This is a genomic window from Arthrobacter flavus, from assembly GCF_039526005.1.
GTDB lineage: Bacteria > Actinomycetota > Actinomycetes > Actinomycetales > Micrococcaceae > Arthrobacter_D > Arthrobacter_D flavus.
Genome location: NZ_BAAAIJ010000056.1, coordinates 130912 through 188242 on the forward strand (window position 1 = coordinate 130912; position 57331 = coordinate 188242).

The 57331-nt window shown below is 63.1% G+C and carries 54 protein-coding genes; 21 read left to right on the forward strand and 33 right to left on the reverse strand.

Annotation, left to right across the window (positions count from 1 at the left end):
- A partial coding sequence (locus tag ABD059_RS14665) for an HNH endonuclease (protein ID WP_343881349.1) occupies positions 1-606 on the forward strand: 606 nt, incomplete at its 5' end.
- A 131-nt stretch (positions 607-737) separates the two neighbouring features.
- Here ABD059_RS14665 and ABD059_RS14670 read toward each other — a convergent pair.
- Positions 738-1469, reverse strand: coding sequence for a ferritin-like fold-containing protein (locus ABD059_RS14670; protein ID WP_343881351.1), 732 nt, complete (start codon positions 1467-1469; stop codon positions 738-740).
- A gap of 96 nt (positions 1470-1565) precedes the next feature.
- Here ABD059_RS14670 and ABD059_RS14675 point away from each other — a divergent pair, with 96 nt between their 5' ends.
- The 3 genes from ABD059_RS14675 to ABD059_RS14685 all read left to right on the forward strand — a co-directional run bounded on the left by ABD059_RS14675 (position 1566) and on the right by ABD059_RS14685 (position 5908).
- Positions 1566-3068, forward strand: a complete 1503-nt coding sequence (locus ABD059_RS14675; RefSeq protein WP_343881353.1) for an RNB domain-containing ribonuclease — start codon at positions 1566-1568, stop codon at positions 3066-3068.
- A gap of 247 nt (positions 3069-3315) precedes the next feature.
- Positions 3316-5040, forward strand: a complete 1725-nt coding sequence (locus ABD059_RS14680; RefSeq protein WP_377959676.1) for a DEAD/DEAH box helicase — start codon at positions 3316-3318, stop codon at positions 5038-5040.
- Positions 5041-5047: 7 nt separating this feature from the next.
- Positions 5048-5908, forward strand: a complete 861-nt coding sequence (locus ABD059_RS14685; protein WP_343881355.1) for a DNA-methyltransferase — start codon at positions 5048-5050, stop codon at positions 5906-5908.
- Positions 5909-5933: 25 nt separating this feature from the next.
- On the opposite strand, the gene ABD059_RS14690 is transcribed toward ABD059_RS14685, so the two are convergent.
- Complete coding sequence (locus ABD059_RS14690; protein WP_343881357.1) at positions 5934-6779, reverse strand: PHP domain-containing protein; 846 nt, start codon at positions 6777-6779, stop codon at positions 5934-5936.
- Positions 6780-6857: 78 nt separating this feature from the next.
- Here ABD059_RS14690 and ABD059_RS14695 point away from each other — a divergent pair, with 78 nt between their 5' ends.
- Together ABD059_RS14695 and ABD059_RS14700 are read left to right on the forward strand one after the other, a co-directional pair.
- Positions 6858-8444: an aminopeptidase P family protein gene (locus ABD059_RS14695; protein WP_343881359.1), complete on the forward strand. Its 1587-nt coding sequence runs from the start codon at positions 6858-6860 to the stop codon at positions 8442-8444.
- Between the two features lie 3 nt (positions 8445-8447).
- Positions 8448-9371, forward strand: coding sequence for a macrolide 2'-phosphotransferase (locus ABD059_RS14700; RefSeq protein WP_343881361.1), 924 nt, complete (start codon positions 8448-8450; stop codon positions 9369-9371).
- Here the strand turns inward: ABD059_RS14700 and ABD059_RS14705 are convergent.
- Positions 9368-10258, reverse strand: a complete 891-nt coding sequence (locus tag ABD059_RS14705) for a general stress protein (protein ID WP_343881363.1) — start codon at positions 10256-10258, stop codon at positions 9368-9370. The two genes, ABD059_RS14700 and ABD059_RS14705, sit on opposite strands and share 4 nt — an antisense overlap.
- A gap of 118 nt (positions 10259-10376) precedes the next feature.
- On the opposite strand from ABD059_RS14705, the gene ABD059_RS14710 reads away from it, so the two are divergent.
- From ABD059_RS14710 to ABD059_RS14720, 3 genes are read left to right on the forward strand one after another with little or no spacing between them, the layout of a single operon-like run.
- Positions 10377-11657: a magnesium transporter MgtE N-terminal domain-containing protein gene (locus tag ABD059_RS14710; RefSeq protein ID WP_343881366.1), complete on the forward strand. Its 1281-nt coding sequence runs from the start codon at positions 10377-10379 to the stop codon at positions 11655-11657.
- Positions 11650-12246 carry a DUF1003 domain-containing protein gene (locus tag ABD059_RS14715; RefSeq protein ID WP_343881368.1) on the forward strand — a complete coding sequence of 199 codons (597 nt, stop codon included), beginning with the start codon at positions 11650-11652 and terminating at the stop codon, positions 12244-12246. Before ABD059_RS14710 ends, ABD059_RS14715 begins: the two co-directional genes overlap by 8 nt.
- Positions 12243-13361, forward strand: coding sequence for an Mrp/NBP35 family ATP-binding protein (locus tag ABD059_RS14720; protein ID WP_343881370.1), 1119 nt, complete (start codon positions 12243-12245; stop codon positions 13359-13361). Before ABD059_RS14715 ends, ABD059_RS14720 begins: the two co-directional genes overlap by 4 nt.
- Positions 13362-13384: 23 nt before the next feature.
- Here ABD059_RS14720 and ABD059_RS14725 read toward each other — a convergent pair whose 3' ends face one another.
- From ABD059_RS14725 to sigE, 3 genes are read right to left on the reverse strand one after another with little or no spacing between them, the layout of a single operon-like run.
- Positions 13385-13795 (reverse strand): sec-independent translocase, encoded by a 411-nt coding sequence (locus tag ABD059_RS14725; RefSeq protein WP_343881372.1) that lies wholly within the window; start codon positions 13793-13795, stop codon positions 13385-13387.
- A gap of 41 nt (positions 13796-13836) precedes the next feature.
- Positions 13837-14811, reverse strand: coding sequence for an anti-sigma factor family protein (locus ABD059_RS14730; RefSeq protein ID WP_343881374.1), 975 nt, complete (start codon positions 14809-14811; stop codon positions 13837-13839).
- 5 nt (positions 14812-14816) lie between these two features.
- A complete protein-coding gene (gene sigE, locus ABD059_RS14735; RefSeq protein ID WP_343881376.1) occupies positions 14817-15449 on the reverse strand; it encodes an RNA polymerase sigma factor SigE in 633 nt (210 codons plus the stop codon).
- A gap of 262 nt (positions 15450-15711) precedes the next feature.
- Between sigE and ABD059_RS14740 the strand changes: the two genes are divergently transcribed.
- Positions 15712-16359, forward strand: a complete 648-nt coding sequence (locus ABD059_RS14740) for an O-methyltransferase (protein WP_343881378.1) — start codon at positions 15712-15714, stop codon at positions 16357-16359.
- Between the two features lie 59 nt (positions 16360-16418).
- Here ABD059_RS14740 and ABD059_RS14745 read toward each other — a convergent pair whose 3' ends face one another.
- The 4 genes from ABD059_RS14745 to ABD059_RS14760 all read right to left on the reverse strand — a co-directional run bounded on the left by ABD059_RS14745 (position 16419) and on the right by ABD059_RS14760 (position 18463).
- Positions 16419-16586 carry a DUF3117 domain-containing protein gene (locus ABD059_RS14745; RefSeq protein WP_167993928.1) on the reverse strand — a complete coding sequence of 56 codons (168 nt, stop codon included), beginning with the start codon at positions 16584-16586 and terminating at the stop codon, positions 16419-16421.
- Positions 16587-16742: 156 nt separating this feature from the next.
- Positions 16743-17321 (reverse strand): DNA-3-methyladenine glycosylase I, encoded by a 579-nt coding sequence (locus ABD059_RS14750; protein ID WP_343881382.1) that lies wholly within the window; start codon positions 17319-17321, stop codon positions 16743-16745.
- Positions 17318-17638, reverse strand: a complete 321-nt coding sequence (locus ABD059_RS14755; RefSeq protein WP_343881384.1) for a DivIVA domain-containing protein — start codon at positions 17636-17638, stop codon at positions 17318-17320. Before ABD059_RS14755 ends, ABD059_RS14750 begins: the two co-directional genes overlap by 4 nt.
- A gap of 39 nt (positions 17639-17677) precedes the next feature.
- Positions 17678-18463, reverse strand: a complete 786-nt coding sequence (locus tag ABD059_RS14760; protein ID WP_343881386.1) for an LOG family protein — start codon at positions 18461-18463, stop codon at positions 17678-17680.
- Between the two features lie 119 nt (positions 18464-18582).
- On the opposite strand from ABD059_RS14760, the gene ABD059_RS14765 reads away from it, so the two are divergent.
- The 4 genes from ABD059_RS14765 (at position 18583) to ABD059_RS14780 (ending at position 21889) form a co-directional block, all read left to right on the forward strand.
- Positions 18583-19365, forward strand: a complete 783-nt coding sequence (locus tag ABD059_RS14765) for an amino acid ABC transporter ATP-binding protein (RefSeq protein WP_343881388.1) — start codon at positions 18583-18585, stop codon at positions 19363-19365.
- Between the two features lie 43 nt (positions 19366-19408).
- Complete coding sequence (locus tag ABD059_RS14770; protein WP_343881390.1) at positions 19409-20254, forward strand: glutamate ABC transporter substrate-binding protein; 846 nt, start codon at positions 19409-19411, stop codon at positions 20252-20254.
- Between the two features lie 97 nt (positions 20255-20351).
- Entirely contained in the window at positions 20352-21026 is a 675-nt protein-coding gene (locus tag ABD059_RS14775; RefSeq protein ID WP_343881392.1) for an amino acid ABC transporter permease, read from the forward strand.
- Entirely contained in the window at positions 21023-21889 is an 867-nt protein-coding gene (locus ABD059_RS14780) for an amino acid ABC transporter permease (protein ID WP_343881394.1), read from the forward strand. The genes ABD059_RS14775 and ABD059_RS14780 overlap by 4 nt, the downstream gene beginning before the upstream one ends.
- Before the next feature lie 85 nt (positions 21890-21974).
- Here ABD059_RS14780 and dapE read toward each other — a convergent pair whose 3' ends face one another.
- Entirely contained in the window at positions 21975-23066 is a 1092-nt protein-coding gene (dapE, locus tag ABD059_RS14785; RefSeq protein ID WP_343881396.1) for a succinyl-diaminopimelate desuccinylase, read from the reverse strand.
- 33 nt (positions 23067-23099) lie between these two features.
- Here dapE and dapD point away from each other — a divergent pair, with 33 nt between their 5' ends.
- Both dapD and ABD059_RS14795 read left to right on the forward strand, forming a co-directional pair.
- Positions 23100-24059, forward strand: a complete 960-nt coding sequence (gene dapD, locus ABD059_RS14790) for a 2,3,4,5-tetrahydropyridine-2,6-dicarboxylate N-succinyltransferase (protein ID WP_343881398.1) — start codon at positions 23100-23102, stop codon at positions 24057-24059.
- A 45-nt stretch (positions 24060-24104) separates the two neighbouring features.
- A complete protein-coding gene (locus ABD059_RS14795; protein WP_417281924.1) occupies positions 24105-24938 on the forward strand; it encodes a hypothetical protein in 834 nt (277 codons plus the stop codon).
- 7 nt (positions 24939-24945) lie between these two features.
- On the opposite strand, the gene ABD059_RS14800 is transcribed toward ABD059_RS14795, so the two are convergent.
- Entirely contained in the window at positions 24946-25548 is a 603-nt protein-coding gene (locus ABD059_RS14800; RefSeq protein WP_343881403.1) for a hypothetical protein, read from the reverse strand.
- Positions 25549-25686: 138 nt separating this feature from the next.
- Between ABD059_RS14800 and galE the strand changes: the two genes are divergently transcribed.
- Positions 25687-26700, forward strand: coding sequence for a UDP-glucose 4-epimerase GalE (gene galE / locus ABD059_RS14805; protein WP_343881405.1), 1014 nt, complete (start codon positions 25687-25689; stop codon positions 26698-26700).
- An 85-nt stretch (positions 26701-26785) separates the two neighbouring features.
- Here the strand turns inward: galE and ABD059_RS14810 are convergent, their stop codons facing one another.
- The 3 genes from ABD059_RS14810 to fdxA all read right to left on the reverse strand — a co-directional run bounded on the left by ABD059_RS14810 (position 26786) and on the right by fdxA (position 29681).
- Positions 26786-28069, reverse strand: a complete 1284-nt coding sequence (locus tag ABD059_RS14810; RefSeq protein WP_019481633.1) for a citrate synthase — start codon at positions 28067-28069, stop codon at positions 26786-26788.
- A gap of 125 nt (positions 28070-28194) precedes the next feature.
- A complete protein-coding gene (gene dapC, locus ABD059_RS14815) occupies positions 28195-29358 on the reverse strand; it encodes a succinyldiaminopimelate transaminase (RefSeq protein WP_343881408.1) in 1164 nt (387 codons plus the stop codon).
- Positions 29355-29681: a ferredoxin gene (fdxA, locus tag ABD059_RS14820; RefSeq protein ID WP_019481631.1), complete on the reverse strand. Its 327-nt coding sequence runs from the start codon at positions 29679-29681 to the stop codon at positions 29355-29357. Before fdxA ends, dapC begins: the two co-directional genes overlap by 4 nt.
- 131 nt (positions 29682-29812) lie before the next feature.
- Between fdxA and ABD059_RS14825 the strand changes: the two genes are divergently transcribed.
- Positions 29813-30043, forward strand: a complete 231-nt coding sequence (locus ABD059_RS14825; RefSeq protein WP_343881411.1) for a putative acetyltransferase — start codon at positions 29813-29815, stop codon at positions 30041-30043.
- Between the two features lie 94 nt (positions 30044-30137).
- Here the strand turns inward: ABD059_RS14825 and ABD059_RS14830 are convergent, their stop codons facing one another.
- A complete protein-coding gene (locus tag ABD059_RS14830) occupies positions 30138-31406 on the reverse strand; it encodes an MFS transporter (protein ID WP_343881413.1) in 1269 nt (422 codons plus the stop codon).
- 67 nt (positions 31407-31473) lie between these two features.
- On the opposite strand from ABD059_RS14830, the gene ABD059_RS14835 reads away from it, so the two are divergent.
- Positions 31474-31968, forward strand: a complete 495-nt coding sequence (locus ABD059_RS14835) for a helix-turn-helix domain-containing protein (protein ID WP_343881415.1) — start codon at positions 31474-31476, stop codon at positions 31966-31968.
- A gap of 38 nt (positions 31969-32006) precedes the next feature.
- On the opposite strand, the gene ABD059_RS14840 is transcribed toward ABD059_RS14835, so the two are convergent.
- The 8 genes from ABD059_RS14840 to ABD059_RS14875 form a co-directional block, all read right to left on the reverse strand.
- Entirely contained in the window at positions 32007-32537 is a 531-nt protein-coding gene (locus tag ABD059_RS14840; RefSeq protein WP_343881417.1) for a hypothetical protein, read from the reverse strand.
- A 12-nt stretch (positions 32538-32549) separates the two neighbouring features.
- Positions 32550-34466 carry a translational GTPase TypA gene (gene typA, locus ABD059_RS14845; RefSeq protein WP_019481625.1) on the reverse strand — a complete coding sequence of 639 codons (1917 nt, stop codon included), beginning with the start codon at positions 34464-34466 and terminating at the stop codon, positions 32550-32552.
- Positions 34467-34682: 216 nt separating this feature from the next.
- Positions 34683-36398: an ABC transporter ATP-binding protein gene (locus tag ABD059_RS14850; protein ID WP_343881420.1), complete on the reverse strand. Its 1716-nt coding sequence runs from the start codon at positions 36396-36398 to the stop codon at positions 34683-34685.
- Positions 36395-37378, reverse strand: coding sequence for an ABC transporter permease (locus tag ABD059_RS14855; protein ID WP_343881462.1), 984 nt, complete (start codon positions 37376-37378; stop codon positions 36395-36397). The genes ABD059_RS14850 and ABD059_RS14855 overlap by 4 nt, the downstream gene beginning before the upstream one ends.
- Position 37379: 1 nt before the next feature.
- Positions 37380-38306 carry an ABC transporter permease gene (locus tag ABD059_RS14860; RefSeq protein ID WP_343881422.1) on the reverse strand — a complete coding sequence of 309 codons (927 nt, stop codon included), beginning with the start codon at positions 38304-38306 and terminating at the stop codon, positions 37380-37382.
- A gap of 129 nt (positions 38307-38435) precedes the next feature.
- Positions 38436-40064, reverse strand: a complete 1629-nt coding sequence (locus tag ABD059_RS14865) for a peptide ABC transporter substrate-binding protein (RefSeq protein WP_343881424.1) — start codon at positions 40062-40064, stop codon at positions 38436-38438.
- Positions 40065-40284: 220 nt separating this feature from the next.
- Complete coding sequence (locus tag ABD059_RS14870) at positions 40285-42069, reverse strand: BCCT family transporter (protein ID WP_343881426.1); 1785 nt, start codon at positions 42067-42069, stop codon at positions 40285-40287.
- Between the two features lie 188 nt (positions 42070-42257).
- A complete protein-coding gene (locus tag ABD059_RS14875) occupies positions 42258-44081 on the reverse strand; it encodes an ABC transporter ATP-binding protein (protein WP_343881428.1) in 1824 nt (607 codons plus the stop codon).
- Between the two features lie 80 nt (positions 44082-44161).
- On the opposite strand from ABD059_RS14875, the gene ABD059_RS14880 reads away from it, so the two are divergent.
- Positions 44162-44791, forward strand: coding sequence for a PH domain-containing protein (locus tag ABD059_RS14880; RefSeq protein WP_343881430.1), 630 nt, complete (start codon positions 44162-44164; stop codon positions 44789-44791).
- A gap of 64 nt (positions 44792-44855) precedes the next feature.
- Here the strand turns inward: ABD059_RS14880 and ABD059_RS14885 are convergent, their stop codons facing one another.
- The 9 genes from ABD059_RS14885 to ABD059_RS14925 all read right to left on the reverse strand — a co-directional run bounded on the left by ABD059_RS14885 (position 44856) and on the right by ABD059_RS14925 (position 55583).
- Positions 44856-45905 carry an ABC transporter permease gene (locus ABD059_RS14885; protein ID WP_343881432.1) on the reverse strand — a complete coding sequence of 350 codons (1050 nt, stop codon included), beginning with the start codon at positions 45903-45905 and terminating at the stop codon, positions 44856-44858.
- The gene (locus ABD059_RS14890; protein WP_343881434.1) at positions 45902-47443 is read right to left on the reverse strand and encodes an ABC transporter permease; all 1542 of its coding nucleotides are present in this window, start codon (positions 47441-47443) and stop codon (positions 45902-45904) included. Before ABD059_RS14890 ends, ABD059_RS14885 begins: the two co-directional genes overlap by 4 nt.
- A 213-nt stretch (positions 47444-47656) precedes the next feature.
- On the reverse strand, positions 47657-49435 hold the full coding sequence (locus tag ABD059_RS14895) for an ABC transporter family substrate-binding protein (RefSeq protein ID WP_343881436.1): 1779 nt from the start codon (positions 49433-49435) through the stop codon (positions 47657-47659).
- Positions 49436-49771: 336 nt separating this feature from the next.
- A complete protein-coding gene (locus tag ABD059_RS14900; protein ID WP_343881438.1) occupies positions 49772-50110 on the reverse strand; it encodes a YciI family protein in 339 nt (112 codons plus the stop codon).
- 76 nt (positions 50111-50186) lie between these two features.
- Positions 50187-51896, reverse strand: coding sequence for a glycosyl hydrolase family 18 protein (locus ABD059_RS14905; RefSeq protein ID WP_343881440.1), 1710 nt, complete (start codon positions 51894-51896; stop codon positions 50187-50189).
- Positions 51897-52061: 165 nt separating this feature from the next.
- Complete coding sequence (locus tag ABD059_RS14910; RefSeq protein ID WP_343881442.1) at positions 52062-52763, reverse strand: RodZ family helix-turn-helix domain-containing protein; 702 nt, start codon at positions 52761-52763, stop codon at positions 52062-52064.
- An 83-nt stretch (positions 52764-52846) separates the two neighbouring features.
- Positions 52847-54340 (reverse strand): MGDG synthase family glycosyltransferase, encoded by a 1494-nt coding sequence (locus tag ABD059_RS14915; RefSeq protein WP_343881444.1) that lies wholly within the window; start codon positions 54338-54340, stop codon positions 52847-52849.
- A 95-nt stretch (positions 54341-54435) separates the two neighbouring features.
- Positions 54436-55047 (reverse strand): hypothetical protein, encoded by a 612-nt coding sequence (locus ABD059_RS14920; protein ID WP_343881446.1) that lies wholly within the window; start codon positions 55045-55047, stop codon positions 54436-54438.
- A gap of 131 nt (positions 55048-55178) precedes the next feature.
- Complete coding sequence (locus tag ABD059_RS14925; RefSeq protein WP_343881448.1) at positions 55179-55583, reverse strand: hypothetical protein; 405 nt, start codon at positions 55581-55583, stop codon at positions 55179-55181.
- A 444-nt stretch (positions 55584-56027) separates the two neighbouring features.
- On the opposite strand from ABD059_RS14925, the gene ABD059_RS14930 reads away from it, so the two are divergent.
- Positions 56028-57260: a saccharopine dehydrogenase family protein gene (locus ABD059_RS14930; RefSeq protein WP_343881450.1), complete on the forward strand. Its 1233-nt coding sequence runs from the start codon at positions 56028-56030 to the stop codon at positions 57258-57260.
- Positions 57261-57331: the final 71 nt, after the last annotated feature.

Sequence of the window (57331 nt, forward strand, 5' to 3'; positions counted from 1 at the left end):
GGCACCACTGGCAATCCAGGCACCACCAGCACACACACCACCGGCGCTCCAGCAACCGGCGTTCCAGGGACCGCTGGCGGTGGGGGTGTATCCAGCGGTGCTGGTGGGGTGGATTTGGCGGCGGTGCTGGGGGTGCACCCGGTGGTGTTCGTGACCGTACCCGTGATGACCCTGCTCGGCGGCGACGCACCAGCGGACCTGGCCGGGTATGGGCCGATCGACCCGGACACCGCCCGGAACCTCGCCGCCCACGCCCCAGGATTCACCCGGATCCTCACCCACCCTGAGACCGGTGCTGTCCTGAGCGTCGGCCGGGACCGGTACGCGGTCCCGGAAAGTCTCCGACGGACCATACTCGTCAGGGACAAAACGTGCCGCCATCCCGGCTGCAACCGGCCAGCCCCGGCTTGCGACCTCGACCACACCATCCCCTGGCACCAGGGCGGGACCACCAGCTACGACAACCTCGCAGCCCTCTGCCGCAAACACCACAAACTCAAAACCGACGGCTACTGGCACTACCAGCAACCCGACCCCGGCACCCTCACCGCCACTTCACTCACCGGCAAAACCTACACCACCAACCCCGACCCACCACCCTTCTAAAAAGGGGACCGGAACAGACCCGAATGGGCTGGCGCAATGCGCCGAGGAGCAGGGTAAGACAAAAGGTTGGGCGCACGCTCAGCGCGGACACCGCGAGGGGCGACAAGACGGGAGCAGCCTCCCGAAGACCACTACGCAGTCAGTCCGAGTAGGCTCATGCGGCGTGAATGATTACGGGTGAGCTGAGAAAACAACAGCAGTGTTTCCTTTTCCTGGTCGTCTTCGGCTCCTGCGAACAGCAGCGCGCCGAGGAATGCCCGCTCAATGCCGATGCGCTGCGCCTGGGTGAGAGCCTCCCCGACGAGACGCCTACCCCACAATGCCAGCCGGGAAGCCAACCGTGGGTCATCGGCAAGTGCCTCCTGCAGCCGTTCCTGCAGCAGCGGCCCCTGTTCATCGGCAGACTGGATCCGCCCGATCAGCTCTTGGGTCGATGCATCCAGCCGTCCGGCGAGCGCCGTATAGAAGTCGTCGGAGATCGCGTCGATCACGTATGCCTTCATCAGCGATTCGTACCAGTCGGCTGGCCGGGTTCGCTCGTGGAAGGAATCGATTGACGGTTGGAAGGGGGACATTGCGGTTTCGACGTCCACTCCCAACGCAGCCAGATGGTGGCTGACCATTTCGAAGTGTTCAAACTCAATGACAGCCAACCTGCCAAGGGTGGCCCGGTCATGGAGGGTGGGCGAGAAGCGCGCGTCTGAGGACAGCCGCTCGAATCCTGAGAGTTCGCCGTAGGCCATCACCCCGAACAGGTCAACGATGAACCGTGCGTAGCGGGGGTCGGCAGGGAGCCGGGGCTGCGTTCCGGCGGTGTGCTCGTCGGAATCCTGCTCGGGCGGGGAGGACGGCAGTGAACTCATGGGGTTAAGGGTACCGGTGCCCGAACTCCTGAACCCCGGTGACGCGCGCTGCGCTTGATCAGGCGGGCGGTTGATCGGTGTATTACGGTTGAGATTGTGCCGTACTCGCATCTTGATTTGTCGAATCGGAATTCCCAACTGCAGCTGACCCGTTCCCTGCAGCTCCTCCGGGAGGAGCTGGGCCTTGAGTCCGACTTCCCACCCGAGGTGCTCGCCGAAGCTGAGCACGCGGTCAGGAATCATTCACGGCCGGATACCGACCTGACCGACCTCGGCTTCATCACTATCGATCCACCCGGATCCATCGACCTGGATCAGGCAGTCCATCTGGAACGCCGCGGGTCCGGGTACCGGGTCTGGTATGCAATCGCCGATGTGCCGGCCTTCGTGGCCCCGGGCGGCTCGATTGATCTGGAGGCCCGACGCCGTGGCCAGACTGTCTACGCCCCGGACGGCAGGATCTCGCTCCACCCCGAGATCATTTCCGAGGATGCCGCCAGTCTTCTGCCGGGGCTGGTTCGACCGGCCTACGTGTGGCAGTTTGAGCTGAACGAGGCGGGCGAGGTCCAGGACACGGACCTGCGCCGAGCACTCATCCGCAGCCGGGCCCAGCTGACCTACGAACAGGTACAGCGCGACATTGACTCGGGCGGCGCCCCCGACAACCTGCTGCTACTCAGGGAAGTGGGGCTCCTACGGATCGAGCTGGAACGTCTCCGAGGAGGCGCCAGCCTCAACCTTCCCGAGCAGGAGATAGCCAACGACGGCGACAGGTACTTCATTCTGACGTCGCCGCCGCTCCCGGCGGAAGATTGGAACGCACAAATTTCCCTGATGACGGGGATGGCCGCGGCTCAGTTGATGATCGACGGAAAGATCGGCGTCCTGCGTACCATGCCCCCACCGGATCGGGAGTCCGTCTCCCGTTTTCGCCGTCAGGCACGGGTGCTCGGCACGCCCTGGCCGGAGGGTATGGCGTACGGGGAATTCCTGCGCAGCCTTGACACCACCGACCCCCGCCAACTCTCACTGATGCATGCGGCGGCGTCCCTGTTCAGGGGCGCTGGCTATACAGCGTTCGATGGCGAGCTCCCCGCCGCCATGAGCCAGGCCGCCATCGCCGCTCCCTATGCGCACACCACTGCGCCGCTGCGACGGCTGGTTGACCGTTTTGTTCTGGTGATCTGCGCTGCCCTGTGCGGCGACACCGAGGTCCCGGCGTGGGCCCGCGACGCGCTGCCGGAACTCAACTCGTTAATGAACTCGTCCAACCAGCTATCCTCCCGGATGGAACGCGGCGCGCTGGACGCCGTCGAGGCAGCGCTGCTGAGTAATCTGGTGGGACAGGAGTTCGACGCCGTCGTCATCTCCGGGGCGAAACCGCCGAACGGCAACTCGCACAACGGCTATCTGCCAGTCGGAACCATCCAGCTGGCCAACCCGGCCTTCGAAGCCAGGTGCGAGGGGGACCTGGTTGCCGGCGAGGCTGTCAGGGTGCGCCTGGTACGCGCCGACATCGATGCCCGCATTACCCGCTTCGTATTGATCAATGACCCGCCCAGTACCGGCGTGTCGGGCACGCCCGCTGGGGCAGGGTAGAGTTTACTGCGTAGTAATGGATGCCCGGTCGTACTCATCATTTCCTGATAAGTTACCCCTGACCCGCAAGTACCTACGCGATCTTGAGTTCTTCTTAGCCGACAGGATTCGTCCGAATTCCCGGCCTGCAGTCGTAAGCCCGCGATCGGCTTCCACTGGACGCCGTACGCCTGTTCCTCCGGGCTGACCACACGTCAGCCACCCGTCGAGATCCAGCAGCCGTACGGCCTAAATGAACGGTATTTAATTGAACACTGAAGACACCCAGGTGACAGACACCCATCACCTCCATGCTGACAACAGCGACGACGAGATCTTCGTCGAGGAGACACTGGTAACCACCGAGGAGCCCCACAAAGAGGCCGAAGAGACGTTCGCGGACTTCAATGTTCGTGCCGACATTGTGGAATCCCTGGCTGATGCCGGGATCATCCACCCTTTCCCCATTCAGGCCATGACCCTGTCAATCGCCCTGGGCGGACATGACATCATCGGCCAGGCCAAGACTGGCACCGGTAAGACACTAGGCTTCGGCATTCCGGCCCTGCAGCGCGTGGTCGCCCCCAAGGACGACGGTTACGACCGCCTGCCTGTGCCCGGCGCCCCACAGGCACTCATCGTGGTCCCCACCCGCGAACTCGCCGTCCAGGTTGCTGGCGACCTCACCACCGCCGCCAAGAAGCGTCACGCCCGGATCGTCACCATTTACGGTGGCCGCGCCTACGAGCCCCAGATCGAGGCGCTCAAGAACGGCACCGAGATTGTGGTCGGTACCCCCGGCCGTTTGATCGACCTGTACCGCCAGAAGCTGCTCTCCCTCGCCAATGTGAAGCTCGTCGTGCTGGATGAGGCCGACGAAATGCTCGACCTCGGGTTCCTGCCCGACGTCGAAACGTTGATCGCTGGCACCCCAGCGGTACGGCAGACGATGCTGTTCTCAGCCACCATGCCCGGCCCAGTGGTAGCTATGGCACGCCGGTACATGACCCAGCCAACCCACATCCGTGCGGCTGACCCCGAAGACGAGGGAATCACCAAGAAGGATATCCGCCAGGTCATCTACCGGGCACATAACCTTGACAAGGCCGAGGTGGTGGCCCGGATCCTCCAGTCACGGGGCCGTGGACGCACCATCATTTTCACCAAGACCAAACGCACCGCCGCCAAGCTGTCCGAGGAACTGATCGACCGTGGCTTCGCGGCCGGGGCTATCCACGGCGACCTGGGCCAGGGCGCCCGGGAGCAGGCGCTGCGGGCGTTTCGCGGGGACAAGATTGACGTCCTCGTGGCCACCGAGGTGGCAGCCCGGGGCATCGACGTGGAAGACATCACCCACGTAATCAATTACCAGTGCCCCGAGGACGAAAAGGCCTACCTGCACCGGGTTGGCCGCACCGGTCGGGCCGGCAAGAAGGGCACCGCCGTCACCTTCGTGGACTGGGACGATATGCCACGCTGGGGCCTGATCAACAAGGCCCTTGGTCTTAACGCTGCCGAGCCGGTCGAGACCTATTCCTCATCCCCACACCTCTACGAGGAACTTGACATCCCCGAGGGCACCAAGGGGCGGCTGCCCCGCGACAAGCGGACCCTCGCAGGCATCAACGCCGAAACACTCGAGGATCTCGGCGAGACCGGCAAGAAGCACCGTGCAGCACCCGAGTCACACGGCTCCGGCCGGGGACGCGGCGCGGAGCGCTCCGGCAGCGGTGACCGCTCCCGCAGCGGCGATCGCTCACGGTCATCGGATCAGCGCGACTCCCCGAGGTCCGGCGAAAACTCGGGTAACCGCCGCCGTCGTTCGGGCGGATCAGCCGGAGAATCGGGCGCGTCCCGCCCGAGCACGGCCAGCTCGCCGGCATCGGGTGCGGACAATGCACCGGCCGCCGACCGTCCGCGCCGTAGCCGTTCCCGCACCCGGAGCCGCAACGGCGAGGTAGTGAACAAGCCTGCCACCGGAGCCGAGGGCTAGGTACAACATGCCCGTCCCCGCCACGGTGCCGGTGTGGCGTCCGGACGGCAGCAACCTGGTGGTGCACGCCGACAACGCCGATTACCTCCCGACGCTGCCTGACAACTCCTTCACCATGATCTACGTTGACCCGCCCTTCAACACGGGGCGGGCCCAACGGCGCCAGCAGACGTCGATGGTCCGCTCCATTGATGGGACCGGGGACCGGATCGGGTTCAAGGGGCACAGCTACTCGACAGTCAAGGGGATGCTGGCAAGCTACGACGACGTCTTCGAGGATTACTGGGAGTTCCTGGCTCCCCGCCTCGCTGAAGCGTGGCGGCTCCTCACCGACGACGGCACCCTGTATGTGCATCTGGATTACCGGGAAGTGCACTACGTCAAGGTGATGCTTGACGCCCTATTCGGCAGGGACAGCTTCCTGAACGAGATCATCTGGGCCTACGACTACGGTGCCCGTGCAAAAACCCGGTGGCCGGCCAAACACGACAACATTCTGGTGTACGTGAAGAACCCCTCGAACTACTATTTCGACAGCGCAGGGGTGGACCGCGAACCCTATATGGCGCCAGGGCTGGTCACCCCGGAGAAGGCTGCCCTGGGTAAACTGCCCACCGATGTCTGGTGGCATACCATCGTCTCTCCCACCGGCCGGGAAAAGACCGGCTACCCCACCCAGAAACCCGAGGGGCTCCTCCGCCGGGCGGTCACTGCCAGCAGCCGCGAGGGTGACTGGGTACTCGACTTCTTTGCCGGATCAGGAACCATCGGCGCGGTGGCAGCGAAACTGGGCCGCCGGTTCGTCTGCGTTGACCAGAACCCGCAGGCGATCGACGTGATGAAGGCCAGGCTCGGCCCCTACTGCTGACCGGTTCCCGCTTCGAGCGGGGTGTTCAGCGAACGACGACCGACCCGGTGGCTAACGCTTCAATTTGCGCGAGCACGTCGGGGACAGTGAGGTTCTCCCCCAACCGATTCGGTTTTCCTTCCCCGTGGTAATCGCTGGACCCGGTGGCGAGTAAGCCATGCCTGGCGGCGATGCGCCGCAGGTCGCGGCGGCCAGGTTCCGGATTGTCGCGATGCTCGATCTCCAGGCCCTGCAATCCTGCGTCGATCATCTGGCCCATCACGTCGTCACCCACAATCCGGCCTCGGGCCGATGCCACTGGGTGGGCGAAGACCGCAACGCCGCCCGCCGCGCGAATCAGTTCCACCGCCTGTGCCGGGTGCGGTGCGTAATGGCCTACCCAGTAGGGGGACGTCGCCGTGAGGATATGGGTGAAGGCTTCACTCCGGTTGGAGACGATACCCAGCGCCACCAGAGAATCAGCGATATGCGGGCGCCCGACGGTTGCCCCGTCCGCGATGTGCTCCTGCACATCGGACCAGGTAATCGGATAGTCGGCTCCGAGGCGCTCAACCATCCGCTCAGCCCGCGTCAGCCGGGCATCCCTGGACCGGAGAATTTCTGCCATCAGGCCGGGGTGCAGCGGATCGTGCAGGTAGGAGAGCACATGAACGCTAATGCCCGTATCAGTCCGGCACGACACTTCCATGCCAGGGACCAGCGCCACACCGTGCGCGCGCGCCGCGACCGCAGCTGCTGCCCAGCCCGCGGTCGAGTCGTGATCGGTCAGCGCAATCACATCAAGGTCCGCGTCCAGCGCCGCTTTGATCAGGTCTGCAGGACTTTCGGTGCCGTCCGAAACGGTCGAATGCGTGTGTAGGTCAATTCTCACCCACCTAATCTACGCCCGCACTGGAGCTGCCCCTGACAACTGTTTGGTTGCCTCCGACACCGGTGAGATCATGGACTGGTGAGTACAGCAGAGAACAACACCCTGTCCCAGACCGCCGCCGCGCTCTCCACCACCGAAGAGCAGCCTCTTGTTGCCCGGAACGAGAACCGTTCCCAGCGCCCCGAATCGGAGGCGTTCAAAGCGTTCATGGCCCAGCAATGGGAACCGAAGCCCACCGAGCTGCCCGCCGAGGCTGAGGTGGCCCCGCACGCCGCCAAACGCCGTCGTACCATCTCGGACCTGTTCCCAGGCGAACGTCTCGTCATCCCCGCCGGGCCGTTCAAGGTGCGCTCCAACGACACCGACTACCGCTTCCGGCCGCACTCCGGGTTTGCGCACCTGACCGGTCTTGGGCTCGATCACGAACCCGATGCAGTGCTCATCATGGAGCCCACCGAGGCTGGCCTCGGCGACGACGGCGGACAGCATCACTCCACCCTGTACTTCAGGGAGCTCGCTGGTCACGACAACCCCGAGTTCTATGCCAACGCCCGCTATGGTGAGTTCTGGATCGGCTCACGACTGTCACACGCACAAATCAGGACCCTGCTTTCCATCGAGACGGCCGACCTTGCCGAACTGGAAGTCGCAGTCACCAAGGACGCAGGCGTCCCCGAGGTGGGAGGCATGCGGATCCGGTTGCTGCGCGAAGTCGACCTCAACGCCGACGCCCTCGTCGACACCTCCCGGATCAACACCGGCGTCGACCTGGAAAAGTCCGATGAGCTTGATGGCAAGCTCGCCGAAGCCCTCTCCGAACTGCGCCTGATCAAGGACGCCTGGGAGGTGGAGCAGATGAAGGTCGCCGTCGCGGCGACAGTCAACGGCTTCCACGAGGTGGTCAAGGAACTCCCCCGCGCCATCACCCACCATCGCGGTGAGCGTGTCGTCGAAGGAGCCTTCTTCGCACGCGCCCGTGAAGAAGGCAACGACCTGGGCTACGACACCATTGCCGCGTGCGGTAACAACGCCACGGTGCTGCACTGGATCCGTAACAACGGCCAGGTGCATGCGGGTGAACTCCTGCTCCTCGACGCGGGTGTCGAGGCTGACACCCTGTACACCGCGGACATCACGCGCACCCTCCCGGTCAACGGCAGGTACACCGACATCCAGCGGAAGATTTACCAGGCAGTCCTGGACGCTGCCGACGCCGGATTTGCGGCAGCCCAGCCGGGCCGCAAGTTCCGGGATGTCCACCAGGCAGCAATCACTGTTCTTGCGGAACGGCTCGACGCCTGGGGCCTCCTCCCGGTATCCCTCGAGGAAGCCCTGTCGCAGGACGGGCAGCACCACCGCCGGTGGATGCCGCACGGTACGAGCCACCACCTGGGCATGGACGTTCACGACTGCGCCCAGGCCAAACGCGAACTCTACCTGGACGGCATTCTGACCGAAGGTATGGTCTTCACCATCGAACCAGGCCTGTATTTCAAGGACGAGGACCTGGCGGTCCCCGAGGAGTTCCGCGGGATCGGGGTGCGGATCGAGGATGACATCCTGATGACCGCTGATGGCCCCGTGAACCTGAGCGCAGCGCTACCCCGCGAAGCCGACGACGTCGAAGCGTGGATGGCGGGGATTTACAGCCCCACCGGCGAGTAACCCGTGACCGCGACGTCGCGAGCGCCGTCACCTGCCGAGGTGACGGCGCTCGCCGCCGGGCACGGCCTTGAGCTGGATCCAGCGAGTGTCAGCTTCAACGAGGCAGGCCTCGACTACCGGGTGGCCTTCGCCAGCGGACGGGACGGCTCTCCATGGGTCCTCCGCCTGCCCCGCCGCCCTGATGTGGCGGCGAAACTGAGTGAGGAGGCTGCGATCCTCAGTTTCCTCAAGCCACGGTTGACGGTCGCTGTCCCCGATTGGAAGATCCAGTCGGCCGATCTGATCGCCTACCCGCTGCTCCCCGGCACACCCGGGCTGACCCTCGACCAGGAGGGGCAGCCGGTCTGGCACTACGACACCGGATCAGAGCACTATGCCACGTCACTGGGCCACCTCATCGCGGCCCTCCACACCCAGGACACGGTGGCGGCGGCGGCCGCCGGTGTACATACCAGGTCACCGCAACAGGTGCGGGACAGCTGGAGTGACAACGTTGCCCTGGCGCAGGACAACTTCACCGTGTCCCCAGGGCTGTCGTTACGGTGGTCCCGATGGCTTGACGACGACGCCCTGTGGCCAGAGCGAACGGTGCTGACCCATGGAGAGCTGTATCCGGCTCACCTTCTCCTCGGCGCCGATGACGGCATCGAGTCGGTCCTCGACTGGACCACAGCCGCCGTCGACGACCCGGCATTGGACTTCATGTTCCAGCACATGAGCGCACCGCCTGCCGTCTATGCCCTAACCGTTTCCGCCTACCGCGACGTTATGGGGCGGGAAGAGCCTCGGCTGGCTGACCGGTGCGCGGCGCTGATGGCCGCCAGCCCCGTCGGCTATGCCTGCTATGCGCTGCAGACTGGTGAGCCTGAGCATCTCGACGCCGCAACAACGCTGCTCCTCGCGGACTCCCCCAGCGAGAGCGGCTAGACCCGTTCGGAGGGCTGACCTGAATCCTCAGGCCCCTTCCCGTCGCTTTGATCACCGGCAGGGTTGCCCTCGGGTGGGGTAACCCGGACACCGTACTGCGGCCGCCCGTCAGGGAGGTCGGGGAACTGGCCGCGCCGGGGGCCGGTCGGGCTTGAGTCCTGCGACGCAGCTGCTGCGGTATCTGCACCCTGGTCCGGTGAGTTGCCCTGGGTGGCAGTCCCGGACCCGGGGGCACCGTGCTGCTGTGGATTCTGGATCGGCTGGGCGAGCGGGTCTTTCCAGGTCTGCGGCTGGCCAGGCTGGCCCGGCGTCTGTGGGCCGCTATCGGGCGTCGCTGCCGGGGGCGCTGCAGGTGGTTGCCACCCTTGCGCGGACCCGCCGGGGTGCTGAGCCTGACCGTTCATTGGCAACTGTTGCAACATCCGCCGGGCTTCACCGGCCGATTCCGGTTCGACGATGACGTCGTAGCTGGTGGCGATGACCTGGCTCGTGGAGGTGAAGTCCCGCTTGCCACGCTGGAAGGCATAGGTGATGACGCCAAACAGCATCCAGAACACGGCACCAAGCGCCATTGCGGTGAAGATGGGCAGGTACGCCCCGCCGTCGCCGAACAGCGTCAAGATCAGGCCTACGAAGAATCCGAACCACGCACCCGTTGCAGCGCTGGCCAGGGCCACCCGCGGGTAGCTGAGCCGGCCCGTCACTCGCTCAACAGTTTTCAGATCGCTGCCAATGATCGAGACTTTCTGCACGGGGAACTTGCTGTCGGCTAGGTAATCCACTGCCTTCTGCGCGTCCAGGTAGGCGCTGTACCGTCCAACCGTTTCGCCTTTGGGCAGGATGCGGCCTTCATCCCGTGACGCCGTTCGACCAAGCACATTTGACATGGTTCCATTCTCACCCAGAACAGCTGACCTGTGGGCCCGTATCGCTCGCAGTGAACTAGAGTTCCCCCGTCTCCGACCCAATAAGGCGGATGCGGCAGTTCCAAAGTAGCCTAGGCAGGTGAGTACTAATCCCACCCGCGTTTTCGTGGCGCGCCTGCTTGGCCTCGACGTGTTTGACCCACTGGGTGACCGTCTGGGCCGACTCCGCGATGCGGTGGTTCTTGACCTCGGCCCGAACACCGCGCCCCAGGCTGTTGGCCTGGTGGTGGAGGTGCCGGGTAAACGGCGGGTCTTTGTCCCGATGACCCGGGTCACGTCGATTGATTCGACCCAGATCATCTGCACCGGACTGGTGAACCTCCGCCGCTTCGAACAGCGCGGCGCCGAAATGCTGGTGGTGGGTGAGCTTTTCGACCGCCGGGTGACCCTGCGCGATGGGAGCGGCGAGGCGGTCATCGAGGATATCGCCATCGAGGTGGACCGCGCCGGCGACTGGCACGTATCGCAGGTATTCATCAGGCGCGGCTCGTCGTCGTCGGCGCTGCGTGGACTCCGCCGGGGCGAACGCCTCATTGTCGACTGGCTGGACGCCTACCACGGGGACGCCGCCGAACCGCAGGGAGCTTCCCAGTTCGTTGCGCAACACGAGGACCTCAAACCGGCCGACTTCGCGGACGCCCTGCACGAAATGAGTGACAAACGACGGACCGAAATCGCGGGTGCCCTGCAGGATGACCGGCTCGCTGACATCCTCCAGGAGCTCCCGGACGATGACCAGGTGCAGATCCTCTCATCCCTCCACCGTGAACGTGCCGCCGATGTGTTGGAGGAGATGGACCCCGACGACGCCGCGGACCTCCTCAACGAACTGCCCGAAGCGCAGAAGGAGGACCTCCTCGCCTTGATGGAGCCCGAGGACGCAGAGGATGTGCGGCGCCTGCTCCAATACGAGGAGGACACGGCTGGCTCCATGATGACCACCGTGCCGGTCATCCTCCCACCCGAGGCGACAGTGGCCGAGGCCCTCGCACATGTGCGGCGTGAGGAACTGACTCCAGCGTTGGCCTCATCGATTTTCGTGTGCCGACCGCCGCTTGAGACGCCCACCGGACGGTATCTCGGCGTCGTGCACATCCAGCAGCTGCTGCGATTCCCGCCGCCGGAACAGCTGGGGAATATCGTTGACACCGATCTGGAGCCCGTCGGGGATCAGGCCAACATCAGCGAGGTGGCCCGCATCCTTGCGACCTATAATCTGAACTCCATTCCCGTTGTTAATGCCGAAGGCCGGTTGGTCGGAGCGGTGACGGTCGACGACGTCCTCGACCACCTGCTGCCCGATGACTGGCGCGCTGCCAACGACTACCCGGGACTGACGAAGGGAGCAACCAATGGCTGAGCGGATCAAGACCACTGCGACAGGGCTCGACACCCCGCGCGAGAGCCGCAAACGCTGGCTGCCCCGTCTCCGGCCAAACCCGGACCGGTTCGGAAGTGCCACCGAAAACTTCGCCCGGTTCATGGGGACACCCCAGTTCCTGTTTTACATGACAGTCTTTGTTGCCCTCTGGCTCGCCTGGAACTCCTGGGCACCTGGCGGACTGCGTTTCGACAGCGCCGCCATTGGTTTTACCTTGCTGACCCTGATGCTCTCCCTCCAGGCATCCTATGCAGCGCCCCTGCTGCTTCTGGCACAGAACCGGCAGGACGACCGCGACCGGGTGTCATTGCGGCAGGATCGGCAGCGTGCTGAACGGAACCTCTCCGACACCGAGTACCTGACCCGGGAGATCGCTGAACTGCGGATCGCGATCCGTGAAGTTGCGACCCGCGATTACGTCCGGTCCGAACTGCGCTCAGTCCTTGAAGAGATCCTTGAGACCGCCGAGGACAAGAACACTGCCCTCCACAAAAAGTCGCGCCGGAAGGGCGGCGACCAGACGGCGTCGCTGCCGAAGCTGCAACCCAACCGGTCTGACCGGTTGTGACACTGCTTGAGCAGGTGGACGCAGCCCTCGCCACCGTGATTGACCCTGAACTTCGCAAACCGATCACCGAGCTGGGTATGGTTGCGGGCACCGATGTCGTCGACGGTGCCGTCACCGTCGAGGTGCTGCTCACCATTGCTGGTTGCCCGCTGCGCGGGACCATTACCCGCGACGTCGAGACCGCGGTGGGCCGCCTCCCCGGAGTCTCATCGGTGGACGTGCGGCTCTCAGTGATGACCCAGCAGCAACGCGACCGGCTCAAGGAACAGCTCAGGGGCCCCGGTGGCCGGAAGGGCATCCCGTTCAACGATGAGGGGTCGCTGACCCGGATCTACGCGGTGGCGAGCGGTAAGGGCGGGGTCGGAAAGTCGAGCGTCACCGTGAATCTTGCGGTGGCGATGGCCGCCCAAGGCCTGAGAGTGGGGATTGTCGACGCTGACGTTTACGGTTTTTCGGTACCTTCCCTGCTGGGAATCACCCAGCCGCCAACCCGGGTCGATGAGATGATCCTCCCGCCGGTCGCTTATGACGTCAAAGTCATTTCCATTGGCATGTTTATCGCCGGCAATCAGCCGGTCGCTTGGCGCGGGCCGATGCTCCACCGCGCACTTGAGCAGTTCCTCAGCGATGTGCACTTCGGCGATCTGGACGTCTTGTTCCTCGATCTTCCTCCTGGTACCGGGGACATCGCCATCTCTGTGGCCCAGCTGCTGCCCTCGTCGGAACTGCTGGTGGTCACCACTCCGCAGACGGCGGCCGCGGACGTCGCTGAACGCGCGGGGACACTGGCCAACCAGACGGGTCAGAAGGTTTCAGGGGTAATCGAGAACATGTCCTGGCTTGAGCTTCCCGGTGGGGAACGGATGGAACTGTTCGGCAAGGGCGGCGGGCTCGCCCTGACGGGTCGGCTCACTGAGGCCCTGGGCTACCCGGTCCCGCTCCTCGGCAGTGTCCCACTCGAGATTGCCCTTCGCGAGGGTGGGGATAGTGGGGAACCTATCGTCGATGGGACCAGCGAATCCGCGGCTGCGCAGGAACTTCGCCAGATCGCAGGCACCCTCGCCCGCCGTCCACGGGACCTCGGCGGGCGTCGACTGAATATCACTCCCACCTAGCCAGGCAGTAACCCTCTGGTGAGCTAGGTGGCTTCCACATCGAACGGCGCCAGCTGGCCGTCGCCGAGACGTGGTGACGTCGCAACTGACGGCAGCGGCCGCGACCGGGCGGGCGGCGTGACGGACCCCGGGGCCTCCGGGTTCGGCGCTCCCCCGCTGACAGGCTTGAAAGCGTCCTGGACGTCGTCGATCAGGGCTTCCTTGATGATCCGGCGCGGGTCGTACTGACGGGGATCGAGTTTGCGCCAGTCGACGTCGTCGAGCTCGGGGCCGACTTCCTCGCGGAGCTGCTCCCGGGCGCCGGACGCCATCCGTCGGAGGTCCTTTACCAGCCTGCCCAGCTGGGCGGCATACTCCGGCAGCCGTTCAGGTCCGAGAACCATGACGGCGATGACAGCCAGCAGCAAAAACTCGAGCCCGTTGATTCCAAACACTGAAGAAGACTACCTTTCGGCGGCGACAGGAGCTATTTGGCTCACTGTCCCGAGGCTGGCTGCGCCAGCTTGTTGAGCCCTCGAATGATCCTGCTTAGGGGGTCCTGCGGAGTCGGCTCGGTGGGGGCCAACCGGGAGTGCTCGGCCAGTACCAGCTGGCTGACAGCCTGCGGCATTTCCGCTGCGGGAAGGCTTGAGACAACGGTGTAGGTCACCGACTGGGAATCAAGAACCACCTGCCAGGAGTGCCCTGGGTGGACCCAGATTTGGCGTTGCATCCCGCCGATGCGTTCGAAGCCGTCGTCGACGACGGAGTTCCCTGTGAGGGCGTTGATGGGCGGTGACGCGACCGGTGCCCGGCCATCGCCGAGTTTGCGCTGTTCGTAGATCGTGACTGAGTCGGTTCCGTCGTTGAGCACCATCATGAGTGCGGGACGGTCAGCCACCGTGATGGCTTCCGCGCCCACGATACTGAAGCCCATCATTTCGAGGTCAGGACAGTGCCAGCCACCGCCCCGAAGCTCTTCGAGCTGATTGGCATCCAGCAGCGTAGGGGTGTCGGGTGCAACCGACTGCCAGCCGGCCATCAACGCCCCGCTTCGACCAGCGCCGGCGACGACCTCATCCTCCGATTCGATGCCAAGTGCATAGGCCCCGGTGAGCGTTGCGAGCGCAACCACGACCAACCCTCCGGTCACCGCCATCGGTGTGCGGTGACGTGAGGCAAAGCTCTCCAGCCTCCGGCGGGGTCCGTGCTGTTCCCGCCCGACGTCGTCGGGCGCGACCCCCGGGCGCGTCTCTGGGTTTTGCTGGGCGGTCGCCATAATGCGATCGAACAGATCGGCATCGGGACGTGGGATCTCGGAGCTTTGCAACCGGTTTCGGACACCCCTGTGCTCCCGCACGGTGTCCCGGCAGGAGGCGCAGCGGGTGAGGTGGCTTTCCACCGCCCTGCGGCGATCCAAGGGCAACTCACCGTCTGCGAAATCAGCTAGATGCCGCTTCGGATGTCGCATGGCCGCTAACGGGCACCTGCAATCCGGGGCAGCTTCATCCGGGTGCTTTTGGCGGCGGTTAGGGCCGGGTCACGGTGGGCCAGCTTCTCGCGCAGCATGGTGCGCCCCCGGTGGATCCGCGAGCGGACTGTTCCCAGCTTCACCCCGAGGGCTTCAGCCACCTCGTTGTAGGCGAGCCCTTCCAGATCGCACAGGACGACAGCCGCCCGGAAATCGGGTGGGAGTTCTTCCAGGGCAGCCTGTACATCAATGTCGAGGTTGTTGAATTCAAAGCTGCGTTCCGGCCCGGGATGGGCGCTGGGAAGCCGGCTTTCGGCCTCCTCCGTCAGGCCATCGAACCTGATCCGGCTTTTCCGTCGCGCCTGATCCAGGAACAGATTGGTGGTGATTCGGTGCAGCCACCCGTCGAGGGTGCCGGGGGTGAAGTTGGCCAGGGATCGGAAGACCCTGACAAAAACCTCCTGGGTGAGATCTTCGGCGTCGAACTTGTTGCCGGTCAAACGGTAGGCCAGCCGGTAGACCTTCGGCGAATGGACTACTACTACTTCTTCCCAGGAGGGCGCAACCCAGGTGGCGTCCGTATCTGTTGCTGCATCGGTGACCGTGGAAGCGGCCACCGTCGTTTGCGAAGTGGACATCAACCTCTCCTCCCAGTGTGAGACAGCATTTTGCCGTCTCCCAAGGTATTCGCGGCCAATGGCTCACCGGATGCCTGGAGCTAAAAATACTGCCCTACCAAGCTGGGAGATCGCTGGAAAAACTAGTGTGCCCTGGCATACGAAAGTCCTGTGACGGTGCTCGGATTCCGTGGAGCACCCAATAGGGCGAGAAGCCCCCACCCAGTAGGCTGGGTAGCAAAGTGAGAACGTCCCCTGAACGAGAAGACTGAACGGTAAATACATGAGCGCGGACAAACAGAGCAGCTGGTCATATGCCGAGGGACTGCCCGACGAGGATGAAGTGCTCCTGCGTGCCCGGGACCGGTCCTACGAGCTTGGGGTGACGCCGGTCAGTACCGGTGTCGCGGCCGCGTTGACAGTCCTTGCTGCAACGTCAAAGGCGCAGACAGTGGTGGAGATCGGTGCCGGCGCCGGGGTGTCTGGGGTGTGCATCCTCCGTGGCCTGGGACCGCAATCGGTTCTGACCACCATTGACTCGGACGTCGACCACCTCCGCGCGGCGCGAGAGGCGTACGCTGAGGCTGGCGTGCCGGGGAACCGGACCCGGACCATCTCGGGTCGTGCAGCTGATGTCCTGCCGCGTCTGACTGACGCCGCCTACGATCTGGTCTTTATCGACGCGGACAAGGCTGGCCTGCCGCTTTACGTCAATCAGGCGATCCGGCTGCTGAAGCCGGGTGGCATGTTGATGCTGAACGACGCAATGGATCAGGATCGGGTGGCAGATCCGGCCATCCGAGAGGAATCCACCAACACCCTTCGCCAGGTGGGACGGACTATTCGCGATCACGAGCAGCTGGTGTCAGCCATGCTGCCTACCGGCCATGGTCTGCTGCTCGCCGTTAAGATGCCCGCTATCCGCAAGTAGTCACTGCTGGGGTCGCTACCCTTGGGGACGGCCCCAGCAGTGCCGCTCCTTCGGGGCGACTACTCGGTGACCGTCAGAAGGCAGTCCTTGAGCTTGCCGGCTTCCTCCGCATTGAGTTCGACCACTAGCCGCCCGCCACCATCAATCGGAACCCGCATGATCAGACTGCGGCCTTCTTTGGTGACTTCCATCGGCCCATCGCCGGTCCGCGGTTTCATGGCAGCCATAAAGGTATCCCTTCAAATGTGCGCGCCCGGGATCCCCGGCCGCCCGTCAACGAAAAATTAACGTCAGTGACACGGCGGCATGCTGGCCCCCGCGCATTGATCCTCCCCCATTATCCCGCACAGAGGCGGACTGGGCGAATCGCGGTGCGTTGTGGGTCACATCGAGTCCCGCACCCAGCAGTGAAGCAGATGGTCGTTGACGTACCCAGTTGCCTGCATCATGGCGTACCCGGTCGTGGGACCAACAAACCTGAATCCATGCGACCGCAGGGCCTTTGCCAGTGCCACTGACTCAGGGACCACCGCGGGCACGTCGGCCAGGGCAATCGGGGCGGGTCGAGGTGCCGGTCGGTGCGCTTCAAGGATCCTGGCGAGGCTTTCGCCCGCTGGGAGAGTAAGCAGCGCTCGCGCGTTGGCAATGGTTGCGAGGATCTTGGCCCGGTTACGGACAATTCCGGCGTCCTGAAGCAACCGCTCGACGTCGTCATCGTCGAACTCTGCCACCACTGCCGGATCGAACTCCCTGAAAGCCGCCCGGAAGGACTCCCGCTTCCGCAGAATGGTGATCCAGCTCAGACCGGATTGGAAGGCCTCGAGGCTGAGCCGTTCAAACAGAGCTGGCTCCCCGGAGACAGAGCGGCCCCACTCCTGATCGTGGTAGGCCCGGTAATCGGCAGTGCCGTTGGCCCAGTCACAGCGCACCCGCCCGTCCTCCCCGGGTGCCGCACCGGTCATCGGCTGTCCTGGCGGGTCCGTCGGAGGTCAGCGATGATCTCGTCCCGGTCGGCGAGCGCTGATGCCAATTTCTCGAGGACCTCGTCGACCTGGTCCATCCGGTATCCGCGCAAGGCGGGGGCGAAGCGGATCTTATCAACGTCGGAGGGGTGGGGGTCGTCGGGCAACAGCACCGCGGGCAGGGAGGGAGCAGGTTCGACCAGTCCGGCAGGATGCGCGGGGACCGCCAGGCCTCCTCCCGGTGGCTGCCGTCCGACGACGGCGAAAGCCACAGCACCCACCACAGCGATAGCAATGAACACCAGGAAAATACTCACCGTCTCAATGGTGCCAGAGTTATCGGTGCCAACGAACGGTCACGGTGACTTGTGTGATGCGGTGTCTGCCTGCACCAGCCGGACGGCTTCCGCCGGGTCGTCCACCAAATGCACCAGGTCGAGGTCCTTGGCGGAGATCATCCCGTTCGCCAGCAGACTGCCCCTCACCCATTCCCACAGCGGCGCCCAGAACTCGGTGCCCATCAGGACAATGGGGAAAGAGGTGACCTTCCTGGTCTGGACCAGGGTCATGGCTTCGAATAGTTCGTCCAGGGTGCCAAATCCGCCCGGCAGGACGATGAACCCCTGCGCATACTTCACGAACATGGTTTTTCGGACAAAGAAGTACCTGAAATTCACTCCCAGGTCCACCCACTCATTCATTCCATGTTCGAACGGCAGCTCAATGCCGAGGCCAACTGAGAGCCCACCGGCCTCACAGGCTCCCTTGTTGGCCGCTTCCATGGCTCCCGGACCTCCACCAGTGATGACCGCATAGTTTGCTTCCACCAGACGTCGGCCCACCTCCTCACCCATCGCGTAGAACGGTGAATCCCGTGGGGTGCGTGCCGAGCCGAACACGCTGATTGCCGGCCCAAGCTCAGCGAGCGTCCCGAAACCCTCGACGAACTCGCTCTGGATACGCAGCACCCGCCACGGGTCGGTCTTGGTGAAGTGGTTCCCTCCCCCTGAGTCCAGCAGGTAGCTGTCAGATTGAGGTTCCTTGATCTGCCCCCGACGGAGCTCCACCTGGCCTCGCCGGCGTGACGGGGTGGCGCGGGCGGCATTGGATTCTGGACTGGACAGGAATTCGTTGGAAGCCATCTTTTGAGCCTATCCGCCCTCCGCAACCCCTCTGGGTCTTGGTTGCTCTTGAGTCACGATTTACCAAATCGCAACCATCATGTATTGCCAGCGGGCATTCGTTCGCTACATTCATCTCTATGACCAGTGATTTCGAAGCGAACTCGTCCGCTGCCCCATCATCTGAGACGCCGCTCGTGCTGCTGAAGAACGTCAACAAGCACTACGGCGAACTCCATGTGCTGCAGAACATCAACCTTGAGGTGGCCCGCGGTGAGGTGGTGGTGGTGATCGGCCCGTCCGGTTCCGGCAAATCAACCCTCTGCCGTGCCATCAACCGGTTGGAAACCATCGACGACGGTGAGATCCGGATCGACGGGGTTGAACTGCCTGCCGAGGGCAAAGCGCTGGCGAAACTCCGTGCCGACGTCGGGATGGTGTTCCAGTCCTTCAACCTGTTTGCCCACAAATCCATTCTGGAGAATGTGACGCTGGGGCCGGTCAAGGTCAAGGGCATGAAAAGTGCCCAGGCCAAAGAGCTGGCCATGTCCCTGCTGAAGCGGGTGGGGGTCGACAACCAGGCCCAAAAACTGCCTGCGCAGCTTTCCGGCGGTCAGCAGCAGCGTGTGGCGATTGCCCGTGCGCTTGCCATGCAGCCGAAGGTGATGCTCTTTGATGAACCCACCTCCGCTCTTGACCCCGAAATGATCAATGAGGTCCTCGACGCGATGGTCACCCTGGCCAAGGAGGGCATGACCATGATCGTGGTGACCCACGAGATGGGCTTCGCCCGCAAGGCAGCCGACCGGGTGATCTTCATGGACGGCGGCCAGATCGTCGAGGAGGCCACCCCCGAAGAGTTCTTCACCAATCCCCAGAGCAACCGAGCCAAAGACTTCCTCGGCAAGATCCTGGCGCATTAGCCCACAAATTTTCATCAAGTCAGACGAAACGCAAGGAGAAATCATGCGCAAGACCCGTTACGCGGCAGCCGCCATGGCAGCTGTAGCAGCACTCACCCTTTCCGCCTGTGGCGGCGGGGACGAGGGTGGCGACGACACAGCGACAGATGCAGGCTCCGACAGCATCCGCATCGGCATCAAGTTCGACCAGCCGGGCCTGGGCTTCGATGAGGGCGGCGAGTACTCCGGTTTCGACGTCGACGTCGCCAAATACGTAGCCACCGAGCTTGGTTACTCCGAGGACCAGATCGAATGGGTCGAGGCTCCCTCGGCCAACCGCGAGAATCTGCTCTCCACCGAAGAAGTGGACATGATTTTTGCTACCTATTCCATCACTGACGAGCGCAAGGAAACCGTCGATTTCGCCGGACCGTACTTCGTTGCTGGCCAGGACCTCCTGGTCCGTGCTGATGACGAAGAAATCACCGGACCAGAGGCACTGACCGGCAAGAACCTTTGCTCGGTTGCCGGTTCCACCTCGGCTGCCCGCATCAACGAAGAATTCGGTGCAGACGCCAACCTCGTTGAGCAGCCCGGTTACGCCGAGTGTGTCTCACTGATGGGCGGCGGCCAGATCGACGCCGTCACCACCGATGACATCATCCTGGCTGGCCTCGCCGCGCAGGAAGCCAACGCCGGCCAGTTCAAGGTGGTGGGCAACCCGTTCTCCGAGGAGAACTACGGGGTTGGCCTCACCAAGGGCAGCGACCTGTGTGAAGACATCAACACGGCCATCGTCAAGATGATCGATGAGGGTGCCTGGGAAGAAGCCATCACTAACAACACCGAGGGCGCTGACTACACCTTCAACGATGAGCTGAACCCACCAGAGCCTGACGCCTGCGCCTAAGCTTTGACCGTTTCATTGCCTTGGTGGGGTAGCTTTGCGGCTGCCTCACCAAGGCTTTTCAACTTTACGGTTTACAACACCACGGAAGAGGTGAACCATGGATAACTTCCTATCGCTCTTTGAGACGTACGACGTCGCTGGAGCGTTCTGGGTCAATATCCAGCTGACGTTTTGGGCCGCTATCTGGTCATTTATCCTGGGAACTATCCTTGCGCTCATGCGCATCTCGCCGATCGCCAGCCTGCAGTGGTTCGGTGCGGCCTATGTGAATATCTTCCGGAACACACCGCTCACGGTGATCATCGCCTTCGGTGTCCTCGGGCTGTGGGGACAACTGAATGTGGTCCTGGCCGAGGATTTTCAGGTGAACTTCCTCCGCCTCGCCATCCTGGGCTTGAGCGTCTACCACGCGGCCTTCGTGTGTGAAGCGATCCGCAGCGGTGTCAACACCGTTCCCCTCGGCCAGGCAGAGGCCGCCCGCGCCATTGGGCTGAGCTTCCTGCCGGCCGCCCGCCTGATCATCCTGCCCCAGGCGCTCCGCGGTGCAGTTGCACCGCTGGGCAACGTTCTCATTGCCCTGACCAAGAACTCGACGGTCGCCTTTGCAGGATCCGTCATCGAGTCATCCAACCTGATGAAGGAAATGATCGAGTTCCGGGGCGACCTGGTGATCCCCATCTTCTTCGTCTTCGCCATGGGCTTCGTGATCATCGTGGTACCCGTTGGCCTATTGACTACCTGGTTGTCAAGGAAACTGGCGGTGGCACGATGAGCGCACAACAAGTCCTGTTTGACGCCCCTGGACCCAAGGGCAAGCGCCGCATCCTCATCGGCAACATCGCTGGCGTCCTGCTAGTCCTGGGCCTCCTCGGCTACGTAGTGTTTGCGCTCGCCGGTCAGGGGCAGTTCGAAGCCGCCAAGTGGACACCGTTCCTTGAAGGCCGCACCTGGGAGTTCTTCATTCTCCCGGGCTTGCTCAGCACCCTCAAAGCTGCGGCGGTCGCAGTGGTCACGTCGATCGCCTTCGGTTTGTTGTTCGGGATCGGGCGGCTGTCCCACCTCGCGCCCATCCGTTGGATCGCGGGACTGGTCGTTGAATTCCTCCGAGCCGTCCCTGTGCTGTTGATGATGATCTTCCTCTGGTTGGCTCTCTCCCGGGTGCCGTTCATCGACGACCCGATCTTCGTGGCTGTCGTGACGGCGCTGACCTTGTACAACGGGTCCGTCATTGCCGAACTGGTCCGCTCGGGTGTATATGGCCTCCCCAAGGGACAGCGCGAAGCCGCCATGGCCATCGGTATGACGCCGGGTAAGTCCCTGCGAAGCGTCGAGATTCCCCAGGCGCTAGTGGCGATGCTGCCGGCAATGGTCAGCCAGTTCGTCGTCATCCTCAAGGACTCGGCGCTGGGCTACATCATCGGCTACGCCGAATTGCTGCAGTACTCACGTCGGCTCGGGGTGGGTGAAGGAAACCTGCTGCAGTCCCTCCTGATTGCTGCCTTCATCTTCATCCTGATCAACTTCGCTCTCTCCTCGGCAGCCAACAAGCTCTCTACCCTGCTGAGCTTCAGGACTGGTCGCAAGGTCAAGAAGACCGAGGACCCGGAACTGGCTACAGCAGCCCCCGCGCCCTAGCCAGGATCGACGCAAACCAAAAAGTGCGGCTGCACCCCCTGGGGTGTAGCCGCACTTTTAGGTGGGGACGCTGGACCTGGCTGGGCTAGCCCAGCCAGGTCTTCAGCGCCCTCAGGCACTCACGGATCTCGTCCGCGCTGACGTGTTCGTTATCCGAGTGCGCCAGCAGCGGATCACCCGGCCCGAAGTTCACGGCCGGGATGCCCAGCTCGCTGAAGCGGGCGACGTCGGTCCAGCCGTACTTCGGTTTGGGCTCGGCCCCCACCGCCGCGACAAAATCGGCAGCCGCAGGATGATTCAGCCCGGGGCGGGCACCGGCGGCAGCGTCGGTGCGTTCGACGTCGTAGCCCTCCAGCACGGACCGGACGTAAGCTTCGGCGTCGTCGGGCGACTTATCCGGCGCAAACCGGTAGTTCACCTCCACCACTGTCCGGTCGGGGATGACGTTCCCCGTCGTGCCGCCCTTGATCATCACCGCGTTCAGGCTCTCCCGGTAGGCGAGCCCATCGACGTCGACGGTGAGTGGTTCGTGGTCGCGAAGCCGGGTCAGGATATCGCCTGCCGCATGGATGGCGTTCTCCCCCATCCAGGCACGTGCCGAGTGCGCTGCCCGGCCGGTGGTGGTGACATTGAAGCGGGCGGTGCCGTTGCAGCCGCCCTCGACGGTACCGTCGGTGGGTTCCAGCAACACTGCGAAGTCTGCGGTCAGCCAGTCAGGGAACCTGGTGACCAGCCTGCCGAGCCCGCTCAGCGACGCTTCGACTTCCTCATGGTCGTAGAACACGTAGGTAACGTCGCGGGCGGGTTCGGTCAGCGCCGCGGCGAGCGCCAACTGGACCGCCACACCGCCCTTCATGTCGGTGGCTCCCCTGCCGTAGAGCACTTCGCCGTCCCAGGCGCTAGGGACGGTGCCCCGGGAGCCAGGAACACCGGGCAGGGGCACGGTGTCCAGATGGCCGGCGAGGATGACCCGTTCGGCACGACCCAGTGAGGTCCGCGCGATGATCGAGTCGCCGTCGCGCACCAGCTCCAGATGGGGGCATGCCTGCAAGGCGGTTTCGACGGCGTCGGCGAGGGTCCGCTCGTTGCCGGAGACGCTCTCAATGTCGAGAAGAGAGGCGGTCAGCGCTGCAACATCGGCAGAAAGGTCAAGGGCTGCGGGAAGGTTAGCGGTCATTGATCCAGCCTATCCCTCGGTAGACTTGAGGCCATGACTGAACGAGCCACAGCCCTCAGCCCAGCCGATCCAGGCCCCCGCTCGGCCCACGGACTAGGTCTGGCGACCTTCGCCGCCGACCGTACCCTCCTTGATGTGTGGTTTCCCCGCCCCGAACTCGGCGACACCTCCCAGGAGGATCTCAGAAGCTCGCTTGACGCCCTGGCCGAGAACGACGATCTGCGCGGCACCAGCCAGGAAGTCATTGCAACCCACGCCGACCTGGATTCGGCGCCGACCAACGCGGCAGACGCCTATCTTCGCCTGCACCTGCTGTCCCACCGGCTTGCAGCGCCCAACACCGTCAACCTCGATGGCGTCTTTGGGCTGCTAGCCAACGTGGTGTGGACCAACTTCGGGCCCTGCCCCGTCGAAGACTTCGAAAGCACCCGCCTCCGGCTGCGGACCCGTGGCACCGTAGTGGTCTACGGAGTGGACAAGTTCCCCCGGATGGTGGACTACGTGCTGCCCGCCGGGGTGCGGGTTGCCGACGCGGATCGGGTGCGGCTTGGCGCACACCTGGCCGTTGGCACCACCGTCATGCACGAGGGTTTCGTCAACTTCAATGCGGGTACCCTCGGACAGTCGATGGTCGAAGGCCGCATTTCTGCCGGAGTGGTAGTGGGCAACGGTTCAGACATTGGTGGCGGCGCGTCCATCATGGGCACGCTCTCCGGGGGCGGCAAGGAACGGGTGGCCATCGGCGAGCGGTGCCTGCTCGGTGCTCAAGCCGGCATCGGGATTTCCCTCGGCGACGACTGTGTTGTCGAAGCCGGCCTATACATCACTGCCGGCACCAAGGTCACCCTCCCGGATGCGCGGGTGGTCAAGGCCTCCGAGCTCTCCGGCGAGTCCTTCCTGTTGTTCCTCCGAAACTCGGCGACCGGCGTCGTCGAGGCACGCCCGCGCAGCGGCCATGGGGTCGCCTTGAACTCAGTGCTGCACGCCAACTAGGGACTTGTGGCTTACACGAAAGCCGAAGCGCGTCGCCGTCGGCGGGTGAAGACGACGATGGTTCTCGTCGTGCTCCTGGCGGTGTTGTCCGGTGGGATCTATCTGGCCGTCAGCCAGGTGAACACGTCGGAAGTCCTGGTGCGGGAGCGGTGCACCGCCGTCGTCGGCGATGATACCTACGAGCTAGGACTCGAACAGGCCGAAAATGCCTCGCTGATCGCCGCTGTCGCCGTCACCCGTGGGCTGCCGGCGCGGGCCGCTTCCATCGCGCTCGCGACGGCAGTGCAGGAGTCGGGGCTCCGCAACCTTGACTACGGTGACCAGGCCGGACCGGATTCGCGCGGGCTCTTCCAGCAGCGACCATCGCAGGGTTGGGGCACCGACGACGAGGTGCAGGATCCGCTCTACGCGGCCGGCGCGTTCTACGACGCGCTGGTGCGGGTGACCGGCTACGAGGTCCTGCCCATCACGGAGGCGGCGCAGGCCGTGCAACGCAGCGCCCTGCCGGACGCCTATGCCGACCACGAGGCGGAGGGGCGCGCGTTCGCGTCGGCCCTGACCGGCAACTCCCCCGCCTCCCTGAACTGTGTCCTGCGGGGCGCCGACGAGGTGGGCGATCCTGCCGCCGTGCAGGCCGCCGCCGAACAGGTGTTCGGCCCCCTGGAAACGTCATTGAACGACGGCGGGGCGCTCAGCGTCGCTGCTTCCGGAACCCAGGGCTGGGCGACCGCGCAGTGGGCGGTCGCCAACGCCAAGGCGCTGCACATTGAAGCGGTGTCCTACGGTGGCCTGCAATGGACCAGGTCCGGTCACGGCTGGGAAGCCGCTGAAACGACGACCGGGCTGATTGTCGTCGAGCTGGCCTTGGCAGATGCGTGACCGGGTCCTAGGCGAGCAGTTCCACGACCGGCCGAACATAGCTGCTGAAGGCTAATGCGTCGTCGGCGAGGTGCTGGCTCATGAGAAGCGTGGCTGGCTCAACGAACCAGGCACGCGGTTCGCTGAGCGGAAGCTCGACCACCTGCAGAGTGAACCCCCGGGAACTCCGGCCCAACTCCAGTTCCCGCTCCTCGACCAGCTGCTCGAACGGGTCTGCCTGCCGTGCTTTCTCTCTCCGGAGTCTCAGGGCGGCGTACTCGGCCCTCCGCTCGCGCGACCAGTCGATTGCCGCACCATAGTGGGCTTGAGCCAGAAGCTGGAGGGCGGGCAGGGAGGCCAGCTCCGGGAACTGCGGCGCCGTCGCCTCAGCACCGAAACAGTCCGCCACCAGCTGACGCCACCACGTCTCCCACTCAATCCGGAGCACCGTCAACCCCCCGGCGTCGTGCACCAGCTGGCTCGGGTCCACCCGATGCACTGCGGGAACCAGCTGGGACACCAGCGGGACCCCGACGGCGTCCAACCCAGCGCAGTCCCGCAGATACAGGGAAAACAGCATCACTGGCGACGTGTCAACAACAATGTGCCACTCATGACCAACCGCGGTCATTCAATCATCCTTTCGGGGGCGATTCCTCCGGCCTCCGTGGCAGAGAATCGACCTGTTGAATCCAAGGGTAGACCGAACGCCCGCGACCCTCTACCCGTAAAGACCGCAGATTTTCCAGCAACAAACTAGGCTGGAAGCATGAAAATTCTCGTTACTGGCGGCAGCGGCTATATCGGCTCGCATACGACGCTCGCCCTTCTTGAAGCTGGCCACCAGGTGGTGGTTGTCGACAATCTCATGAATTCCTCCGAGACCGCGCTCGACCGGGTCAGGGAACTGAGTGCGAAGGCTCTCACTTTCCACAAGGTGGATCTCCTCGATGAGGCAGCACTCAGGGCGGTCTTCGACGCAGAAGCCGTTGATGCTGTGATCCATTTCGCTGGGCTGAAGGCGGTCGGCGAGTCGGTGGCCAAGCCGCTGCATTACTATCACAACAACGTCGGTGGGACGCTGAATCTGCTGCGGGTGATGGATGCTGCACAGGTGAGGACGCTGGTCTTCAGCTCTTCTGCCACCGTCTACGGCGCTTCGGAAGAGGTTCCGCTGATCGAAAAGATGCCGCTTGACGCGGTCAATCCCTATGGCCGCACCAAGGAACAGATCGAGGACATCCTCTCCGATCTTGGTGCCGCCGATGGTCGCTGGAACATTGCTCTGCTGAGGTACTTCAACCCGGTCGGAGCCCACGAATCCGGGCTGATTGGGGAGGATCCCACTGGCATTCCCAACAACCTGCTGCCCTTCGTGGCCCAGGTGGCAGTGGGGCGCCGGGAAAAGGTGATGGTTTTCGGCAACGATTATCCGACCCCCGACGGCACGGGCATCCGCGACTACATTCACGTGGTCGACCTGGCGGCCGGGCACCTGGCTGCGCTGAATTATCTGACCACCCACGCGGGAGTGCACCGCTGGAACCTGGGCACCGGCAACGGTTCGTCTGTACTTGAGGTCCTTGCAGCCTTTTCCGATGCTGCCGGCCATGAGATCCCCTACGAGTTCGCGGCCCGTCGGCCCGGCGATGCGGCGGTCAGCTACGCTGACCCGTCAGCTGCACTGGCGGATCTGGGCTGGTCGGCCCACCGCTCCCTGCAGCAAATGTGCCAGGACCACTGGCGCTGGCAGAAGAACAATCCGCAGGGCTACTCCGACTAGTAGCCGCCCGGCGGCCTCCGGCTTAACAGCGATGGCCGGTCACCTGCGGAGGTGACCGGCCATCGTCGTCAGGAGTGGGTGCGGGCTATCTGGCGGGATAGTTGCGCGCTGCTTCGCCCGTGTACAGCTGACGGGGGCGACCAATTTTGGTTTGCGGATCCTGCATCATCTCGCGCCACTGGGCGATCCAGCCCGGCAACCGGCCAATCGCGAACAGGACCGTGAACATCTTTTCCGGGAAGCCCATCGCCTTGTAGATCAGGCCGGTGTAGAAGTCCACGTTCGGGTACAGCTTACGTTCGATGAAGTAGTCATCGGCCAGGGCCTTCTCTTCGAGGCGCATCGCGATGTCCAGCAGTTCGTCATTGCCGCCGAGCTTGCCGAGGATGTCGTGGGCGGTGGCCTTCACAATGGTGGCGCGCGGGTCGTAGTTCTTGTAGACGCGGTGCCCGAAGCCCATCAGCTTCACGCCGTCTTCCTTGTTCTTGACCTTCTCCATGAAGTCTTCGGGCTTCATGCCCTTGCCCTGGATATCGCGGAGCATGTTCAGGACGGCTTCGTTGGCCCCGCCGTGCAGCGGGCCGAAGAGCGCGTTGATGCCGGCGGACACCGAAGCGAACATGTTTGCGTGCGAGCTGCCCACCAGGCGGACGGTTGAGGTGGAGCAGTTCTGCTCGTGGTCGGCGTGCAGGATCAGCAGCAGGTCGAGGGCCTTGACCATCATCGGGTCCAGGTCATACGGTTCGGCGGGCAGCCCGAAGGAGAGCCTGAGGAAGTTCTCGACCAGGTTCATCGAGTTGTCCGGGTACAGCATCGGCTGGCCGATTGACTTCTTGTGGGCGTAGGCGGCGATGACCGGGAGCTTCGCCATCAGGCGGAAGGTGGACAGCTCCACCTGCTCGTCGTCGAACGGGTCGAGTGAATCCTGATAGAACGTGGAGAGCGCCGAGACGGCCGAGGACAGCACCGGCATGGGGTGCGCATCGCGGGGGAACCCGCCGAAGAAACCCTTGAGTTCCTCATGGAGCAGAGTGTGCCGGCGGATGCGGTCGTCGAAGGCGGCCAGTTCGGTGGGGGTCGGCAGGTTCCCGTAGATCAGCAGGTAGGAAACCTCAAGGAAGCTGGAGTGCTGGGCCAACTGGTCGATCGGGTATCCCCGGTAGCGCAGGATGCCCTGGTCGCCGTCGATGTAGGTGATCGCCGAGGTGGTGGCTGCGGTGTTCATGAAGCCCGGGTCGTAAGTCACGGCGCCGGTCTGCTTGAGCAGCTTCGACACGTCATAGCCATTGTTGCCTTCAGCAGCGTTGACCATCGGGAGGCTGAGTTTGCCTCCGTCATAGTGCAACGATGCACCGTTTTGCTCGGTCATTGAACTCTCCTCCAGGAGTGGTGGCATGCATTGGCTTGCGACACCTTCGCACATTCAACTAAAACGCTACCGGTAGGACACCCGGAGCGCTAATCGACGCTGACCGGACGCTGGACCTGCAGGGCCTACTGAACCTGCCGAGCCGCGGACAGCCGTTGGACTGCCGCATCGATGGCCTCATCGGTGCCGGTCAGCGCGACTCGAATGAATCCCTGGCCAGCGTCGCCGTAAAAAGTACCCGGTCCAACGATGATCCCAAGCCTGGCGAAACGTTCCACAGTGGTCCAGGTGTCTTCGCCCGCAGTGGCCCATAGGTATAGCCCCGCCACCGAATCCTCGAGCCGCAGCCCGAAATTCTCCAGCGCTGGGATCAGCAGCTCGCGGCGTCGCCGGTACAGGTCCTTCTGGGCCTGCACATGCTCGTCGTCGTTGAGCGCAGCGCGCATGGCTTCCTGGACCGGGAACGGCACAATCATTCCGGCGTGTTTGCGGGAGTTCACCATGTTGGCAATCAGGTCAGGATCCCCGGCAGTGAACGCGGCCCGATAGCCGGCCATGTTCGATTGCTTGCTCAGCGAGTAAACGGCGAGCAGGTTGCTGTGGCTGCCCCCATTAACACGGGCATCGAGCACACTCGGGACCGATTCGCCGCCCCTGGCACTATCCCAGCTACCCCAGCCGAGTTCCGCGTAGCACTCGTCGGAGGCGACGACGGCGCCCAGTGCGCGGGCTTCGGTCACAACCTTGGCGAGGTCGGTGGCCGAGAGGACGCGGCCCGTCGGGTTGGCGGGCGAGTTGACCCATACCAGCCGGACCCGCGCCCTGGTCTCCTCGTCAAGGGTGGACAGGTCATCGGCAGCCACTGGCGTGGCACCCGCGAGTTCTGCGCCGATGTCATAGGTCGGGTACGCGACGGTTGGGCGGACGACGACGTCGCCCTCTCCCAGCCCGAGCAACGTGGGCAGCCAGGCGACGAGTTCCTTGGACCCTACCGTCGGCAGGACGTCCAACGGATCAAGTCCGTCAACGCCACGGCGCCGAGCGAACCAGTTGCTCACTGCGGATCTGAGTTCGTCAGTACCGTGAGTGGTGGGGTATCCCGGGGCATCGGCCGCGCCGATCAACGCCTTCTGGATGACCGGAGGGGTTGGATCGACTGGCGTACCGATGGACAGGTTCACAGCCCCACCGGGGTGCTGCTTCGCCAGAGTCACGTAGGGCGCCATGGCGTCCCAGGGATAGTCCGGGAGCGCAATTCCGAACTGTCGGTTGCCGCCCGGGACGCTCATAGGTCGTGGGTCTGGGGCGGGAGGGCCGCGATGATCGGGTGGTCCTTGCCGATGTTTCCCAGCTTCGCGGCACCGCCCGGGGAGCCGATGTCGTCGAAGAACTCGACGTTGGCTTTGTAGTACTCGGCCCACTGGTCGGGAGTGTCATCCTCGTAGTAGATGGCCTCCACCGGGCACACTGGCTCGCAGGCGCCGCAATCGACGCACTCATCCGGATGGATGTAGAGGGACCGTTCGCCTTCGTAGATGCAATCTACTGGGCATTCCTCGATGCAGGCCTTGTCCTTCAAATCCACGCACGGCTGTGCGATTACGTAGGTCACTTCCCACGCCTTTCCAGTTGGGGCTGTCGTTCCGTTTCCAGCTTAACGCAATGGCCCGGTGCAGCCGCATCGTGTCCTGGTTCAGCCCTATGAGGCCCACCACTACCAATCCTGCCCACTACGCTGATCAGATGGACTCCCCCGCACACCAACTGCTCAGGCTTCCCGTAGGGACACGCGTTGTGGTCAGGTATCGCATTGGCGATGGTCTCACGGATGCGCTGGGGGATCTCATCCAAATCGATGAGCAGACCTGCACCGTGCGGACCAGGCGGCACGGCGACGTCGTCGTCCCCCTCCAACTGGTGACCGCCGCAAAGCCGGTGCCTCCCCCACCCCCACGGCGCCCCCGACGGTTCTGACCCGCGCACTTGCTCACCCGGGGACCCGAAGGTCTTGGCGTTTCCGCTGGAGGAGCCCGATCAGTGGGATCCGAGGCCCACGGAAGTGGGCCGGCTACTGAGCAACCGTGTCGGGGAGCTTCTTCATGCCCCAGAAGCCCCCACCCAGCACGGGAATGGCCGCCAGGAAGGTTCCCGCCACTCCGATCCACATTGTCGGGAGGATCCCGAGCTGCTCGCCCAGTACCCCCGCGAGCAGGCCAGCGATCGGCATGACCCCCCACACCACAAACCTGATGGACGCGTTCATCCTGCCGAGCAGCCTCGGCGGACAGACCCGCTGGCGCATGCTGACCTGCATGATGTTGTAGGCCAGGACGCAGAAGGTCATCCCCGCCTCCCCCACGATGAGCAGAGCCAACGAGGCAGGCTTCGACGGCGCGAGCGCGGCCAGCGGCACCAGCACTAGGAATGCGCCGCTGGCCAGGGACGCGAGCGGGATCACGGTTCCCTCACCAATCCGTGCGGCAATCCACGGTGTTGCGAGCGCGCCCGCCAACCCTCCCGCCGCGGCGACCGAGAGGATCAGGCCGAGTGCTGCCGCCCCCAGATCGAGGTCCCGCAGGATCAGCAGGGGCAACAGGGTGAACAGCAACGAAGCGAAGAAATTGACGCCGGCAGTACAGGCCGCGACACGCCGGATCAGCGGATGCCGCCAGACGAAGGACAGACCCTCCCTGATTTCGACGGCGAGCGGGCGCCGGTCCGCAACCGGCGAACGCTGCTCCTCATCCCGGGTCCGGACCAGGAATATGGCCGACACCAGATACCCCGCTGACTGCCCGACGACCAGCAGCGGCGCGCTGAGGAGCTGCAATAGGCCACCACCCAACGCTGGCCCACCCAGCCGGGAGATCTGGGCGGTCGATTCGAGCTTCGAGTTGGCGCTGGGCACCTGGTCCCCCGCCACCAACACGGGAACGTAGCTTTGGTAGGCGACATCGAAGAACACGGTTGCAATGCCAACGACGCCGGCCACCAGGCAGAGGTGCCAGATGGTCAGCGCATCCATCCACCAGAGCAGGGGAATGGCGAGCATCGCGACCATCCGCACCAGGTCCGCCCCGATCATTACCCGGCGTTTGAGCCAACGGTCCACCCATGCTCCGGCGGGTAGCCCGACGAGCAGAAACGCTGCCGTGCCGCTGGCATTGAGCACGCCGACTTCAAGCTCGGAGGCGCCCAGAAGCAAAACAGCGATGACGGGGAGGGCAAGATGACCGAGTTGGGTGCCCAGCTGGCTGATGGCTTGGCCGGCCCAGAAATTGAGAAAGTTCCGATCACGGAGCAGGGACGGTGGCGGGGATCCGGTCTGGGTGGTCACCGTCACAGTCTGCGTGTAGTGATTGATTACTGTCAATCACTGGGTCGGGCTGACGTATCATTTAGGGATGGATACTGATGAGGATGTACAGGCACGCGGCCGGGCACTCAGCTCCCCCGTTCGGCTCAGAATCCTCCGGCTTTGCCTGCATAAGGGCAGAACCAACAAGGAAATTGCTGAGCTCCTCGAGCTTAACCCGGCGACCGCGCTGCACCACGTGCGGACCCTGCTGGCCACCGGGTTTTTGGTGGCCGAAGAAACCCGCACCGGCAACCGCGGGGCCAAGGAAATTCCTTACCGGGCAACCGGACTGTCATGGCGCAGCAGGATTCCCAATGCTGCGCCAGTGCTGGTGGAAACGTTCCTGCAGGAAATTGACGGACTGAATCCGTCGGAGATTGATGTGTGGCGGCTCGGTCTTCGCCTGAACGAAACAAACCGCTCCGAGATGATGCGCCGAATCCGCGAAATTCTTGAGGAATACGCGATCCGCGATTCAGACACCGACGGTACCGCCACGTCAATCATGTTGGCCCACCATCTGGACCGCAGCGCCGACTAACCGGCACGGTTTAGGGTCTATTGTCTAGGGGCTAGGGGCTAGGCCGGACGGTTAGCCCGCCGGGGTCGCAGCACCCACCAGGACACCATCGAGGCGACGACCGTGACGACCGCCAGGCCAAAAACCCAAATGGTTCCCGCGACCGCAGCCGGTAAGAGTGGATCCATTCCCAAGTCTGTCAGGACCAGCGGCTGATCTTCGCTGGCGGCAAACAAGCCCACCACCAGGTAGGCGACTCCACCCACCACCGGGGCCACATAGACGGTGCGGGCCCACAGTGCCACGAAGACTGCGACACTCCCTGCCAGCAGCACTGCCGCGGCCGCTCCCACCGGAAGAGTCAGGCCTTCAACGTCCCACTGCTGGCCATGGAGGGCGGTTCCCAGGACGGCCACAACGGGGCCCAGGACGGCAGAAACGAGGAACGCCCACCACAGGGGGATTCCCTGACGGTGGGCGTTTTTACGGGTAGGGCGATCCCCCACCGCGGTGCCGATCGGTTGACTGACGACGACGGCGGCTGGGCGCCGGTCGTCGTCGTCAGTCAGTGCCGATGAGCGATCCTGCAAAACGGTCGAAGACTAGACGCGGGCGCGTGAACGAGCCGCGCGCATCCGCTCGTTGGCATCGAGGATCAGCTTCCGGATCCGGATCGACTCAGGAGTCACTTCAACACACTCGTCTTCGCGGGCGAACTCCAGTGACTCTTCGAGGGTCAGCTTGCGGGGAGGTGTGAGGTTCTCGAAGGTATCCGATGAGGCTGCACGCATGTTGGTGAGCTTCTTTTCCTTGGTGATGTTCACGTCCATGTCATCGGCGCGGGAGTTCTCGCCGACGATCATGCCCTGGTACACCTCGGAGGTGGGCTCCACGAAGAAGGATCCACGTTCCTGCAGGTTGATCATGGCGAACGGGGTGACCACTCCGGCGCGGTCAGCGATCATCGAGCCGTTGGTGCGGTACTCGATGTCCCCGGCCCAGGGCTCGTAGCCCTCGGAGTAGGAAGCAGCGATACCGGCGCCGCGGGTGTCCGTGAGGAACTTGGTACGGAAACCAATCAGGCCGCGGGCGGGGACGATAAATTCCATTCGGACCCAACCGGTGCCGTGGTTGGACATGTTGGTCATCCGGCCCTTGCGGGTTGCGAGGATCTGGGTCACTGCGCCCAGGTACTCCTCGGGTACGTCGATGGTCATGTGCTCCATCGGCTCGTGCACCTTGCCGTCGACCATCCGGGTCACCACCTGAGGCTTGCCAACCGTCAGTTCGAACCCTTCGCGACGCATCTGCTCGACGAGGATGGCGAGTGCGAGCTCGCCACGGCCCTGTACTTCCCAGGCGTCGGGACGCTCAGTGGCAAGAACTTTCAGGGAGACGTTACCGATCAGTTCACGGTCCAGGCGATCCTTCACCTGGCGCGCGGTCACCTTGGCGCCCTTGACTCGGCCAGCGAGCGGCGAGGTGTTGATACCGATGGTGACCGAGATGGCTGGGTCATCGACGGTGATCAGCGGCAGTGGCTGGGGGTTGTCAATGTCGGTCAGGGTCTCACCAATGGTGATGTCCTCGATGCCGGCGACGGCGACGATCTCGCCCGGTCCGGCGGAATCGGTAGGCACGCGATCGAGGGCGCGGGTGGCCAGCAGTTCGGTGATCTTGACTGACTTCAGCTCACCGTTCTGACGGGCCCAGGCGACGGTCTGGCCCTTACGCAGGGTGCCGTTGAAGATCCGCAGCAGGGCGAGACGGCCCAGGAATGGGGAGGCGTCAAGGTTGGTAACGTGCGCCTGCAGCACACCGTCCGGGTTGTACCGGGGCGCTGGGATGTGATCGATGATGGTCTTGAACAGTGGCTCAAGATTGTCATTCGACGGAACCGTGCCGTCAGCTGGCTGCTCGAGTGAGGCTGCGCCTTCGCGGGCTGCTGCGTAGACGACTGGCACGTTGAGAACCGAGTCGAGGTCCAGGTCCGGAACTTCGTCGGCGAGGTCCGAGGCAAGGCCCAGGAGGAGGTCCATTGATTCGCTGACCACTTCGTCGATCCGCGAGTCGGGACGGTCAGTCTTGTTGACCAGCAGCACCACTGGGAGCTTCGCGGCGAGGGCCTTACGCAGCACGAAACGGGTCTGGGGCAGTGGGCCTTCGGAGGCATCCACCAGCAGGACAACGCCGTCGACCATTGACAGACCGCGTTCCACCTCACCACCGAAGTCGGCGTGGCCCGGGGTGTCGATCACGTTGATGGTGATGGTCTCGCCCTTGGCGGAGGGCCCGTCGTAGAACACGGTGGTGTTCTTGGCGAGGATGGTGATGCCTTTTTCGCGCTCGAGGTCACCGGAGTCCATGACCCGGTCTGCCACGTCGCCATGGGCTGCGAAGGAATTGGTCTGCCGGAGCATGGCATCAACCAAGGTGGTCTTTCCGTGGTCAACGTGGGCCACGATGGCAACGTTGCGGAGGTCGCTGCGAACAGCTGTGTTGCCTGTGGTTTCAGACATGCGTAATGACTCAATTCAGTAATCTTGAGGGGAATCTAGCGTTATGAGGACGGCGCCTGCTTGTACCAGTCTAAGCTCTCAGGAAAAAATGCCCTAACGCGGGGAGCAAATCGGCTCAAAATCAACGCGCTGGGGCAGGTTTGCGGGAACGCACGACGGCGGCCCACCCCCTGGGGGTGAGCCGCCGTCGGACCGATGATTGACTCGCCGGTGTTGCTACGCAGCGCCCGGTGGCAGGATCAGCCCCGCGCCCGGGATGGCCGCGAGCAGAGCCTGCGTATAGGGAGTCGCCGGATGGTCGAAGACGTCGTCGGTCGACCCCTGCTCCACCAGCTTTCCCTTCTCCATCACACAGACGTGGTCGGCGATCTGGCGCACCACCGCAAGGTCATGCGTAATGAACAGGTAGCTGAGCCCCAATTCCGCTTGCAGGTCTGCGAGGAGGTTGAGGATCTGAGCCTGAACGAGGACGTCCAGTGCCGAAACCGCCTCGTCACAGATAACCACTTCAGGGTCCAACGCCAACGCGCGGGCGATAGCCACGCGCTGCCGCTGGCCCCCCGAAAGCTCATTCGGGAAGCGCCGCATCATCGATGCGGGGAGGGCCACCTGTTCCAGTAGATCCCGGACTTTCTGCTCCCGCGACTTGGCGTCACCAATACCGTGGACCCTCAACGGCTCTTCAATGGTTCTGAAGATGTTGTACATCGGGTCCAGAGACCCGTAGGGGTCCTGGAAAATCGGTTGCACCCGGCGGCGGAAATTAAACATTTCCTTCCGACTCAGCGAGGTGATGTCCACCCCGTCAAAGTCGATACTGCCTTCGGTCGCCGTTTCCAGCCCCAGAACCATTCGAGCCACTGTTGACTTGCCCGAGCCGGACTCCCCGACGACGGCGGTGGTGGTGCCCCGCGCGATCGAAAAGGAGACGCCGTCGACCGCTTTGAAATCGGTCGACTTGCCCCAGCTGCCACGGATCTTGAAGACCTTCGTCAGATCCTTGACCTCGATCACCTTGTCGACCAGCCCGTTACCAGCGGAGGTGGGCTCCTCCGGTGCCAGCACCTCGGTCGTTGCGACGCCCAGCTTCTTGGCGGATTCGATCCGGCGCGAAGCCAACGACGGCGCCGATGCGACCAGCTTCTGTGTGTAGGCGTGCCGTGGATTGGTGAGCAGTTCCATGGCTGGACCCGCTTCCACCACCTTGCCCTTGTACATCACGATCACCTTGTGAGCGCGTTCGGCTGCCAACCCCAGGTCGTGGGTGATCAGCAGGACCGCCGTCCCCAGTTCCTGGGTCATGGTGTCCAGATGATCGAGAATCTGCCGCTGGACCGTCACGTCGAGGGCCGACGTCGGCTCGTCGGCGATGAGCAGGCGCGGCCGGCAGGACAAGCCGATAGCGATGAGCGCCCGCTGCCGCATACCACCGGAGAACTCGTGCGGGTACTGGTTGGCGCGAGATTCGGCGTCGGGCAGGCCGGCTTCCGAGAGCACCTGTGCCACGTCCTTCTTGCCGTGAGGCAGGCCGTTGGCCCGCAGCGTCTCCTTCACCTGGAAGCCGATTTTCCAAACCGGGTTCAGATTCGACATGGGGTCCTGCGGCACCATTCCAATGGACGAGCCACGGAGTTCAACAATCCGCTTCTCGTCTGCGTGGGTGATGTCCTCGCCGTCGAACAGGACCTGGCCTCCGGACACGCGACCGTTCTCGGGGAGCAGGCCGATCGCCGCGAGGGCGGTCGTCGACTTTCCCGAGCCGGATTCGCCGACAATGGCGACCGTCTCCCCCGGCATGATGGACAGCCGCGCATTCTTGACTGCCTCCACATCGCCCTGGGAGGTGGTGAAGGTGATCGCGAGATCGCGCAGTTCTAGCAGCGGCTGCGCGCCAGCTCCTTCTGGGCTAATGCTTTCTGGAGTCTGTGTCATCGCTTCCGAGCCTTTGGATCGAGTGCGTCCCGCAGCGCGTCGCCCAACATGATGAAGCTGAGCACGGTCAGGGAGAGCGCGAGGGCAGGCCAGAACAGCGGCATCGGGTTGGTCCGTACCGTCGGTTCTGCCGAGAAGATGTCATTGCCCCAGGACATGACGTCGGGTGGCAGCCCAATGCCCAGGAAGGACAGGGTTGACTCCGCGACGATGAAGGTGCCCAGGGAAATGGTGGTGATCACGATGACCGGGGCAAGGGCGTTGGGGATCACGTGCTTCAGCAACGCCGAGAACCGGGAGACGCCCAGCGAACGGGCGGCCGTCACAAAGTCAGCATTTCTGACCGAGATCACTGATGCCCTGGTAATACGGGCGATCTGCGGCCAGCCGAAGGTGACGAGAATGACCACCAACGTCCAGACGCTGCGGTTCTCCCTGAAGAAGGGCAGCTGAACCACAACAATGGCGCCCAAGATGAGGGGCAGCGCGAAGAAGATGTCTCCCAGTCGCGCCAGGATCGCGTCGATCCACCCGCCGTAGAACCCGGCAATGGCCCCGATGGCCCCGCCGATCAGGAGCACGCCGAGGGTGGAGAACATTCCCACCATCAGCGATGACTGGGTGCCGTAGACGACCCTGGACAGCACATCGCAGCCCTGCTGGGTGAAACCGAGGGGGTGACCCGGCGCCGGCCCGGCGCCGGAATTGATCAGCAGACAGTTCTCATTGGGTGGTTCGTCGGTGAAAACTCCCGGAAACAAGGCGACGAAAATGACGGCCAGGATAAGAATGCCGCTCAGGATGAACAGCGGCTGGCGCCGCAGATTCCGCCAGGCTTCACTCCACTGGCTGCGGGGAGCGTCGTCAGTGGTGGCACTGTCGGTGGCGGCGACGGGGGTTTCCTCGGCGTCCGCTACGAAGTGTTCAATGGGGTACGCGGGACGCTTGGGCGAAACCGCGCGTTTGGGTGTGTTTTCCATCTCAGGCATATCGAATCCTCGGGTCAAGCCATGCGTACAGCAGATCCACCACCAAGTTGGCGATGCAGAATATCAGGATCAGAACGGTGACGATTGCCACCACAACAGGTGCTTCGCCGTTCAGCACAGCGCGATACAGCGTGTTGCCGACCCCGTTCACGTTGAAGATGCCTTCAGTGACGATCGCGCCGCCCATCAGGGCGCCCAGATCAGCGCCCAGGAAGGTGATGACGGGGATCATCGAGTTGCGCAGAATATGCACCGTAACCACCCGACGACGCGACAGCCCCTTGGCGGTAGCTGTGCGCACGTAGTCGGCGTTCACGTTTTCAATGATGCTGGTTCGGGTCAGCCGGAGGACGTAGGCGAAGGACACCAGGCCCAGGACGACGGCGGGTAGGATCAGCTCGCTGAAGGGTGCTGCCCCGCTCACTGTCGGATTGGCCCACCCGAGTTTGACGCCCACCAGGAACTGCATGAGGAAACCAAGCACGAAGATGGGGACAGCGATCACCACAAGCGAGACGACCAGGATGGTCGAGTCGAAGATCTTGCCTTTTCGCAGGCCGGCGATCAGGCCGAAGAGGATGCCGAAGACTGCCTCAAAGACGAGCGCCATGATGGCCAGCCGGGCGGTGGTGGGGAAAACCTCTGCAATGATCGTGGCGATCTCGCGACCGGCGAAGTTCACGCCCAGATCGAAGGTGAGGACACCCTTGATGAAGAGGAAGTACTGCACCCAGAACGGCTGGTCGAGATTGTACTGGTCACGCAGAGCCGCCTCGACGGCAGGGGTGCAGCCACGCTCGCCGCAAATCGCGGCGGTGGGGTCACCCGGGAGGCTAAAGACCAGGAAATAGACCAGCAGGGTTGCACCGATGAAGACGGGTATTAGTTGAAGAACACGCCGAATGATGTACCAGGCCATCAGGCAACACCTCCGGCAGAAAGCGCCCCGGAGGGACGCTGAACAAAACTATTCATCTGTTGAGGACCTTTGAATTTGGAGCAAAACTGATGGGGCCCCCAAACGAGGGCCCCATCAGTTGGTTAGCTGTTACTTGGTGGTGATGGCGTTGTACAGAGGAACACCATTCCAGCCGAATTCGACGTTGTCGACATTCTGGCTCCAGCCGCCCTGGGCAACCTGGTACCACAGTGGGATGGAGGGAAGGTCCTCAAGGAGCATTTCCTGCGCCTCGTTCATCGCCGCGGCACCTGCTTCTACTGAATCAGCTGCCAGTCCATCGGAAAGTGCCTGGTCGAATTCCTCGTTCTCGTACACGGAGTCGTTGGACCCGGCGCCGGTGGCGTGGATCGGTCCAAGGAAGTTGTACAGGGACGGGTAGTCGGCCTGCCACCCGGTTCGGATGGCACCGGTGAGGGTCTTGTCCGTGGCGTTGGTCCGCAACTCGGCGAAGGTGGAGAACGGCAGGCCGCTCACCTCGATCCCCAGGTTGTTCTTCAGACCGTTGACTACTGCCTCAACCCAGGTGCGGTGGTCACCGGCGTCGGCGTTGTACGCAATGGTCAGGGCCTCAGACTCGTCGTAAGGCTCAATAGCCTCGGCCTCTTCCCACAGCTCAACCGCACGCTCGGGGTTGAATTCCAGGTTCTCGCTACCAGGCAGGCTGTCGTTGTAGCCCTCGAGCACGGGGGCGGTGAACTCGGTGGCGGGAGTGCGGCCGTTGTTGAAGATCACTTCGGTGATCTCTTCCCGGTCGATCGCCATCGAGATCGCCTGACGACGCAGCTTGCCGTCCTCGCCATCCCAGTTGTCGAGGTAGTAAGGGATGGAGATGGTCTGGTTGCCCGCATAGGGGGACTCCAGCCACCGGTCGCCGAGGTCGTTCTTGAAGTTCTGTACGTCGCTGGTCGGCACAGTCTTCAGGACGTCAAGGTTGTCCGAGATCAGGTCCTGGTAAGCGGTGCTGCCGTTCTGGTACATCTTGAAGGTCACACCAGCGTTCTGCGCTGCCTGCGGGCCGTCGTAGTCCTCGTTCGGAACCAGTTCGATCTGCTGGTTGTGCTGCCAGGCGCCTTCAGCTGCGAACTTGTACGGTCCGTTGCCGATCGGGTTCTCACCGAACGCTTCGAAGTCTTCGAACGCGACCTCGGGCAGCGGGGAGAACGCACTGTAGCCCAACCGCAGAGGCCAGTCAGACTCAGGCTGGTTCAACGCAACCGTGAAAGTAAGTTCGTCGACAACTGTGAGCCCGGACATCTCGTCGAGGTCGGAGCCTTCAGCGCTGACCTCGTCGTAGCCCTCGATGCTCTCGAAGAAGTAACTTGCCAGCTGGGCGTTCTTCGCGGCGGCGCCATAGTTCCATGAGTCAACAAACGACTGGGCCGTGACGGGCTCACCGTTGGTGAACGTTTTTCCTTCAACCAGGGTGATCGTGTAGTTCTGGGCATCCTCGGTTTCGATGGACTCTGCCATCTCATTCTGGGACGCACCGTCAGCGTCGTAGCTGACCAATCCGGAGAACAGCAGATCCACAACTGCTCCGCCGCCGACCTCGTTGGTGCTGGTCGGGATCAGCGGGTTCTGGGGCTCAACACCATCTACCACGATGGCCCGATCGGCGTTCGATGCAGCGTCGTCGCCGCCACCGCCACATGCGCTTACTGCCAGCGCCGCAGTCAAAGCCACGCCAACAACCTTGGAAATACGCGCTAAACGCATTCCGCCTCCTTGTGTTATTTGATCGACCGGATCGAAGTTACCGCCCGGATTGAACCGGATCATGTTGTACATGTCCCAGCTCACAGTGGACAAGCTTAGGCCTCTAAAGTTGCCTGACGAAACCGAGGGGACTCCCGCACGCAGAAACGGCCCGCCCCACAGGGCGAGCCGTTTCCGTTGACCGCCACGTCAATGACGGGGCGGAAGGCCTTGAAAAGCGCTAGGACTTCTTGGAGCGGGAGAGCTTCCAGCGTCGGGTGGCCGACGTTCCGGCCGTCCCCCGTGGCGCTTCCTCAAGGTGGTAGTCCGCCAGCTGGTCCTGGATCTGCTGATCCATTCGATCGGACATCTGCTCGTTCACCTGATCGGTGACCTGTTCGGCCAGGGCATTGCGAGCCTGGCGTCGCTGGGCGCGCAAGAATTGCTGGTGTTCATCGTGGAAGGCCTTGGCCGTCGCGATGCACATGAAGATCATTACCACGCTGAACGGCAGCGCGGTCAGGATCGCGGCGGTCTGGATCGAGGCCAGCCCGTCATCTCCGACCAGCAGCAGGGCGATTGCCACCGTAGCGGCGGCAACGGCCCAGAACGCGCGGATCCAGTGCTTGGGGTCAGGATGTCCGCCGGTTGAGATCATGCTCATGACCAGCGCACCGGAGTCCGCCGAGGTGATGAAGAAGATCGCGATCAGGATAATCGCCCCAATGAGCAGGATCGGACCCCCGGGAAGCTCGGTGAGGAGCCCGAACAGCGCGTTATTGGTATCCACCGCTCCGTCTTCACCAACCAGACCGCCGTTGCCGAACAGTTCGCGGTAGAGGGCTGATCCACCCAGCACCGAGAACCAGAGGAACGTCAGGAGGGTTGGCACAAGCAGCACGCCGGCAACGAATTCGCGCACGGTACGGCCCTTGGAGATGCGTGCAATGAAGATACCTACGAACGGGGCCCAGGAAATCCACCAGCCCCAGTAGAAGGTGGTCCAGGCTGACTGCCAGGCTTCGCCGTCGGCGCCGGCAAAAGCGAGGGTATCGAAGGTCAGGCCGACGACGTTCTGCAGGTAGTTACCGATGGACTGCACGAACTCGCGAAGCAGGAACAGCGTTGGGCCGGTGAAGAGAATGAAGAGCAGCAGCATCCCGGCGAGCACCAGGTTGGTGTTGGACAGCCACTTCATGCCCTTGCCCACGCCCGAGATCACCGATACCAGGGTCAACGCTGTGATACACAGGATTAGACCGATCTGGGTGAACTTGGTGGCCTCCATGATGTTGGCGGTGTCGAGACCAGCGGACATCTGAAGAACGCCGAGCCCCAACGAGGTGGCAACACCGAACAGGGTACCGACCAAGGCAATAATGTCTATCGCGTCGCCCCATTTTCCCTTGACCTTGTCGCCCAGAAGCGGTTCGAGGGTCCAGCGAATCGAGATGGGACGGCCCCTGCGGTGGACCGCGTAGGCGATCGAAAGCCCGACGACCACGTAGATGCTCCAGGCGTGGAGACCCCAATGGAGGAAGGTCTGGGTCAGGGCTTGCTGGGCAAGCTCAATGCCGGTCCCTTCTGTCCCGGGCGGGGGTGCAGCGAAGTGGTTCAGCGGTTCAGCGACGCCCCAGAAGACCAGGCCAATGCCCATGCCAGCCGCGAAAAGCAGAGCGAACCACGACATCATTGAGAATTCTGGCCGGTCCTCATCCTTGCCGAGGCGGATGTCACCGAATCGGCTCAGGCCTACCCAGAGCGTGAACACGACAAACATTGCCACAATGGCCACGTAATACCAGCCGAAGCCGCTGATGACGTTCGTCTGGATTGCTCCGAACACTTCGGCAGCTGTCGAGGGGAAGATGAGAGCGAAGCCCACGAACACCACGATGAGCGCTGCAGCCGGATAGAACACCGACTTGGCCAGCCGTGAGGCCGCGATCGGTTTCCCTTCGGTGGGTTGGCCGTCTGGCTCGCCGGGTGGACTATCGGTTGCCGGATTTCCGGACCTGAGGGACATTCGGGTAACTCCTCATGCTTCTTGAAAAAAGTGAGAATGACTATTGACAAGCCTCTGCAGAGGCAGTAAGGCCTTACCTAGCCTACAGAAGGACCGGTCCCGATGCACAAGGCCGCCTCAACGCAGGAACGACGGCGCCCCATCCCCGGAAGGGATAGGTCGCCGTCGTTCATGAAAAGCGGGAGCCGTTACTCGGCTGACGCGAGGAGCTTCGCCCGCAGCTCGCGGCGTTCGCGCTGCTTCTCCGGGTTCGGCAAGGGAACCGCTGCAAGGAGCCGCTGGGTGTAGGGATCCTGAGGCCGCCGAAGGATCTGGTCTCTGGTCCCCTGCTCCACAATCCTCCCCCGTCGCATCACGCAAATCCGGTCGGACATGAGGTCGACGACGGCGAGGTCGTGGGTGACGAACAGGCAGGCGAAGCCGAGCTCCTGCTGCAGGTTCTTCAGCAGTTCCAACACGGTGGCCTGCACCGACACATCGAGCGCTGAGGTCGGCTCATCAGCGACTAGGAGTTTCGGTTTCAGGGACAGCGCGCGAGCAATACCGACCCGTTGTTTCTGCCCGCCCGACAGCTCGTGTGGGTAACGGTTGCGGTAAGCGCGCGGCAACTCCACCTGGTCGAGGAGGGTCTCGATCCGCTTCTGCAGATCGGCGCCCTTGGCAACCTTCGCCAGGAACATCGGCTCTCCGATGCTCTCGCCCAACGGCAGGCGGGGGTTCAGGGAGGAGGAAGGGTCCTGGAATACCATCCCCACGTTGCGGCGCAGCTCGAACAGTTCCTTGCGGGAGGCATTCGAGATTTCCTTGCCGGTGACGGTCAGCGACCCTGCGGCGACGGGCAACAGGCCCACCGCGGCGCGGCCGATAGTGGTCTTTCCGGACCCCGACTCGCCTACCAGGCCCAAGATCTCTCCCGGGTAAATGGCAAGGTTCGCGCCTTCGACTGCCCGGAACGCAGGCACCCTGCCCTGTTTGGGGTACTCAATGGCCACATCTGTGAGCTTCAAGACTGGGGCTCCGCGCGACGTGTCAGCAGCACGTTCTGCTTCTTCGAGCCGGGCCTGGTTCTCACGTTCGCGCCGCATCAGCTCGTCCTGCTCGACGTTTCTGAGCTCGGTACCGGTGGCAGCTGCAAGCGCCGCGGTGACATCTACTTCATCGGTGTCGGAGCCGCCCTGTCCCAGGTGGGGCACTGCCGCCAGCAGTTTCCTCGTATACTCATGCTGCGGGTTATGGAAAATCTGTGCGGAGGTACCCGCTTCAACGATCCGGCCCTTGCTCATCACCACGATGTGGTCGGCAAGGTCGGCGACCACTCCCATGTCATGGGTGATCAAGACGATGGCGCTGTTGAGCTTGTTGCGCAGGTTGCGCATCAGGTCGAGGATTTCGGCCTGAACCGTCACGTCCAGCGCGGTGGTGGGTTCGTCGGCGATGAGTAGCTTCGGATCGCAGGAGAGCGACTGAGCGATCATGGCCCGTTGGCGCTGTCCCCCAGACAGCTGGTGCGGGTAGGACTTGAACGCCTTCTCAGGGTCGGGAAGTTCCACCATGTCGAGCAGCTTCAACGCCCGCTCTTTGGCCTCATCGGGGGAAATCTCGTTGTGCAGGCGGATGGTTTCGACGATCTGGAACCCGATGGTGTAGACCGGGTTCATCGCCGTCATGGGTTCCTGGAAAATGACTGCTACATCGCGGCCACGAACCTGGCGAAGCTTGCTTCCGGTCAGGCCGAGGATCTCCCTGCCATTGAGCTTGACGCTGCCCGTAGTGCGGCTGTTTTCAGGGAGCAAGCCCAAAAGTGACATGGAGCTTGCGCTTTTGCCCGATCCTGACTCGCCCACGATAGCGAGCACCTCGCCGGCCTTGACCTCATAGTTCAGGTCGATGGCGGCAGGCACCCAGACTTTGTCGACGCCGTAGTCGACGCTCAGGCCCTTGACCTGGAGGACAGGAACCCCGCTGTCGGGTGTCTGGCCTGTTTCCGAATTTTCGATGACGCCGTCGGTCATGATTCTGCTTTCCTTCCGCCCGTGGCCTGCCACATTCTGGTGATTAGTGGACTTGCCCGGAATCCTGAAACTATATGGGTATGAATAGCCCGAGTGATGTAGCCAGCCCCATTATCTTCAAGCCACGCTTTGGTAAGTGGTTTGCAGGTCTGACCTGGGTACTGGCCGGGATTGGTATTGCCCTGTCGGTGGCCGGCGACGGCGTTGACGGTTTGATTTCCGCGTGGCCGTTGCTCGCCTTGGCTTACTTTGGCTGGTTGCTGTTCTGGTATCCGTCCGTGGTGATTGCCGACGACGCAGTGACGCTCAACAACCCACTGCGATCCATTTCGGTGCCGTGGGCCGCATTGATCCACGTCGACACGAAGTTTGCCCTCAGCCTGGTGACCGTTCGAGGCAGCCACACCGCGTGGGCTGCGCCGGCACCTGGCGTCTGGGGTACTCACCGCGGCAAGCCTGAGCATGTCCAGGGCCTCCCCGAATCCAGCTACGGTCCAGCCCAGTCCATTCGACCGGGAGATCTGAAGAATACCGACTCTGGAGCGGCAGCCTTCCTGGTCCGTACCCATTGGGCGGCTCTCGTCGACGGCGGACTGGTCGACGCCGACGCCACAGAAACCACTGCCGCGGTGACCCGCATCCATTGGATTCAGATCGGATGCGCAGTCGCCCTGCTCGCCGCCACCCTGATTGCCTTCTCTCTGGTCTAGCCGGCAGGCGCGACGCGGCTGTACCGCTGCCCCGCCCGCCGGTTCAACCATGCGCTTAGGCACTTTAGGCCTCGGGGCGGTTGGGATCGGAGATATCGCCAGAGTGCACTGCCTTCTTGGCGTTGAACTTCTTCTGACGGGGATCGAAAGCATCCCGCAGCCCATCTCCGATGAAGTTGATCGACAGGCAGATCATGATGATGAAAAGACCTGGCCACCAGAACAACCACGGCCGGGTGTTGAACGCCTGCTGGTTGTCGCTGATCAGGCTACCCAGGGAGATGTCCGGTGAACGCACACCGAGGCCCAGGAAGGACAGCGCGGATTCCAGCAGGATTGCCGAGGCCATCACCAGCGTGGTGTTGACGATGATGACTCCCACAGCGTTGGGCAGGATGTGCTTGAAAATAATGCGGGTGTCGGATGCGCCGGCGATCCGGGCAGCGTCAACGAATTCCCGCTCCCTCAGGGAAAGGAATTCACCGCGTACCAGGCGTGCGAGCCCGGTCCAGATAATGAGTCCCACGAAAACGCCCAGCAGAATCACTCCCGCGCTGCCGCCCATAATGGAGCGCAGGAAGGTGCCACTTCCGGTGAGGTTGTTGCCCACGCTGCCGAGGACGGCGGCGAGGATGATGAGCGGGATCACAATGATCACGTCGGTGAAGCGCATCAGCACTGCTTCAACCCAGCCACGGAAGTAACCGGAGACGCCTCCGATGATGACCCCGAGGATGCCTCCGAGGATCCCAATGATGAACATAATGATCAGCGACAGCTGGGTGCCCCGCATGGTCATGGCGAACAGGTCGCGACCGACCCGGTCCTGCCCGAAGGGGTGATCGCCGAAGTCGAACGGGAGGACCCAGGTGGGTGCACCATTAGGGGTGGCTAATGGCAGCGTCTGAACGTAGCTCCACTTCCACCAGCCGGGAATCCCCGCGTACCCGATCGAGGTGAAGGCCATAACCACCACGAAGGCGAAAACAACCATGCTGATCACGGCGGCGGTGTTGCCAAAGAACCGTTTGCGGACAATCTGACCCTGGCTCAGGCCGATCGAGTCGTCCTTTGCCTTACTGGGCCTTTTCTTGTTCTCTGCTCTCGTGCTCATGCTTTCACCCTTACTCGTGGGTCAAGTACCGAATAGACCAGGTCAGCAACCAGGTTGAAGACCAGGGCCAGGATGCCTGTGATCAGGAAGACCCCCATGATGGGGTTCAAGTCGACGTTGCCCAGCGCGCCGATGAAGAGCTGCCCCATACCGCTGAAGGCGAAGACCTGCTCGGTAATGATGGCACCGCCGATCAGGCCACCGATATCGAACGCCACAAGGGTGGCCAGTGGGATGAGCGCGTTGCGGAAGGCGTGACGCATCACCACTGTGCGCTCTCCCAGCCCCTTGGCTCGTGCCGTGCGGATGTAGTCCTGGTTCATGATCTCGAGCATTGAAGCCCTTGAATAGCGGCTGTAGCCGGCCAGAGAGATCAGCATCAGCGCAATGGTGGGGAGCAGGAGGTGGGTAAAGGTATCGATGCCCATGATCCAGAAGTCGCCATCAAGGTTCGGGGTGGAGGAACCCAGGGTGGCAATTGGCCTGCCCCGGATCCTGCTGTTGTCCGAGTAGAGGGGCCAGGACTGCATGAACCGGTCGAGCAGGATGGTGAAACCCATGAGGAAAGCGGTGAGCCCCGCAGCGTTCATGCTCTGCCGGCGATCGTAGCCGCCCATGAAGTACCCGACTGCGACGCCGACCAGCACGGTAGCGATAGCCAGCAGGACGATCATCAGTGGGGTCGCCAGGTCGAGCAGAGGCTGCATGGTGAAGTAGGCAATCATGCCGATGCCAACCGTGATCAGCGCCGAGTAGAGCGCCTTGCGGTTCTTTAGCCCTGAGGTCAGGAGGGTGACACCGTAGGCAATTCCGACGCCTGCAATGGCAATAACGACCGGGCCGAAGCCCGGTTCGAGGAACCATTGGGTGAGGTCGAGGAAGAAGAGAATGACAGCTGCGAAAGCGAACCCGGCCGCCGCTGCGATGAGTCGCTTCTTCAGAGTCCCTCGGGCGACCAGATACCAGATGAAGGCCGAGACCAGACTGATGATCAGGATCGCCGTGAGGGAAATGTTCGGATCAGCAAGGAACGTGTTGAAACCAATGGCCCCGTACTCCTTGAGCAGAACCGCCACCCAGAAGATGGGGAGGGAGAAGAAGAGGAAGGCCATGAAGGTCACCCCATAGTCCAGCCCGCTGTACTGCCGGAGGGCGGTGATGATGCCCAGCGAGATGCCGATGAGGATCGCGAGGACGGTGGCGCCGGTAACCAGGAGGATGGTCTGACCCATCGCGCGGGAGAGCAATTGGGTGACTTCAATACCGGCGATGCTGCTGCCGAGGTCACAGGTGGCAGCGAAGGGGATGAGGCAGCTGGCTGCCCCACCAAGCCATTCGAAGTACCGGATAGGGGCAGGGACGTCCAGACTCAGGAGGTCTGTCCGTAGCTGGATGAGGGTTTCCCGGTTGGGAACGTTACTCTCGCGTAAATCTCTCAACGGGTCGCCTGAGAATGCGGTCAGCATGTAGACGATGAAGGATGCGCCCAGCAGAATGAGCACGGCGGCAACTAAGCGCCGGACGATATAGGTCACCATAGTGTTTATAACCTCAATGTTAAGGTTCCGGGGATCACCCGGCGTTGTGGCAAAAGTGTAATGCACCTAACAGGCGCCCGATATTTGGGAGATCCCAATCGCTTACCGCACTGCTTGTACACGGTTCGTTCAGGCACTAGAAAAGCGCTGGGGCCAGTGAGGCCGGCCCCAGCGCTTTCGTGTCTAGCGCACTAGATAGTGGGTGTGGCCGAGTTACTCAGCAACTGTCCATTCCCAGAAGTTCCACCAGATGCCCTCTTGGGTCGGGCTGAAGCCGACGCCTTCGATTGAATCACTGGCAGCGTTGATACCGATCGACTGGAACAGAGGCAGGCCATAGCCGGTCTCGAACAGGCGGGTGTCAACGATGGTCTGCAGTTCCTGCTGCTGCGCTTCATCAGTGGTGACGATCAGCTCATCCATAGCGGCCTGAGCTTCCTCGTCACAGAATCCGCTGAAGTTGGATGCCGATCCACAGCCGTAGAGCTGCGGAACGCCGGTGACGCCTACGCCGGTGCTGACCCAGCCGAAGATGACTGCATCGTAGGTACCGGTGCCAAGGGCTGCGCCCCACTCGTTGCCGGGGAGGCCGCCGTCGACGATCTCGAATCCGGCCTGACGGGCGCTCTCAGCGATGAGCGTGTAGGCGTCGACGCGGTTCGGGTTGTCGACGCTGTACATGATGCGGATCTCGGGGGTGGCACCGTCGAGCAGTTCGGTTGCTCCTTCGATGTCGACCTCGTCGTACATTTCCGAGCCGTTCACGGGAGTGGCAGCTTCGTAGCCGGGGGTGCCGACGTCGAAGATGTGTGAATCCCTGTGATCAGCCTCGGGGTCGAGCTGGCGGATCGTTGATTCAACGATCGCGTCGCGAGGGATCGTCATCATGAACGCCTTGCGAACGTTCTCGTCTTCGAAGACACCGCTGTAGTTGAGGTCAAGGTGATCGAAGGAGAGCTCGTCACCTTCGAAGATGTTGACTCCATCAATGGCCTCGAGTGACGCGAGAGTGTCAGCTGAAGCCTGTGGCTGGATGACGTCGACGTCGCCGTTCTGCAGGCCCTGGACCTGGGCGGTTGCGTCACCAATGTAGCGGATGGTGATTTCGTCGAGCTGGGTCTCGGGACCCCAGTTGTAGTCCTCGTTCTTGACGAGGGTCATCGACTGGTCGGGGACCATTGCGTCAACGATGTACGGTCCGCTGGACAGGTACATGGCTGGATCGTCAGGAAGGGTGGTGGTATCGAACGATGTGTTCCAGATGTCGGCAACAGACTGCAGCTCGGGGCGTTCCTGAGGATCCTCGGAGTCACCCTCAGGGGTGTTCTGGATGAGCTCAATCAGGGCAGCTTCGTCAGCCAGGCCAGCCTGGGTGGCAACTACGTGGGCTGGGGTGTCGATCACGCCGTAGGCGATTTCCCAGTCAGCGTAAGGCTCGGTGTATTCGATAGTGATGGAACGGCCGTCTTCACCCAGTTCGGGGAGGAGGGACAGGTCCAAGCCAGCGGTACTCGCAGCAGCGAAGTACGTGGTGCCGGTTTCGGCTTCGGCGTCTGCATCATCGAAGTAGCCGGAGCTGACGGCCCAGGAGAACAGGAGGTCCCCACCGTCGATGGGCTCACCATCGGACCAGGCAACACCCTCGTTCACGGTGTAGGTGACGGTCAGAGGATCTTCGGAAACTACTTCGTAGGATCCGAATTCTTCCCTCGGAACAACCTCAAGCTGGTCGTTGATGTAGTTGAACCCCGACTTGGTCAGGTAGCTGACCTTACCGTTGATATCGACGTTGCCTGTGGCGCTGTCTGAGTTGAACGAGGTAAACGGGTTTACCTCGGCAACACTTACGACTCCACCACTTGAGGCGCCGGTGTCGCCGCTCGCGTCTGGGTCAGAATTGCCGTCGCCACTGTCAGTGCTGGCGCAGGCGCTGAGTGCAAGTGCAGCGATTGCCGCGACTCCCACAGCTTTGGAAGTACGTCCGAAACGCATTCCGCCTCCTATTTCGTGTTCTGGATAGAGCTCAATGTGGTTTTACAAAGAGCTGACACGCCCCCTCGGGAGGAGTGGCGTGCCTCACATGAATAGAAGCCTAAGTGCTAATTGTTGCGGTCAGGTGTCCGAACCCTCATCGCAACCGGGTTGTTACCGAGATGCAACCAAATTCGTTTCCCAGTGATCTTTCAGGTATTTCCCAGCACCCGCCGATCACCATTTTTGGCCCAGTTTTTGTCCAGGAAACCTTCTGCACATACGTCAGTCGGTAAACGCCGATACCGCGACTGGCTGTGTGTTCTGCGCTCGCTGACGCGCTGCAGCGCAGTCCCGCTAGCTGTCTTGGTCATACATGAACTCACGGAGCTCCTGAGAACAGCGGCAGGACACCGCGATCTTCCTCGCCCACTCGACGGCGTCGTCGCGCGTGGGCAACTCGAGCACTGTGAACCCGCCTGTGAGTTCGCTGCTCGGGTAGATCGTGCTGCTCACCTCACCCTCGGGAGAGATCAGCACGGGATCGACATCCTCGTTGATTCCACCCCCGAACACATACACGCCGGCGGCCTTGGCTTCCTTGATCACAGCGTGGGAGGCGGCGACGACGGCGGGGAACTCATCCTCCGTGACCACCATCGCTTCGCTGGGAAAAGAGATGAGATATTTGGTCATGCCTCGATGATGGCCGTGTTTGGGCGCGACGGCAATGGTCTTTGACCACTCAGTAGCACTGTCCTGCCGGTGGTGGTCAGCCGTCCACCGGCAGCCACGGCCCCCATTGCTCGGTGCCGGGAACATCGCCCCTGGTCCACCATTGCGTCCGGTACACCGTGTCTTCGAAGATCACGCGGCGGCCCTCGGTGTACACCGCGCCTTCTTCCCAGACCACGGGTTCGGCGTCCGCTGCCTCCTGGGCCGACAAAGAGGGTTCGGCTGCCGGTGGGACATCCGACGTCGTTGCCCCGGGGGTGGCTGCGCCGGGGGTGATTGTTGGGGAACTGGGCGGCTGAACCGTGGTCTCGGGCATCACCCTGTCACGTGCGGGGCCTCGAGGAACCTCGCGCAACTGATCGGACAGCACAGCAAAGAGCGAACCGTCCCGGTTACCTGCCAGGTCCCACCACATGCCACCGCCAAGGCCTTTCTCCAGAATGTAGTCGCTCTTGAGACGCACGGTTTCGGGGTTGTCGTAGCTCCACCACTTGTCGCCGTCGAACCGCCAGGCCGCGCCGAGCGTCGTGTCGGTGAACTCTTCGCCGACCTCGAGCAGTTCGTCGTAATCCTCCAGGCCCGGTTCTTCGCCGCCCGGCGCGGGTCCGGTGGCCTCACCCCAAGGCTCCGCCGAGTCAGCACCCATCCAGCCCCTGCCGAACGCTGCGAGCCCGAGGCCGAGTTGGGCCGGGTCAATCCCGGCGTCGAGATAGGCGCTCACGGTCCGGTCGACCGAGAAACGTTCGCCATCCTCGCGTGGATCGTCCGGGTCGTCGAAAAGATTCGCTTGGTGTCCGGTAAGACCCGGTTCCCAGGTCCCCCATAGGTCGTAGCCCTGAATATTTCCAAAGTCGAGGTATTCGAACATGGCTGGATCATTCCAGCCACCAGCTTCGATCACCACAGGATTCGCAGGCAGGAAAGCGCTCAGGGAGTAGGAGGAACCGGTGGTTGCACCGTAGGCGTCGAGCTGCGCCCGGAACTCCTGCAACAGCAATCGGAAATTCTCGGCGTCGTTCTCGGTATCGACCCCGTTACCTTCGAGGCCCTTGTCCGTCCCCGGCCACTCCCAGTCGATGTCGATGCCGTCGAACAGCCCAGCCGCGGCGCCGTCCCCTCCCCTACCTTCGATCACCGGGAGGTTTCCCTTGATGTACAGGTCGATGCAGGAGCTGACGAGGGCTTTCCGGGATTCGTCGGTCGCCGCGGCACGGGAGAAGTTCTTCGACCAGGTCCATCCGCCGAGCGAGATCACCGCACGCAACCCGGGGTTGGCTGCTTTCAACTGCCGAAGCTGGTTGAACGATCCAGCCAGGGGTTGCTCAGCCGTGTCCGGCGTGCCAGCAATTGATGAGGCGGCGTCGTAGGCCATGCCGTAGTCTGCCCAGGCATCGGACGCGCCGTCGGATCCGTCTGGGCCGCTTTCCTGAGCCTTGTTTGCCTGGAAGCAGGTGAGCGTCTCGTGGTGGATGTTGCCGAAGGCATAGTTGATGTGGCTTAGATTGCCCGCTGCGCCCGAGTCCTGAAGGTCCTTCATTGAGTACTGGCGACCGTAGACACCCCATTGGGGGAAATAGCCAACGCTCCGATAGCCGTTGATGAGAGCGGGGGCGGTGGCGGCGTCGTCGGGACTGTACTCCTCCGTCGAACCGTCGAATGAACAGGCGGCGATGCCGCTGATTCCCAGTAGGGCGACGACGGCCAGGACGACGACCCGTCGGGACCGGCGCGGGCGCACTCGTTTCATTCTTTCCTCCGGCATGTGAGACCAACACCGGCTGACAGCGGCTCTTCTAGGCTACGGTATGAAGCTTGCTGGCTACCGCCCACCGGTCAGGCAGAAATGCCGGGGATCCTCTCGAACCCGCCCCCAGGGGGTCATGCACTCATGTCACGACTACCACGTCCCGACCTACTTCAGGCTGAGCACCTCGTCAATCGGGCGGTTGTTGACGAACACTCGGGCACTTGTGGCACCGGCAGCGGCCATTGCGGTGTATTCCAGTTGCGCCTGTGCGCGCGGTATATCACAGACGCCCCCGAGCATGAACTGCCCGGTGAGCCAGATGGTGATGGTATTGCCGTTCAGCTCGCCGCCGACGTATGTGAGGTCCGACTGGTACAACACGTTCACGAGCCCGGACAAGCCAACGTCGCGACTCTTGTTCGCGAGCAGGGCCTCCATGCTGGGACCCACCTGGTCTGTGAACCGGACCGGGGCCGTGGTCGTGGCGATCAGACTGTCACCGCAGCCGATCCTGGGTCCTGAAACGCCGTTGTCGTCGACCGCGACGTAGTAGATGGTCAGCGGAGCGACCTGCTCGGGAAGTCCCGTGGGTGTTGGTTCCACCGTCTCGGGAGGGCCCGCAGGGGCTGAGGAGGGCGGCACAGCAGCTGTGGAGGTGGGGGCGGCCGAAGGCGTGCTCGGCGAGGACGTACCCGGAGCTGGCGTACTCGGCTCAGGCGTACTCGGCTCAGGGGTAACAGACGGGCTTGCTGTTGTCGTTGCCGCCGCGGGGCTGCTCGTCGGGGCGGCAGCCGGTGGACCGAAACAGCCCGTGAGCACGATGAGACTGGAGAGCCCCAATACGCTGAATGCCGAAAGCCTGGTCATGATGCCCCCTTGGGTGCGGCCTCGCCCCGTCGCGGGGCCGCACTTTGAAAGCTACTCCCACGGGTTCGCGAGGAACAGGGACTTTAGTCCGGCGTTGAGGGTTCGATGCTCCCGGGCGGAACGGCCGGGGATTTTGACAGGCCCTCGACCCGGACAGGCAGTGCCTTGTCGCTCCGCAGCAGGGCTCGGAGCAACCGCCGCGCCTCCCACCGGAGCCATAGACGCGCTTGGCCGCGCCGCAGCACCAAGCCTCCGTCCGGGGTCGCGTACCGCTTCTGGAGATCATCTAACTCCTCGGCTTGCAGCAGCGCGACTGTGCTTCCCGCAGCCGAGTCGATAAGCCGGACCAGCGCGGATGGTCCGGTCAGATCGGTGGCGACGATGCGCTGCCCGCTCGCGGCGAAAATAGTCTTTTGCGCTGCGCGGGTGACGATCAGCGGACGTGACGGCCCTTCTAGCAGACCGGTCAGCACGTCCGCGGCGGCGTCAGGGCGGCCGATTCTCCGTGCCGCAGCCTGCATCCGCTGCAGCCTGCCCGGCTCGCGCAGCACCTCGTCGATCTTCCAGCCGATCGTCGCGGCTGTGTTGCAGCGTACGGCGGCCCCCTGCTCCATCAGGTAGTCGCCGTTGCGAACCTCTTGCCCCGGGATGGGGTTCACCAGCACCATGGGCAGCCCTGCTGCCATGCACTCCGACGCCGACAGCCCGCCGGGCTTGCCCACGAAGAGGTCGGCACGGCGCAGCAGGTGCGGCATCTCCTCCGTGAAGCCGAGCACGCTGTAACGGTCACCAGCGGGAGCCACCAGCTGCTCGATGCGATGCCGCAGAGCATCGTTGCGTCCGCAGATGATCGTGGCCGTGAACGGCGAGCGCATGTGCATCGTCTGGCGCACCACCGAGACCGCATAGTCGCCGCCGGTGGCACCCGCCGAGATCAGCAGCATAGGGAGTTTATTGGGATCGCGCGCGGGCTCGGGCACCCCATCAACCTGTTTGGCAATCGGGATGCCCGTGGCTGCCACCCGGTCGGAAGGAAGGCCGAGCGCCATCAACTCGATCCTTGCCTCCTCCCTGGCCACGAACAAGGAGTGGAACGCGCCGGGAAGCCACAAACCCTGGAAGTCGTAGTCCGTGGTGACGACAGCGGTCTTAGCGTCAGTCACACCGCGAAGGAGCAGCGACGCCAGGAGCTGGGCTGGCAGGAAATGCGTGCACACGATAGCCGTCGGCCGGAATCGTTTGATCTCATTGATCACCGGAACCGCGTTTGCCCTTGTCCACGGGTCGATTGGGCCGCGGCGCCGGTATGGCGGATCGCTCAGGTCATAGCCCCAATCCACCAGCCATGGCAGGCCCTCGACCAGCACGAAGTAGCCTTTTGCCAGCAGTGCACGGTACAGCACGCTACTCACCTGCAGCACGTCCAATACCTGGACTTCGGCGATGTCGGACCGCCCAGCGCACTCCTGCTGTAGCGCCGCCGCGGCGCTGTTGTGGCCCGCTCCCACCCCTGCGGACAGGATCAGAACGCGTTCCCCTCCATGGGTGTGGGATCCTCGTGCCGGTGTCTTGCGCATGATGTGAGGCTAGCAGCCCTACCCCTGAGAATTATTGGGTCCACCTGTGTTCGGTCGGCGCGGGGATGAGATGAATCAGACGGTGAAGCGCGCCGCTATGTCGTTTTGAATTGCCGCGGCGAAGCCATCCCGTCCAGCATCGTCGTCAGTCCGTCGATCTGAGCCATCACAAGGCCACGATCGCCGAGCGCTACACGAACGTGGTGGTCGATGTATCCGCGGATTTCCGGCGGGAATTCCGATTTAGCCGCTGACCCGACCGTGCCGTTGGCTTGATTAAGCAAGTGATTCAAGGTGGGTTTGTCTTGCATTTCGCGATCAACCCAGTCGTCGTGCCCGAAGACCCGTCCCATATGAATGATGCCGTCGCCAAGGTACGACGCCGCGAACACCGCTGCAGCACCAAACGCAGCTTGTGCGCCCAGGCTGCTTTCCAACTCGGTGTCGTAGTACGCGCGAATCTCCTGTTCAAGGTACGAGGCCACCGGGCGCACGGCATCAACGTCGGCCTCATTGACCGCCCTGTCCTGGCTCGAACGCGTCACCACCTCGTTGAGCAGGTCCAGCTTGGACGTGAGCTGCTCTCGCAACTCCGGGTTCTGCTCTTTGCCTTCAATGAGCGCGACAGCATTATGAAAGACCAAGAGCCGCTGAAGGTTGGCAAAGATCAGGACGAGCGCGTTGAATCGATGTTCTTCTGGAGTCATGTCACCAATCTAGTAGGAAGACGTCAACGGGTGACATACGCGAGGATTCTGTCAGCGATCAGGCGCTGAACCGGAAGTCCCCCAGGTCGCCACGGTTAACCTTTTCCAATCATCCGCGGGATGACATGTCGTTAACGCTCGTACCGGAGGGAGCTGGGGTCTTGGTCCCCTAAGACCTGCTTCCAGCCGTCCCTTGCCAGATCCCGCTTCAGTTCTGCCAGTGCTGCGTTCATTCCTGGGGACCAGCTCTCCTGTGGTGACACCGGGGTGACGGACCTTGCTGCTGGAAACGTCGAGCTCTTGTAACGGGTCTTTCCGTCGACTTGACCTACGAACCGCAGATGAGTGGTTCCGTACTGGGACCCGAGCGTTGTCAAGATGCTCGCCCACCATGACGTGCCCCCGATATCCTCAAGGGCAACGGTGAGCTCCTTCTTCGCCAGATTTATGAAACTGTTCCGTGAGTGACTTTGCGGTGCGAGGGTGACCGAAGTGAGTGCCACACGCTCGTCGGGTACTCCTCCTTCAGCAGCCATGCCAGGGCACCAGCAAGCACAAGATTGGGCAGCGTCCAGATTCCCAACGGTGTAATGGCAATCAAGAAGACGATGGCACCGACCAGAGCCACCTTGACGTATCGGCCGTTACTGAGAATCAGCAGTCCCATGACGATTTCGCCCGCATGTTGATCTGCCTCCTAGCTTCCGCGTCGAAGAACGCTTCTTATGGCGTTCGAGGATCCGACGCGGTCCGGAGAGAACAGGGTCTCTTGCATCCGCTTCACCTGACAGGGCCGAAAGTCCCCGCCCGCGACGGAACCACGAGGCAAGATGACGGCCTGCCCATGCTTTCTCTTGCTCCTGGATGCTGGGTGCTGGGGCCGGGCGAAGCAACAATACGTAGGACAGGACCGAGCCGAGGCGTGGCGAGGAAGGCACTTCCCGGTGCCGGTCCGGTCTCTGCTGTGAAAGACTTCTGGCATGGAGGCCCCAGCGCGCGACCACGACATCGTCCTCTTCGGTGCGACCGGCTTCGTCGGTGAACTGATTGCCAGATATCTTGCGAACCACGCTCCTCCGGACCTGCGCGTGGGACTCGCTGGGAGATCGAGGGCGAAGCTCGAGGCCGTACGGTCCAGTCTGCCGGTCGCCGCGCAGGACTGGGCCCTCATTGAGGCCGATACTGGACGCCCTGACTCGCTCGCGGCGCTGGCCGCGAGTACCAGAGTTCTCTTCACCACGGTGGGTCCCTACGCGAAGTACGGGCTGCCGGTTGTCGAAGCGTGTGCCCGAGCCGGCACCCACTACGGGGACCTGACGGGCGAGGTGTCCTTCGTCCGTGAAGCTATCGACCGTTGGGACGCCCTGGCAAGGACTACAGGTGCACGGATCGTCCATGCGTGCGGCTACGACTCCGTCCCGTCGGACCTCGCGGTGCTCCTCCTGCACCAAGCCGCGCAGACCGATGGCGCGGGCGGACTGACCGAGGTGCAGCTTGTCGCCAGAGCGAAGGGCGGCTTTAGCGGCGGCACCATCGAGTCGATGCGTGGGCAGCTCGACGGTATACGGGCGGACCCTGTGCTGCGATCGCTCGCGGGCGACCCCTACTCCCTCAGTCCGGACCGGACGGCGGAGCCAGCGACCCGGCAGCCGCCGGATCTGGGGTGGGTCAGCCGTTCGGAGGACGGCCTGTGGGCCGCACCCTTCATCATGGCGTCGGCGAATACGCGGACCGTACGTCGCAGCAATGCCCTGCAGGGCTGGACCTACGGTAGGTCCCTGCGGTACGGCGAAGTGATGGGTATGGGGCGGGGGCCCGTCGGCGCCGTCATCGCCGGAGCGACGGCACTTGGCATACGGCTGTTTGGAGTCGCGCTGGCCCTACCCCTCACGAGGAAACTACTGGACCGTGTCCTTCCGTTGCCCGGTGCGGGTCCGAACGAGGCCGCGCGGCGCTCAGGCTGGTTCCAGTCCCAAGTGAATGCATCCACGGAGAGCGGCCGGCGGTACCGAGCCACCGCAGCTGCCCCCGGCGACCCGGGATACGCCGCCACCGCCGTGATGGCCGGGGAGACAGCGCTCTCACTTGCCCTCGACGGCGACCGCCTGCCGCCCGCCGCAGGATCGCTGACCCCGGCGACCGCCCTCGGCAACGTCCTGGTTGAGCGGCTGCGCGAGGCAGGCCATACCTACGAAGTCATTTCCCTTACCTGACGCAGGAAGTGGTGCACTGGTCGTGCTCAATGTCCAAAGAGGAGTGAGAGGCCTACTTCGCAGGACAGAAG

Coding starts and splice junctions, on each gene's coding strand:
- ABD059_RS14670 (WP_343881351.1), bottom strand. CDS start 1,469: ATGAGTTCACTGCCGTCCTCCCCGCCCGAGCAGGATTCCGACGAGCAC.
- ABD059_RS14685 (WP_343881355.1), top strand. CDS start 5,048: ATGCCCGTCCCCGCCACGGTGCCGGTGTGGCGTCCGGACGGCAGCAAC.
- ABD059_RS14705 (WP_343881363.1), bottom strand. CDS start 10,258: ATGTCAAATGTGCTTGGTCGAACGGCGTCACGGGATGAAGGCCGCATC.
- ABD059_RS14715 (WP_343881368.1), top strand. CDS start 11,650: ATGGCTGAGCGGATCAAGACCACTGCGACAGGGCTCGACACCCCGCGC.
- ABD059_RS14730 (WP_343881374.1), bottom strand. CDS start 14,811: ATGCGACATCCGAAGCGGCATCTAGCTGATTTCGCAGACGGTGAGTTG.
- sigE (WP_343881376.1), bottom strand. CDS start 15,449: ATGTCCACTTCGCAAACGACGGTGGCCGCTTCCACGGTCACCGATGCA.
- ABD059_RS14740 (WP_343881378.1), top strand. CDS start 15,712: ATGAGCGCGGACAAACAGAGCAGCTGGTCATATGCCGAGGGACTGCCC.
- ABD059_RS14745 (WP_167993928.1), bottom strand. CDS start 16,586: ATGGCTGCCATGAAACCGCGGACCGGCGATGGGCCGATGGAAGTCACC.
- ABD059_RS14750 (WP_343881382.1), bottom strand. CDS start 17,321: ATGACCGGTGCGGCACCCGGGGAGGACGGGCGGGTGCGCTGTGACTGG.
- ABD059_RS14760 (WP_343881386.1), bottom strand. CDS start 18,463: ATGGCTTCCAACGAATTCCTGTCCAGTCCAGAATCCAATGCCGCCCGC.
- ABD059_RS14765 (WP_343881388.1), top strand. CDS start 18,583: ATGACCAGTGATTTCGAAGCGAACTCGTCCGCTGCCCCATCATCTGAG.
- ABD059_RS14770 (WP_343881390.1), top strand. CDS start 19,409: ATGCGCAAGACCCGTTACGCGGCAGCCGCCATGGCAGCTGTAGCAGCA.
- ABD059_RS14775 (WP_343881392.1), top strand. CDS start 20,352: ATGGATAACTTCCTATCGCTCTTTGAGACGTACGACGTCGCTGGAGCG.
- ABD059_RS14780 (WP_343881394.1), top strand. CDS start 21,023: ATGAGCGCACAACAAGTCCTGTTTGACGCCCCTGGACCCAAGGGCAAG.
- dapE (WP_343881396.1), bottom strand. CDS start 23,066: ATGACCGCTAACCTTCCCGCAGCCCTTGACCTTTCTGCCGATGTTGCA.
- dapD (WP_343881398.1), top strand. CDS start 23,100: ATGACTGAACGAGCCACAGCCCTCAGCCCAGCCGATCCAGGCCCCCGC.
- ABD059_RS14800 (WP_343881403.1), bottom strand. CDS start 25,548: ATGACCGCGGTTGGTCATGAGTGGCACATTGTTGTTGACACGTCGCCA.
- galE (WP_343881405.1), top strand. CDS start 25,687: ATGAAAATTCTCGTTACTGGCGGCAGCGGCTATATCGGCTCGCATACG.
- ABD059_RS14810 (WP_019481633.1), bottom strand. CDS start 28,069: ATGACCGAGCAAAACGGTGCATCGTTGCACTATGACGGAGGCAAACTC.
- dapC (WP_343881408.1), bottom strand. CDS start 29,358: ATGAGCGTCCCGGGCGGCAACCGACAGTTCGGAATTGCGCTCCCGGAC.
- ABD059_RS14825 (WP_343881411.1), top strand. CDS start 29,813: ATGGACTCCCCCGCACACCAACTGCTCAGGCTTCCCGTAGGGACACGC.
- ABD059_RS14835 (WP_343881415.1), top strand. CDS start 31,474: ATGGATACTGATGAGGATGTACAGGCACGCGGCCGGGCACTCAGCTCC.
- typA (WP_019481625.1), bottom strand. CDS start 34,466: ATGTCTGAAACCACAGGCAACACAGCTGTTCGCAGCGACCTCCGCAAC.
- ABD059_RS14850 (WP_343881420.1), bottom strand. CDS start 36,398: ATGACACAGACTCCAGAAAGCATTAGCCCAGAAGGAGCTGGCGCGCAG.
- ABD059_RS14855 (WP_343881462.1), bottom strand. CDS start 37,378: ATGGAAAACACACCCAAACGCGCGGTTTCGCCCAAGCGTCCCGCGTAC.
- ABD059_RS14860 (WP_343881422.1), bottom strand. CDS start 38,306: ATGGCCTGGTACATCATTCGGCGTGTTCTTCAACTAATACCCGTCTTC.
- ABD059_RS14865 (WP_343881424.1), bottom strand. CDS start 40,064: ATGCGTTTAGCGCGTATTTCCAAGGTTGTTGGCGTGGCTTTGACTGCG.
- ABD059_RS14870 (WP_343881426.1), bottom strand. CDS start 42,069: ATGTCCCTCAGGTCCGGAAATCCGGCAACCGATAGTCCACCCGGCGAG.
- ABD059_RS14875 (WP_343881428.1), bottom strand. CDS start 44,081: ATGACCGACGGCGTCATCGAAAATTCGGAAACAGGCCAGACACCCGAC.
- ABD059_RS14880 (WP_343881430.1), top strand. CDS start 44,162: ATGAATAGCCCGAGTGATGTAGCCAGCCCCATTATCTTCAAGCCACGC.
- ABD059_RS14885 (WP_343881432.1), bottom strand. CDS start 45,905: ATGAGCACGAGAGCAGAGAACAAGAAAAGGCCCAGTAAGGCAAAGGAC.
- ABD059_RS14890 (WP_343881434.1), bottom strand. CDS start 47,443: ATGGTGACCTATATCGTCCGGCGCTTAGTTGCCGCCGTGCTCATTCTG.
- ABD059_RS14895 (WP_343881436.1), bottom strand. CDS start 49,435: ATGCGTTTCGGACGTACTTCCAAAGCTGTGGGAGTCGCGGCAATCGCT.
- ABD059_RS14900 (WP_343881438.1), bottom strand. CDS start 50,110: ATGACCAAATATCTCATCTCTTTTCCCAGCGAAGCGATGGTGGTCACG.
- ABD059_RS14905 (WP_343881440.1), bottom strand. CDS start 51,896: ATGAAACGAGTGCGCCCGCGCCGGTCCCGACGGGTCGTCGTCCTGGCC.
- ABD059_RS14910 (WP_343881442.1), bottom strand. CDS start 52,763: ATGACCAGGCTTTCGGCATTCAGCGTATTGGGGCTCTCCAGTCTCATC.
- ABD059_RS14915 (WP_343881444.1), bottom strand. CDS start 54,340: ATGCGCAAGACACCGGCACGAGGATCCCACACCCATGGAGGGGAACGC.
- ABD059_RS14920 (WP_343881446.1), bottom strand. CDS start 55,047: ATGACTCCAGAAGAACATCGATTCAACGCGCTCGTCCTGATCTTTGCC.
- ABD059_RS14925 (WP_343881448.1), bottom strand. CDS start 55,583: ATGGCTGCTGAAGGAGGAGTACCCGACGAGCGTGTGGCACTCACTTCG.
- ABD059_RS14930 (WP_343881450.1), top strand. CDS start 56,028: ATGGAGGCCCCAGCGCGCGACCACGACATCGTCCTCTTCGGTGCGACC.